This window comes from Aequorivita sinensis, from assembly GCF_006346335.1.
Classification (GTDB): domain Bacteria; phylum Bacteroidota; class Bacteroidia; order Flavobacteriales; family Flavobacteriaceae; genus Aequorivita; species Aequorivita sinensis.
Genome location: NZ_VDMC01000013.1, coordinates 1 through 57,671, shown reverse-complemented (window position 1 = coordinate 57,671; position 57,671 = coordinate 1). Strand labels below are relative to the sequence as shown.

The 57,671-nt window shown below is 34.1% G+C and carries 52 protein-coding genes and 2 riboswitches (1 of these 54 running past the window's edge); of the genes, 32 read left to right on the top strand and 20 right to left on the bottom strand.

The genetic code is table 11. The annotated features are described in order from the left end of the window. The 8 genes from FHP04_RS11970 to FHP04_RS11935 form a co-directional block, all read left to right on the top strand. On the top strand, nucleotides 1-317 hold the final stretch of the coding sequence (locus tag FHP04_RS11970; RefSeq protein WP_139856368.1) for an MFS transporter. Its footprint begins 1,177 nt before the window's first position; the window shows 317 of its 1,494 coding nt (coding positions 1,178-1,494); the start codon falls outside the window, past its left edge; its stop codon occupies nucleotides 315-317. Between the two features lie 198 nt (nucleotides 318-515). After that, the gene (locus tag FHP04_RS11965; protein WP_158319141.1) at nucleotides 516-1,589 is read left to right on the top strand and encodes an AOC03_06830 family ribosome hibernation factor; all 1,074 of its coding nucleotides are present in this window, start codon (nucleotides 516-518) and stop codon (nucleotides 1,587-1,589) included. Between the two features lie 227 nt (nucleotides 1,590-1,816). Then, nucleotides 1,817-2,698 carry a DUF808 domain-containing protein gene (locus FHP04_RS11960; protein ID WP_139856367.1) on the top strand — a complete coding sequence of 294 codons (882 nt, stop codon included), beginning with the start codon at nucleotides 1,817-1,819 and terminating at the stop codon, nucleotides 2,696-2,698. A 62-nt stretch (nucleotides 2,699-2,760) separates the two neighbouring features. Then, the gene (locus FHP04_RS11955; RefSeq protein WP_139856366.1) at nucleotides 2,761-5,166 is read left to right on the top strand and encodes a TonB-dependent receptor; all 2,406 of its coding nucleotides are present in this window, start codon (nucleotides 2,761-2,763) and stop codon (nucleotides 5,164-5,166) included. A gap of 55 nt (nucleotides 5,167-5,221) precedes the next feature. Then, nucleotides 5,222-5,779 (top strand): PepSY-associated TM helix domain-containing protein, encoded by a 558-nt coding sequence (locus tag FHP04_RS11950; protein ID WP_139856365.1) that lies wholly within the window; start codon nucleotides 5,222-5,224, stop codon nucleotides 5,777-5,779. A gap of 696 nt (nucleotides 5,780-6,475) precedes the next feature. Continuing rightward, nucleotides 6,476-8,113, top strand: a complete 1,638-nt coding sequence (locus tag FHP04_RS11945) for an ABC-F family ATP-binding cassette domain-containing protein (protein ID WP_139856364.1) — start codon at nucleotides 6,476-6,478, stop codon at nucleotides 8,111-8,113. Between the two features lie 83 nt (nucleotides 8,114-8,196). Further along, nucleotides 8,197-8,697: a DUF4251 domain-containing protein gene (locus FHP04_RS11940; protein WP_139856363.1), complete on the top strand. Its 501-nt coding sequence runs from the start codon at nucleotides 8,197-8,199 to the stop codon at nucleotides 8,695-8,697. Between the two features lie 30 nt (nucleotides 8,698-8,727). Continuing rightward, entirely contained in the window at nucleotides 8,728-9,105 is a 378-nt protein-coding gene (locus FHP04_RS11935) for a PH domain-containing protein (RefSeq protein ID WP_139856362.1), read from the top strand. A gap of 38 nt (nucleotides 9,106-9,143) precedes the next feature. Here FHP04_RS11935 and FHP04_RS11930 read toward each other — a convergent pair whose 3' ends face one another. Next, nucleotides 9,144-9,527, bottom strand: a complete 384-nt coding sequence (locus FHP04_RS11930) for a DUF3037 domain-containing protein (RefSeq protein ID WP_139856361.1) — start codon at nucleotides 9,525-9,527, stop codon at nucleotides 9,144-9,146. Continuing rightward, nucleotides 9,505-10,302 (bottom strand): HipA family kinase, encoded by a 798-nt coding sequence (locus FHP04_RS11925; RefSeq protein ID WP_139856360.1) that lies wholly within the window; start codon nucleotides 10,300-10,302, stop codon nucleotides 9,505-9,507. The genes FHP04_RS11930 and FHP04_RS11925 overlap by 23 nt, the downstream gene beginning before the upstream one ends. A 241-nt stretch (nucleotides 10,303-10,543) precedes the next feature. On the opposite strand from FHP04_RS11925, the gene FHP04_RS11920 reads away from it, so the two are divergent. From FHP04_RS11920 to FHP04_RS11895, 6 genes are all read left to right on the top strand, one after another. Further along, nucleotides 10,544-12,019 (top strand): potassium/proton antiporter, encoded by a 1,476-nt coding sequence (locus tag FHP04_RS11920; RefSeq protein ID WP_139856359.1) that lies wholly within the window; start codon nucleotides 10,544-10,546, stop codon nucleotides 12,017-12,019. 76 nt (nucleotides 12,020-12,095) lie between these two features. After that, complete coding sequence (locus FHP04_RS11915) at nucleotides 12,096-12,623, top strand: DUF3124 domain-containing protein (protein WP_317129567.1); 528 nt, start codon at nucleotides 12,096-12,098, stop codon at nucleotides 12,621-12,623. Nucleotides 12,624-12,740: 117 nt separating this feature from the next. Next, entirely contained in the window at nucleotides 12,741-13,502 is a 762-nt protein-coding gene (gene yaaA, locus FHP04_RS11910; RefSeq protein ID WP_139856358.1) for a peroxide stress protein YaaA, read from the top strand. Nucleotides 13,503-13,552: 50 nt separating this feature from the next. Next, nucleotides 13,553-14,212, top strand: a complete 660-nt coding sequence (locus FHP04_RS11905) for a uracil-DNA glycosylase family protein (protein WP_139856357.1) — start codon at nucleotides 13,553-13,555, stop codon at nucleotides 14,210-14,212. A 340-nt stretch (nucleotides 14,213-14,552) separates the two neighbouring features. After that, a complete protein-coding gene (locus tag FHP04_RS11900) occupies nucleotides 14,553-18,059 on the top strand; it encodes an HYR domain-containing protein (RefSeq protein ID WP_139856356.1) in 3,507 nt (1,168 codons plus the stop codon). Between the two features lie 123 nt (nucleotides 18,060-18,182). After that, nucleotides 18,183-20,306 (top strand): M3 family metallopeptidase, encoded by a 2,124-nt coding sequence (locus FHP04_RS11895; protein ID WP_139856355.1) that lies wholly within the window; start codon nucleotides 18,183-18,185, stop codon nucleotides 20,304-20,306. A gap of 143 nt (nucleotides 20,307-20,449) precedes the next feature. On the opposite strand, the gene FHP04_RS11890 is transcribed toward FHP04_RS11895, so the two are convergent. Beyond that, entirely contained in the window at nucleotides 20,450-22,618 is a 2,169-nt protein-coding gene (locus FHP04_RS11890) for a S46 family peptidase (protein ID WP_139856354.1), read from the bottom strand. A 189-nt stretch (nucleotides 22,619-22,807) separates the two neighbouring features. Then, nucleotides 22,808-23,040, top strand: a riboswitch (cobalamin riboswitch). A 395-nt stretch (nucleotides 23,041-23,435) separates the two neighbouring features. On the opposite strand from FHP04_RS11890, the gene FHP04_RS11885 reads away from it, so the two are divergent. The 3 genes from FHP04_RS11885 to FHP04_RS11875 all read left to right on the top strand — a co-directional run bounded on the left by FHP04_RS11885 (nucleotide 23,436) and on the right by FHP04_RS11875 (nucleotide 26,138). Next, nucleotides 23,436-24,728 carry a T9SS type A sorting domain-containing protein gene (locus FHP04_RS11885; protein WP_139856353.1) on the top strand — a complete coding sequence of 431 codons (1,293 nt, stop codon included), beginning with the start codon at nucleotides 23,436-23,438 and terminating at the stop codon, nucleotides 24,726-24,728. Further along, nucleotides 24,725-25,699, top strand: a complete 975-nt coding sequence (locus tag FHP04_RS11880) for a T9SS type A sorting domain-containing protein (protein WP_139856352.1) — start codon at nucleotides 24,725-24,727, stop codon at nucleotides 25,697-25,699. The genes FHP04_RS11885 and FHP04_RS11880 overlap by 4 nt, the downstream gene beginning before the upstream one ends. Nucleotides 25,700-25,943: 244 nt before the next feature. Next, nucleotides 25,944-26,138, top strand: coding sequence for a hypothetical protein (locus FHP04_RS11875; protein ID WP_139856351.1), 195 nt, complete (start codon nucleotides 25,944-25,946; stop codon nucleotides 26,136-26,138). 135 nt (nucleotides 26,139-26,273) lie between these two features. On the opposite strand, the gene FHP04_RS11870 is transcribed toward FHP04_RS11875, so the two are convergent. The 4 genes from FHP04_RS11870 to FHP04_RS11855 all read right to left on the bottom strand — a co-directional run bounded on the left by FHP04_RS11870 (nucleotide 26,274) and on the right by FHP04_RS11855 (nucleotide 27,749). Continuing rightward, a complete protein-coding gene (locus tag FHP04_RS11870; RefSeq protein ID WP_139856350.1) occupies nucleotides 26,274-26,783 on the bottom strand; it encodes a T9SS type A sorting domain-containing protein in 510 nt (169 codons plus the stop codon). A 3-nt stretch (nucleotides 26,784-26,786) separates the two neighbouring features. Continuing rightward, entirely contained in the window at nucleotides 26,787-27,023 is a 237-nt protein-coding gene (locus FHP04_RS11865) for a hypothetical protein (RefSeq protein ID WP_139856349.1), read from the bottom strand. A 123-nt stretch (nucleotides 27,024-27,146) separates the two neighbouring features. Then, nucleotides 27,147-27,425 carry a hypothetical protein gene (locus FHP04_RS11860; protein ID WP_139856348.1) on the bottom strand — a complete coding sequence of 93 codons (279 nt, stop codon included), beginning with the start codon at nucleotides 27,423-27,425 and terminating at the stop codon, nucleotides 27,147-27,149. A 30-nt stretch (nucleotides 27,426-27,455) separates the two neighbouring features. Beyond that, a complete protein-coding gene (locus tag FHP04_RS11855) occupies nucleotides 27,456-27,749 on the bottom strand; it encodes a hypothetical protein (RefSeq protein WP_139856347.1) in 294 nt (97 codons plus the stop codon). A 748-nt stretch (nucleotides 27,750-28,497) separates the two neighbouring features. On the opposite strand from FHP04_RS11855, the gene FHP04_RS11850 reads away from it, so the two are divergent. Further along, nucleotides 28,498-30,093, top strand: coding sequence for an FMN-binding glutamate synthase family protein (locus FHP04_RS11850; protein ID WP_139856346.1), 1,596 nt, complete (start codon nucleotides 28,498-28,500; stop codon nucleotides 30,091-30,093). A 58-nt stretch (nucleotides 30,094-30,151) separates the two neighbouring features. On the opposite strand, the gene FHP04_RS11845 is transcribed toward FHP04_RS11850, so the two are convergent. Then, on the bottom strand, nucleotides 30,152-30,697 hold the full coding sequence (locus FHP04_RS11845; RefSeq protein ID WP_158319140.1) for a response regulator: 546 nt from the start codon (nucleotides 30,695-30,697) through the stop codon (nucleotides 30,152-30,154). Nucleotides 30,698-30,878: 181 nt separating this feature from the next. On the opposite strand from FHP04_RS11845, the gene FHP04_RS11840 reads away from it, so the two are divergent. Next, on the top strand, nucleotides 30,879-32,321 hold the full coding sequence (locus FHP04_RS11840; RefSeq protein WP_139856344.1) for a sensor histidine kinase: 1,443 nt from the start codon (nucleotides 30,879-30,881) through the stop codon (nucleotides 32,319-32,321). Between the two features lie 4 nt (nucleotides 32,322-32,325). Continuing rightward, nucleotides 32,326-32,742, top strand: a complete 417-nt coding sequence (locus FHP04_RS11835; protein ID WP_139856343.1) for a response regulator — start codon at nucleotides 32,326-32,328, stop codon at nucleotides 32,740-32,742. A 145-nt stretch (nucleotides 32,743-32,887) separates the two neighbouring features. Here FHP04_RS11835 and FHP04_RS11830 read toward each other — a convergent pair whose 3' ends face one another. Further along, on the bottom strand, nucleotides 32,888-34,300 hold the full coding sequence (locus tag FHP04_RS11830; protein WP_139856342.1) for a glycosyltransferase: 1,413 nt from the start codon (nucleotides 34,298-34,300) through the stop codon (nucleotides 32,888-32,890). A 371-nt stretch (nucleotides 34,301-34,671) separates the two neighbouring features. On the opposite strand from FHP04_RS11830, the gene FHP04_RS11825 reads away from it, so the two are divergent. Together FHP04_RS11825 and FHP04_RS11820 are read left to right on the top strand one after the other, a co-directional pair. Then, complete coding sequence (locus FHP04_RS11825) at nucleotides 34,672-35,145, top strand: hypothetical protein (RefSeq protein WP_139856341.1); 474 nt, start codon at nucleotides 34,672-34,674, stop codon at nucleotides 35,143-35,145. 330 nt (nucleotides 35,146-35,475) lie between these two features. Continuing rightward, nucleotides 35,476-35,913, top strand: a complete 438-nt coding sequence (locus FHP04_RS11820; protein WP_139856340.1) for a nucleoside deaminase — start codon at nucleotides 35,476-35,478, stop codon at nucleotides 35,911-35,913. Between the two features lie 401 nt (nucleotides 35,914-36,314). Here FHP04_RS11820 and FHP04_RS11815 read toward each other — a convergent pair whose 3' ends face one another. From FHP04_RS11815 to thiS, 9 genes are all read right to left on the bottom strand, one after another. Continuing rightward, nucleotides 36,315-36,533: a hypothetical protein gene (locus FHP04_RS11815; RefSeq protein ID WP_139856339.1), complete on the bottom strand. Its 219-nt coding sequence runs from the start codon at nucleotides 36,531-36,533 to the stop codon at nucleotides 36,315-36,317. A gap of 133 nt (nucleotides 36,534-36,666) precedes the next feature. After that, nucleotides 36,667-37,740: a ThiF family adenylyltransferase gene (locus FHP04_RS11810; protein ID WP_139856338.1), complete on the bottom strand. Its 1,074-nt coding sequence runs from the start codon at nucleotides 37,738-37,740 to the stop codon at nucleotides 36,667-36,669. Between the two features lie 3 nt (nucleotides 37,741-37,743). Next, complete coding sequence (gene thiH / locus FHP04_RS11805; RefSeq protein ID WP_139856337.1) at nucleotides 37,744-38,862, bottom strand: 2-iminoacetate synthase ThiH; 1,119 nt, start codon at nucleotides 38,860-38,862, stop codon at nucleotides 37,744-37,746. Further along, nucleotides 38,855-39,628: a thiazole synthase gene (locus FHP04_RS11800; RefSeq protein ID WP_139856336.1), complete on the bottom strand. Its 774-nt coding sequence runs from the start codon at nucleotides 39,626-39,628 to the stop codon at nucleotides 38,855-38,857. The genes thiH and FHP04_RS11800 overlap by 8 nt, the downstream gene beginning before the upstream one ends. Nucleotides 39,629-39,654: 26 nt before the next feature. Further along, complete coding sequence (gene thiE / locus FHP04_RS11795) at nucleotides 39,655-40,278, bottom strand: thiamine phosphate synthase (protein ID WP_139856335.1); 624 nt, start codon at nucleotides 40,276-40,278, stop codon at nucleotides 39,655-39,657. Next, complete coding sequence (locus FHP04_RS11790; protein ID WP_139856334.1) at nucleotides 40,275-41,039, bottom strand: hydroxymethylpyrimidine/phosphomethylpyrimidine kinase; 765 nt, start codon at nucleotides 41,037-41,039, stop codon at nucleotides 40,275-40,277. The genes thiE and FHP04_RS11790 overlap by 4 nt, the downstream gene beginning before the upstream one ends. Further along, entirely contained in the window at nucleotides 41,026-41,622 is a 597-nt protein-coding gene (locus FHP04_RS11785; RefSeq protein ID WP_139856333.1) for a thiamine phosphate synthase, read from the bottom strand. Before FHP04_RS11785 ends, FHP04_RS11790 begins: the two co-directional genes overlap by 14 nt. Nucleotides 41,623-41,625: 3 nt before the next feature. Further along, on the bottom strand, nucleotides 41,626-43,485 hold the full coding sequence (thiC, locus tag FHP04_RS11780; protein ID WP_139856332.1) for a phosphomethylpyrimidine synthase ThiC: 1,860 nt from the start codon (nucleotides 43,483-43,485) through the stop codon (nucleotides 41,626-41,628). A 43-nt stretch (nucleotides 43,486-43,528) separates the two neighbouring features. Further along, the gene (thiS, locus tag FHP04_RS11775; protein ID WP_139856331.1) at nucleotides 43,529-43,735 is read right to left on the bottom strand and encodes a sulfur carrier protein ThiS; all 207 of its coding nucleotides are present in this window, start codon (nucleotides 43,733-43,735) and stop codon (nucleotides 43,529-43,531) included. Nucleotides 43,736-43,861: 126 nt separating this feature from the next. Then, nucleotides 43,862-43,958: riboswitch (TPP riboswitch) on the bottom strand. Between the two features lie 182 nt (nucleotides 43,959-44,140). On the opposite strand from thiS, the gene FHP04_RS11770 reads away from it, so the two are divergent. The 3 genes from FHP04_RS11770 to FHP04_RS11760 are packed head-to-tail and all read left to right on the top strand — an operon-like array spanning nucleotide 44,141 to nucleotide 45,428. Next, nucleotides 44,141-44,752, top strand: coding sequence for a CHAP domain-containing protein (locus tag FHP04_RS11770; RefSeq protein WP_139856330.1), 612 nt, complete (start codon nucleotides 44,141-44,143; stop codon nucleotides 44,750-44,752). Between the two features lie 48 nt (nucleotides 44,753-44,800). Next, the gene (locus FHP04_RS11765) at nucleotides 44,801-45,211 is read left to right on the top strand and encodes a hypothetical protein (RefSeq protein WP_139856329.1); all 411 of its coding nucleotides are present in this window, start codon (nucleotides 44,801-44,803) and stop codon (nucleotides 45,209-45,211) included. Further along, entirely contained in the window at nucleotides 45,195-45,428 is a 234-nt protein-coding gene (locus FHP04_RS11760; protein ID WP_139856328.1) for a hypothetical protein, read from the top strand. The genes FHP04_RS11765 and FHP04_RS11760 overlap by 17 nt, the downstream gene beginning before the upstream one ends. 42 nt (nucleotides 45,429-45,470) lie before the next feature. Here FHP04_RS11760 and FHP04_RS11755 read toward each other — a convergent pair whose 3' ends face one another. Further along, nucleotides 45,471-45,965 carry a YqiA/YcfP family alpha/beta fold hydrolase gene (locus tag FHP04_RS11755; protein WP_139856327.1) on the bottom strand — a complete coding sequence of 165 codons (495 nt, stop codon included), beginning with the start codon at nucleotides 45,963-45,965 and terminating at the stop codon, nucleotides 45,471-45,473. A 418-nt stretch (nucleotides 45,966-46,383) separates the two neighbouring features. Here FHP04_RS11755 and FHP04_RS11750 point away from each other — a divergent pair, with 418 nt between their 5' ends. From FHP04_RS11750 to FHP04_RS11725, 6 genes are all read left to right on the top strand, one after another. Continuing rightward, the gene (locus FHP04_RS11750; protein ID WP_158319139.1) at nucleotides 46,384-47,058 is read left to right on the top strand and encodes a HEPN domain-containing protein; all 675 of its coding nucleotides are present in this window, start codon (nucleotides 46,384-46,386) and stop codon (nucleotides 47,056-47,058) included. A 186-nt stretch (nucleotides 47,059-47,244) separates the two neighbouring features. Next, nucleotides 47,245-47,859, top strand: a complete 615-nt coding sequence (locus FHP04_RS11745; protein WP_139856326.1) for an alpha-ketoglutarate-dependent dioxygenase AlkB family protein — start codon at nucleotides 47,245-47,247, stop codon at nucleotides 47,857-47,859. A gap of 10 nt (nucleotides 47,860-47,869) precedes the next feature. Then, the gene (locus FHP04_RS11740) at nucleotides 47,870-52,360 is read left to right on the top strand and encodes a DEAD/DEAH box helicase (RefSeq protein WP_139856325.1); all 4,491 of its coding nucleotides are present in this window, start codon (nucleotides 47,870-47,872) and stop codon (nucleotides 52,358-52,360) included. Then, nucleotides 52,353-53,090 carry a hypothetical protein gene (locus FHP04_RS11735; RefSeq protein ID WP_139856324.1) on the top strand — a complete coding sequence of 246 codons (738 nt, stop codon included), beginning with the start codon at nucleotides 52,353-52,355 and terminating at the stop codon, nucleotides 53,088-53,090. The genes FHP04_RS11740 and FHP04_RS11735 overlap by 8 nt, the downstream gene beginning before the upstream one ends. 18 nt (nucleotides 53,091-53,108) lie before the next feature. Then, entirely contained in the window at nucleotides 53,109-54,107 is a 999-nt protein-coding gene (locus FHP04_RS11730; protein WP_139856323.1) for a hypothetical protein, read from the top strand. Between the two features lie 90 nt (nucleotides 54,108-54,197). Further along, nucleotides 54,198-54,773 (top strand): XAC2610-related protein, encoded by a 576-nt coding sequence (locus tag FHP04_RS11725; RefSeq protein WP_139856322.1) that lies wholly within the window; start codon nucleotides 54,198-54,200, stop codon nucleotides 54,771-54,773. A gap of 345 nt (nucleotides 54,774-55,118) precedes the next feature. Here the strand turns inward: FHP04_RS11725 and FHP04_RS11720 are convergent, their stop codons facing one another. Further along, on the bottom strand, nucleotides 55,119-55,667 hold the full coding sequence (locus FHP04_RS11720; protein WP_139856321.1) for a type 1 glutamine amidotransferase domain-containing protein: 549 nt from the start codon (nucleotides 55,665-55,667) through the stop codon (nucleotides 55,119-55,121). A gap of 414 nt (nucleotides 55,668-56,081) precedes the next feature. On the opposite strand from FHP04_RS11720, the gene FHP04_RS11715 reads away from it, so the two are divergent. Next, entirely contained in the window at nucleotides 56,082-57,086 is a 1,005-nt protein-coding gene (locus FHP04_RS11715) for an endonuclease/exonuclease/phosphatase family protein (RefSeq protein WP_139856320.1), read from the top strand. Nucleotides 57,087-57,671: the final 585 nt, after the last annotated feature.

Here is a 57,671-nt window from a genome sequence, read left to right as displayed (position 1 = left end):
TTGTAACGGGTACTAATATATTTTCGCGTTATTTTGGGCAGAGTATAGGGGCAGCTGTATTTGCGGCTGTCTTTAACGCTACAATATCCGATAAGTTGCAAAACGCTCCAGAGGTTTTACAAGGAAAACTGCCAGGAGTAAATAAAATGGTTGAGGTGTTACAAACTCATACTTCTGTTTCAGAAGTAAGTCTTTATTTAAGAGAATCATTCTTTTATGCTACTAATAATGTTTATCTAAGTATGGTAGTTGCGGGATTAGTTACTTTAATTATTCTACTCTTAACCCCAGCTAAATTTCCTTCACTAAAAGAATAAAAACTAATTTTTTACTTCTTTTAATTTTAAAATCAACACTTCGTTAATGTTGTGTTAATGACTTATGTCATAGTTTCTTACGTTTATATTGATTATGTTAGTATTTATGAGTTTTAATTAGATTCTTATAAAAACTACACGAAATTTAAAGCTGAATTTTTGTGATTTGAAATAGTATTAACTTAAAAAATATATAATATGAACATAACATTGAAAAAACTAAAAGACATTCGTTCTGAAAATTGTATCACAATTATTGCAACTACGCATAGAACAAAACCAGATTATTTAAATGATGGATTACGTTTAAAAAATCTTATAAAAGAAGCTGAAGATAGGTTAATGGCAGACACTACAAAGCGAAATGCTACAGGTTTGATAGAGAAACTAAACAACCTAGCTTCGTCTATCGACCATAGCAAGAATTTAGAAAGTCTGTTGCTGTTTGTAAATGATGATAGTGCTGAGTTTACTCGTTTACCGATAAAAGTTGAAGATCGCGTAATAATAGACGACACTTTTGCTACTCGTGATTTAATTAGGGCTATGCACTTAGAAACTCATTACTATATCTTGGTTTTAAGTCAGGAGAAAACTAGACTTCTTGAAGTGATGAATGACAAAGTTATTCAGGAGGTAGGAAATCCATTCCCTTATGAAAATACCCAGTTCTTCTCAAAAAATAGGGCTGCCGCTGCAATAGCTTCCAAACAAACAAGTTTGATTGCTGAATACTTTAACCAAGCGGATAAATTGGTGAATGAGGTACGAAAAGAAAACCCACTACCAGTTCTAATTTGTGGGCTAGAAGAAAACCATAATGAATACCTAAAGATTGCCGATAATAAGACTAGTATTTTTGAGGTGTATCTTAATAAGAATATGATTAACGAGCCTGCCCACACTATAGTTGAAGAAAGTTGGGAAGTTGTAAAAGAATATATCGTTCAAAAAAATAATGCGAGAAAGGAAGATTTGAAGAAGGCAGTTGGGCAGAATAAATTTTTGAGTGATACGAATGAAATTTGGCGAGCAATTTCTGAAGGGAAAATTCAAACACTATTTATCGAACAAGGTTTGTTCCAACCTGCAGTTTTGAAGGATGATGAAATAGTATATGTTTCGGAGGAGAAGAGAAACGATAAGGGAGTGATTGACGATATTTATGACGAAATGATTGAAGCCAATATGGACTTCGGCGGGGATGTGGTTTTCCTTCCCAAAGGGGAATTATCAAAGTTTAACGGATTTGGAGCGATAACACGTTATTAGTCTTTTAGTAGTTATTGTTTAATAGACCCGATTTGCTTTCAATTTAGAAAGTAAATCGGGTTTTTATTTTCATACAAAAAGAAAAATTTATTTACGTACTTGATGTCTTGCAGCCATGAGATAAGTTGATTTTACTGATATAGCTAGATATAAAGTAAATTGGGCAATAATTATAAGAAGTTTAAAGTCAACTTGCCTATTTTTGCTAAAATTTAAAAGAAAATTTTATGGCTTCAGGAATCTTCGCAATACTTGATGATATAGCAGTTTTACTTGATGATGTGGCAGTGATGAGTAAAGTTGCTGCAAAAAAAACAGCAGGCATATTAGGTGACGACCTAGCTGTGAATGCTGAGAAAGCTTCAGGTTTTGCTTCTTCCAGAGAAATTCCAGTTTTGTGGGCTATTACTAAAGGTTCTTTTATTAACAAGTTAATTATTCTTCCAATTGCATTCTTATTAAGTGCTTTTATACCGATTGCTGTTACAATTATTTTGCTACTCGGAGGGCTATATCTAGCTTATGAAGGAGCAGAAAAAATATATGAATTCATTTTTCCTCACGCTCATTCCAAAGAAGAGAAAGTGGACGTAGAGATGAGTGAAGCTGAAATATTAGCTTACGAAAATGAGCGTGTGAAATCTGCCATTATAACCGATTTTATTCTTTCGCTAGAAATAGTGATTATTGCATTAGGAACTGTTCTTACTCAGCCCCTTGCTACACAGATAATAGTTGTAAGTATTATTGCTTTATTGGCTACTGTAGGTGTTTATGGTATTGTTGCACTTATAGTGCGTATGGATGAAGTAGGGTTTAAGCTTATAAAAAGCAGCAAGGAAGGAAAAAGCTTTAAAAAATCGTTAGGGCTATTCTTAGTACAGGCATTACCAATTATAATTAAAAGTTTAAGTGTAATTGGAACTATTGCTTTATTATTGGTTGCTGGAGGGATTTTTGTTCATAATGTAGATTACTTTCACAGTTTCCTACCAACATTACCTTCTTTTGTAGGTGAATTTATTGTTGGCTTAATTATTGGCTTTATTTGCTTACTTATTGTAATAGGAGCGAAAAAGCTTTGGAAGGTTTTCAAAGGAGATAACTAGCGCAAATTTTAATTTAAAGTATTTAAACATCTGAAATAAGTTTTTACTTCAAGATTATAACTATGAGATATATTTTCCCTTTAATTTTATTAATAGGTTGTGCGATTAATGGCTTTGGTCAAACAATAACTATTAAGGAAGAAGAATCTAATGAGCCTATTGAATTGGTTACTCTTTCAAATGTAAAAATGAATTTATATACCACTACAAATGCCAAAGGACAAGCTGATATTTCAGCTTTTAAAAATATTGAAAAGATAGAGATTCGAACACTAGGATATAAATCTATAACTAAAAGCTACGCAGAATTAGAGTCTGAAAATTTTGAAATTTATTTAGAAATATCAAACTTCAACTTAGATGAGGTAGTTATATCTGGCTCGCGTTGGCGACAAAGTAGTGATGATGTAGCTTCCAAAATTATTTCTATTTCTGCCAAGGAAGTTGCGCTTCAAAACCCTCAAACAGCTGCAGATTTACTGAGTACTTCAGGAAAGGTTTTTGTGCAAAAGAGTCAGCAGGGAGGAGGAAGCCCTATAATTCGTGGTTTTGCTACTAGTCGTTTACTTTATTCTATAGATGGTGTACGAATGAATACCGCAATTTTTCGTTCTGGAAACCTTCAAAATGTTATAAGTTTAAACCCTTTTGCAATTGAAAATACCGAAGTGTTATTCGGTCCAGGTTCTGTAATTTACGGTAGTGATGCTATTGGTGGGGTAATGAGTTTTCAAACATTAACCCCAAAATTCACCTTCACTGATAAACCTTATATCACAGGGAAAGCAAGTGCTAGATATTCTTCAGCAAATAATGAAAAAACGGGACATTTAGATGTAAATTTAGGTTTTAAAAACTGGGCGTTCATTACAAGTTTTACTTCTTGGGATTACGATCATCTTCGTCAAGGGAGGCACGGTCCAAACGATTATATAAAAGATTTCTATGTTCAGCGACAAGGGGATTCGGACATTATCATTCAGCAAGACGACGAATTACTCCAAATCCCTTCAGCTTATTCACAAGTCAATTTAATGCAGAAAATTCGCTTTAAACCAAATGATAAATGGGATTTTCAGTATGGATTTCACTATTCAGAAACTTCTCCATATGGCAGATACGACAGGCATAACCGCTTAAAAGATAGATTGCCAAGATATGCCGAGTGGGATTACGGGCCACAAATATGGATGATGAATAATTTAAATATTAACCATACCGCCAACAATGCAGTATTTGACCGAATGAGCATACGATTGGCGCATCAATGGTTTGAAGAGAGCAGGCTAAGTAGAAACTTCAATAAAACTTCTCGTAGCAATCAAGAAGAAGAAGTTAGTGCATATTCTGTAAACTTAGACTTTGTAAAAAGTACCAGCGATAATAACACCTTCTTTTATGGTGTGGAATACGTTCTAGACGATGTGAATTCTAAAGGGAAAGCTAAAGATATTACTACAGGTATTACAGAGGCCGCTCCTTCAAGATACCCCGTTTCAACTTGGCAATCGTTAGCGGTTTACTTCACAGATGAATATAAAGTTTCTGAAGAATTTACTTTAAGTGCAGGAGCGCGTTACAATCATATTTTGTTGGATTCAGACTTTGATACAAGTTTTTACTCTTTTCCTTTTTCAAAAGCAAGTATCAGCAAAGGTGCACTTACTGGGAGTATAGGAGGTGTTTACAGACCAACTAAAACATTAGTATTAAGTACAAACTTGGGTACAGCATTTAGAGCTCCAAATGTGGATGATATCGGTAAAGTTTTCGATTCGGAACCTGGAAGTGTTGTTATTCCTAATCCCAACTTAAAACCGGAATATGCTTATAATGCAGATTTAGGGATTGCTAAAGTATTTGGCGATTTTGTAAAACTTGATGTTACTGCATACTATACTTCACTTAAAAATGCATTAGTTCGAAGAGATTTTAAACTTAATGGCCGTGATAGTATAATTTATGAAGGAGAACTAAGTCAAGTGCAAGCAATTCAAAATGCTGCAGTTGCACATGTTTATGGAGTTCAGGCGGGAGTTGAATTAAAACTACCAAAAGGATTTGGATTTTCTACAGATATAAACTTTCAGAAAGGAGAAGAAGAATTAGATAACGGGAAAACTAGTCCCGCACGTCATTCTTCACCATTTTTTGGAGTATCACGCTTAAATTACAAGAAGAATAAATTGAGAATGGAGTTGAACGTGTTCTACCAAGGAAAACGCGATTTTGACGACTTACCTGAAGGAGAAAAAGGAAAAACTGAAATATACGCTTTAGATGAAAATGGCAATCCTTATGCCCCGTCTTGGTATACATTAAATTATAAAGCCCTTTATAAAATTTCACATACATTTGATATAAGTGGAGGGGTTGAAAACATTACAGATCAACGTTACCGTTCTTATAGTTCGGGAATTTCAGGGGCAGGACGAAATTTTATTTTATCGTTAACTGCTCACTTTTAATCGGTAATAATTGCTGTTTCTTTATTGATGAAGAAACATAGACGTATTTTATAATATGAATAGAAAAAAACACGCTGCCATATTGCGATCTACTAGGAAAATTCATCGTTTGATGGGGATTTTTCTTGCAGTGCTGTTTTTGATAATGGCTGTTACGGGGTTGTTATTGGGATGGAAGAAGCACAGTTACGGAATAATGCTTCCGAAATCGGAAAAAGGAATCTCCACAAATATTGAAGAATGGATGCCTTTAGATAAATTGCATAGCATAGCGACAAAAACTCTTCACGAAAATGTTGATTCTAACTTATCTTTAGAATTAGACCGGATTGATGCTAGACCGGACAAGGGAATGATGAAGTTCGTATTTGAAGAAGGTTATCACGAAATACAACTAGATGCCACTACTGGCGAAGTTTTAAGTGTAGACAGAAGAATATCCGACTTAATTGAAGAGATTCACGACGGTTCAATAGTTGACGATTGGTTGAATATAAAAAACGGAGCATTTAAAGTTTTTTATAACACCTTAATGGGACTTTCTTTATTCTTATTTGTTATTACCGGAGTTTGGCTTTGGGTTGGTCCTAAACTTATGAAAAGAGCTAAATAAGGGGCCATATAGAACTGAAAAAGGGCCTGTCAAATTAATCGACATTGGCCCTTTTCATCATCAAACCAACTATTTAAAAAAAACAAACTAATATTAATTTTATGAATCGCTAAAAAATTTAGCCTTTGAATTTTAATGTGAATCGTTGTCTTATACACCTAAACTTTTTGGTGTAAAATTTATCTTAAAGCTTCAAATACCTTAAAAATATTATCTCATATAACACACAAATGGTGTGATTATATCGGAAAGATGGTATATAATTTATAATAAGAAATTAAGGATTTTCTTAACTGAGAAGTAATCCTATCGCATTCATTAAAATTACTAAGTCTAATCATAACGGGGGATTTTTTTGATAGAAGGACAAACATATCAATTTATTTATTGATAAACAAGTATTTATAGTCAATAAAAAGTGGGTTTAAATATTTGATTTAAAGATTATTAAGTCTTTAATTTTTTCTACAACATAGACTCTGAATTATTTAATTAAAAAATCTAACTTGGTGAAAATTCATCTCACATTATCTCGATTTACTTTACTAGGGTTATAACTTATAATCCACTTTCTTTTAATAGTTTTGCAGCCTTTAAAAAAAAAAAATATGACGATTGGACGTGTAACAAATATTTTGACGATAAAATATTTGTCTTTAATTTAAGTTCAACGTTCTATTAAACACCTATCAGAATATGATTTCAATAGATAATTTGGCGGTTGAGTTTAGTGGAGACACGCTTTTTAGTGATGTGTCATTCGTAGTAAACGAAAACGACAAAATAGCCCTAATGGGTAAGAATGGTGCTGGTAAAAGTACTATGATGAAAATAATAGCAGGGGTTCAAAAACCTACACGAGGGAATGTACGTGCTCCAAAGGATACGGTAATTGCGTATTTACCTCAGCATTTATTAACGGAAGATAATTGCACTGTATTTGAAGAGGCGTCTAAAGCTTTCACTCAGATATTTGAGATGCGTGATGAAATAGACCGCCTTAATAAAGAACTCGAAACTCGAACAGATTACGAAAGTGATGAGTATATGAATATCATAACTAAAGTTGCAGAGTTAGGTGAAAAGTATTACGCGCTTGAAGAGATAAATTATGAAGCTGAGGTTGAAAAAGCGCTTCGTGGTTTAGGATTTAAAAGAAGTGATTTACATCGACAAACTTCAGAGTTTAGTGGTGGATGGCGTATGCGTATTGAACTTGCAAAACTCTTACTTCAAAAGCCAGATTTAATTCTATTAGATGAGCCAACAAACCACGTAGATATTGAGTCGGTTATTTGGTTAGAAGATTTCTTGCTGAATAAAGCAAAAGCGGTAATTGTAATATCCCACGACAAAACCTTTATCGATAATATTACAAACAGAACCATTGAGGTAACAATGGGACGTATTTATGACTATAAGGCCAATTACAGCCACTATTTACAATTACGTGCCGATAGACGTGCTCATCAAATAAAAGCATATGAGGAGCAACAAAAATTTATAGCAGAAACAAAACAGTTTATAGAACGTTTTAAAGGAACTTATTCAAAAACCAATCAAGTAAACTCTCGCGAACGAATGCTGGAAAAGCTTGAATTTATAGAGATAGACGATATCGATAATTCGGCCCTAGCTTTGCGTTTTCCACCTGCACAACGAAGTGGGGATTATCCTGTTATCGTTGAAGGGCTTACGAAAAAATATGGCGACCACGTGGTATTTCAAGATGCTAATATGAGTATTTCTCGAGGTCAGAAAGTAAGTTTTGTTGGAAGAAATGGTGAAGGAAAATCAACAATGATTAAAGCCATAATGGGCGAAATAGATTTTGAGGGAACTTGTGCTTTAGGTCACAACGCTAAGGTTGGATATTTTGCTCAAAATCAAGCAGCACTTTTAGATAAGGAACTTACTGTTTTTCAAACGGTAGATGAGGTTGCTAAAGGTGAAATTAGAACCCAACTTAAAAATATTCTCGGTCGCTTTATGTTTAGCGGTGATGATATCGATAAAAAAGTAGGCCTGCTTTCTGGAGGTGAAAAAACACGTTTAGCAATGGTGAAATTATTACTGGAACCCGTAAACGTTTTAATTCTCGATGAGCCTACAAACCACTTAGATTTAAAGTCGAAAGACGTTTTAAAAGAAGCCCTGCTTCAGTTTGATGGTACCTTAATTTTGGTTTCCCACGATCGTGATTTTCTTCAAGGTCTCTCTGAAAAGGTTTTTGAATTTAAAGACAAACGAGTAATCGAGCATTTTGAAAGTATTGACGATTTCCTTGAACGTAATAGAATTCAAAACTTAAAAGAAATCGATTTAAAAGCGTAAATTAATTCGTCTTATATTGTAGTCTGAAATCCGAATGCGGTATAATTGTTGTATTCTTTGTTTCACTCAAAAAAATAAATATCATGAAAAAACATATTTTAATATTCGCAGTACTTTTTTCTTTTGGATTTGCAAGCGTACAAGCTCAAGATAAGATCTCAAAAAATAAACTTTCTATTTCAGCCGAACAGAATAGTATAGAAGCTTTATTAAACTCCAAAAATTTTGAATTTATAGCAAATACGGCTTATCCTACAGGGGGAACTTCAAAAAACTTAGTTGGGAGTGATTATGCTATTATTTTTTCTCCAAAAATGGTAAAGAGTCATTTGCCATTTTATGGACGTGCATATAGCGGTATGAATTTGAGTAAGGATAAAGGAATGCGTTTTAATGGCAAGCCACAGGATTTTAAAATAGAAAATAACGACAAAGGATATCACGTGCAAACCAAAGTTGAAGACGCTAACGATACTTTCTCAATATCAATTTCAGTGAGTAATTCTGGGTATGCTACGCTTACCATTAGTAGTAACAACAGAGGAACTATAAGTTATTACGGTGAAATTATTTCCGCGAAATAATTAAGAACTAATCCTTTACTCTTATAATTTATGAGTCTATTCAATAAAATACTTGGTAACGCAAGTGAGGTTTCTTCAGAAAAATTAACCGAAAAATACAGCCGACTATTAATAGAAGGAGAAGTTATAGAACTTGGTTTTAAGCTTTTTCGTGATGTCTTTATGTTTACAAATAAACGATTAATTCTAATTGATGTTCAAGGTGTAACTGGAAGCAAAGCAGAATTTAAATGCTTGCCTTATAAACATATATCTCGCTTTTCATTAGAGACAGCTGGTACATTCGATTTGGATGCAGAACTAAAAATTTGGATTTCAAGCGAAGACACGCCAACGGTAAGTAAGAAATTCAACAAGAGTATTGATATCTACGAAGTGCAAAAGTATTTAGCAACCAAGGTGTTGTAGTATTGTTTACATTCACATAATAGTGAAATTCTTATACCTTATAAAACTAACTCTTCAAACAATCTCTCTAAGGTAGCATCTAGGTCATTGCTAAATCCATTGTGAGGGCGTGAGGTTTGCAATGATGAACTTCGTTGTGCGGTAAGCCACCGAAATCTGTCGGAAGTTTCCCATTGTGCAACTGGCCCGCCTTGTTTTGCTCCCAAACAAATTTTCTCAAAAGCTTGGAGGTTATCTTCAATCTCTTCAGCTTCAAGTTCGCAGGAAAAGGCTTTAAGTTTTTTAGTGTCGATATGGTACTTGCAGTTCAAGTATTTTGCACCTTTACTGAAAAGTATAATACCTACATTCAAGAACTCCTCACGTTCAACGCGGGGTACCAAACGTATTACCGCATATTCATATAAGTATTTTCCTGGCATCTTGAATTTGTTTTACAAAATTGTTGGCATTGTCTCTTCTCAGTACTAAAAATTGATAATATACATTTCTAATTTCCTCTGGATTCATATCAGTGCCTTCCCAATTTAGCCAATCTATAGGGATAAGATTAGTGATTTCTAGTAGTTTGTCATCTGGGAAAAGAGAAATCATTTCACTGTTTATTTCTTCAACTTTAGTAGCTTGAGGTAATAAAACATGGTCTTTTATATATGGAAACGGACTTTGTGCCGCTTTTTTCCAATCGCCCCAAGAATGGTGAAAATAAAATGTTGCTCCGTGATCGATAAGCCACAGCTCTTTATGCCAAATAAGCATATTGGTGTTTTTTACCGTACGGTCTATATTGGTGATAAAAGCATCCAGCCAAACTATTTTTGAAGCTAGTTTCTCTTCAACTTCCGTAACTACAGGATCGAATGTTAAGGCACCTGAGAGAAAATGTAAAGCTAAATTTAGCCCTTGACTTCCTTTTAATAAATCTTGAATTTCTTCATCTCCTTCACTACGTCCAAAAGCTTCATCTAGGTTTGCAAATACTAATTCAGGTACTCGTAGCCCCATTGTTCTTGCAATTTCGCCACCTAACAATTCTGAGATTAATGCCTTAACACCATGTCCGGCGCCTCTAAACTTTAAAACGTATTTAAAATCGTCATCGGCTTCTGCCAATGCAGGTAACGAACCGCCTTCCCGAAGCGGGGTGATGTAGCGCGTAACGTTAACGGTGCGGAGTTCAATTTTATTCTTAGTCATCGCTTACAAAATTAGTGTTATTTGTGAATATGCTAGTAGAATACACAAGTGAAGTTATTATTGGGTGATTAAAATTTTACAAAACCTTGAACTGCCAATGATAACAGATTTTAGAATCTTATTATTTCGAGAAGTACCTTGTTGTTATTTTTGTTGAGAATTAAAAATTTAGATAGTAGATAATTTTACAAATTTTAATTTGTATTTTGCAATCTTCCTAACATTTTAAAAGATAAAGTTATTGAATCTAACCATTGAAAACATTCTGCTTGTTGGCTCAATTCTACTTTTTATAAGTATTATAGCAGGTAAAACTTCGTATAAATTTGGCGTTCCAACCTTGGTACTTTTCTTGGGAATTGGAATGTTAGCAGGAGAAGATGGAATAGGAATTAGCTTTAACAATCCTCAAATAGCGCAGTTAATAGGAATTATTTCACTGAATTTTATTCTATTTTCTGGGGGGCTTGATACCGATTGGAAAGCTGTAAAACCCATTATGAAAGAAGGGTTTGCTCTTTCTACAATTGGGGTTTTTTTAACGGCTATTGGTTTAGGAACATTTGTTTATTACGTCACAGACTTTACAATATACGAAAGCTTACTTTTAGGGAGTATAGTTTCCTCTACAGATGCAGCGGCAGTTTTTTCAATTTTAAGATCTAAAAACCTTGCGCTACGCGCCAATTTACGACCTACTCTTGAAATGGAGAGCGGAAGTAACGACCCAATGGCTTATGTGCTTACAATTGCATTTTTAGGCTTAGTGGTGAATCAAGACCAAGGTTTGGTTTCGATGATTCCTTTGTTTTTACAGCAGATGATTCTTGGAACAATTGCAGGTTTTGGCTTTGGGAAATTAAGTAAGATTATTATAAACAGAATAAAGCTAGACTTTGAAGGTCTTTACCCAGTGTTGGTAATAGCATTGATGTTTATCACTTTTTCGGTAACAGATTTTGTGGGAGGAAATGGCTTTTTAGCTATTTATATATGTGCTGTGTTTTTAGGAAACCAATATTTAATACACAAAAAGACTATTTTAAAAATGTACGACGGTCTAGCTTGGCTGATGCAAATAGTACTATTCTTGACCTTAGGGCTTTTGGTATTTCCTTCGCAAATTGTCCCGGTAATTGGTATCGGACTTGTAATATCATTGTTTCTGATTTTCGTTGCGCGACCAGTTGCAGTTTTTCTGAGCTTAATTCCATTTAAAATGAAATTGCGTAGGCGATTTTATATTTCGTGGGTTGGATTACGTGGAGCTGTGCCAATTGTGTTTGCTACCTATCCACTGTTAGCCGGAATCGACAAAGCAAATATGATGTTTAATATAGTGTTTTTTATTTCACTTACATCAATTTTAATTCAAGGAACTACGCTATCGGTAGTGGCAAAATGGTTGAATGTAAGTATTCCAAGTAGTCAAAAAATACTAACACCTTCCGAGAAGTTTTTAGAAGAACATCCTAAAACGGAAATGCGCGAAATTGGAATTGCTAATGGAAATAAAGTAGTTGGAAAGCAGATAGTAGATATAGAATTCCCTAAAACCGCTATTATCGCATTGATAAAAAGAGGAGATAAGTATATTACACCTAATGGAAATACTGTAATTGATGCAGATGATGTTCTTATCGTGCTTTCAGAAAATAAAAAAGGAATTAAAAAAGTGTTTAAAGCCTTAAATATTCGAGAGTTCTCAGCTGCGTAAACGAAATACGCATAGTTAAGTTTGAAACCAATAAATTATCGTAATTTTATGGTTGTAACAATTAAAGAAAACCTAGTTGAGCATTAAACAATTCTTCATATTAATTATTCTGTTTGGATTTTTTTCGGCTTGTGAAGAAACTACTGAAATAAGCTCTTTTAGCCCAAATCATTGGGAAGATCATTATATTGAAAATGAATTATTTTTACTGAAGAATGACTCGTTTCACAACGGAAAAACTTATCTAAGTGTTTATTCTCACATTTATAGTATTTCATTAAAGAAAACTCAGAATCTTACCGCTATGATAAGTTTGAGAAATGTAAGTGAAACTGATACTGTTTTTATATCTAATGCCAATTATTACAATACCAATGGCGAACTGATTAGACAATATTTTAAAAAACCGATTTTTTTAAAACCACTTGAAACAGTAGAAATTGTAATTGATGAAGCCGATAACTATGGGGGTAGCGGGGCCAACTTTATTTTTGAATGGTCTTCTAAAATGACAACACCAGAACCAATATTTGAAGCGATAATGACATCGCTACGCGGCGCGCAAGGCCTAAGTTTTACAACAACAGGAAAAAGGATAGAGTAGTTCTCCTACTTGGTATCTTTTGTTAATCGATAACTATTTAATTATAGAAGTTTCTAGCTGATAACATTTTGTTTAGTTGTGTTTCTTTTCGTTATTTTTGAAGCAAAAGCTAAGAAAATGAAAATAGTAGTTTCCCCTGCAAAAACGCTGGATTTTGAATCTAAACTCCCAACCCTTCGTGCCACTCAACCACAATTTTTAGAAGAAGCAGCGCTGATTAATAATAAACTTGAAAGAAAGAGCAAAAAGGCAATTGCTGATTTAATGAATATTAGTGATAAGCTTGCTGAACTAAACTACCAACGATATAAAGAATTTAATACTCCTTTCACGACAGAAAATGCTCGTCCTGCAGTTTATGCTTTCGCTGGCGATGTTTATGCGGGCTTAGACGCTTATTCTATTTCACTAGAAAAACTCGATCTTTTACAAGACTCCCTCCGTATTCTTTCAGGAATGTATGGAGTTCTACGTCCTTTAGATTTAATGCAGCCTTATCGGTTAGAGATGGGGACAAAGTTTTCTCTAAATAGAAAAAAAGACCTGTATGAGTTTTGGAAAAAAAAGCTTACTGAAACCGTAAACAAAGAATTACAAGATGATGAGCTTTTTATCAATCTTGCAAGTGTTGAATATTTTAACGCCATAGACCAAAAAAAATTAAAAGTTCCAGTGATTTCTCCGGTTTTTAAAGAATTCAAAAATGGAAAGCTTAAAATAATATCCTTCTTTGCTAAAAAAGCTAGAGGTAGTATGGCTCGCTTCGCAATAGATAAAGAAGTAAAAACTCTAGAAGATTTAAAAGCTTTTGATTACGATGGTTACGGTTATAGCGAAGAATACACCGAAAAAGAGAATGAACCAGTTTTTATAAGGTAGCATTTTAAAATTCCTAAATTGAAAGTAGTAATCTAAACTCTACAGTGCATTTGTTTCATCATTTACATCCATATCCTCCATTTATTCCTGAAACAGCAACGAAGTTGATTGTGGGTACGCTACCACCACCACGGTTCACTACTGGGGAATTAAAAGAAGGGGACGTAGATTTTTGTTACGGAAGTCGTGATGGACAATTGTGGCTTATTTTAGACAAAATATTCAATTTAAATTTAAAATTCGAAAACACTGCTGTGGCTATAGAACAGCGTGAACGATTTCTTATAAATCGAGGAATTGGTGTTTGTGATATGGTAGCCTCAGCAAAACGAGAAAAGGTTGATGCTTCAGATATTGGAATGAGCGATGTAGAGCTACGTGATTTGGTAGTCATACTTCAGCAAAATCCAAAGGTCAACACCTTGCTTTTTACAGGGGGAAATAGTAAAAATGGGCCAGAATACTTCTTTAGAAGAAAATTAAAAGAGTACAATATTTCACTTAAGGTAATTTCAAACAAAATACCTAGAATACATACTTTTCAATTGCCAAATAGCGGTAGGGAAATAAAAACAGTTTCTCTCATAGCTCCATCTGGAGCTGCAAATAGGGCTGTTGGTAGTCTTGCTTCTTATAAAAAAATGAAAGCAGATTTCCCCCAAAAAACTACAATAGATTTCCGCGTAGAACAGTATAGACCATTCTTCTAGTTTTTACAATTTACTTCATATAGATCAGTGAGCACATTAAATGTGGATCATATACTGTTTTAGAGCCTATGATAAATTGTTAAACAAACTACATTCACACTAGGCTAATACAAATTTGATTTTAGTCGGTATGCTATACAATTTTCACAGTTTGAGTCCCTTGATTTTGTATGTGTCTGTAAAGAAGATAGTTGCCTAATTTGTTAGAAAATCAGGCTAAAGTATAAATAAAATTGCGGGTTGTTTAATATTTTAATTATGCTTTTAATAATAATTTGTCAATTAATATAAAATACTGTACATTTAACGTGATTTTAACTATTAACTTAAATTATGTTTTATGAAAAAAATTACCTTTTTAACCTTAATGGCATTATTTCTTACCTCCTTGGGGTGGCAAGCCAATGCCCAATATTGTGCTGCTGCAGGAAACAGTACCACATGGGAAAATATTACAAATGTTACCTTTGCGGGCATTAATAATTCTACTACCGTTCATCCAGGATATAGCGATTTTACAAGTATGGTTGCAAGTCTTAGCCCTGGTGGAACTGAGCAATTATCAATCACCATAGATCCTGATGGTGGTGATTACTTATATGCATTTATCGATTGGAATCAAAACGGTGTTTTGGACGATGCCGGTGAGGCGTATAACATCGCTGGTCCTATTGGAACTAGTGGACCTCATACTATCAATATAACGGTTCCTGCTTCTGCCTCACTTGGGGATACTCGTATGAGAATTAAATTGAAATGGGGAGCATCAGATCCTGGACCTTGTGGTACTTTCTCTTTTGGAGAAGTTGAAGATTACACTGTAAATGTTGGAACCGTAGTTGGTAATCCACCTGTTATTTCTTGTCCTACGGATATCACAGCCTATACTGAGGCTGGCGTATGTACTGCAGCGGTAAATTTCAGTGATGCGATTGCGTTTGATACTGAAGATGGTGCGATTCCTACAACTCAAACTGCTGGTCCTGCTAGTGGAAGTGACTTCCCTTTAGGGGTAACTGTAGTTGAGTATTCTGCAACCGATAGTGATGGAAATACTGTTACTTGCCAATTTGAAGTTAATGTAATAGATGACGAAGCTCCTGTTGCGGTTTGTCAAGACATCACAATAGATCTTGATTCCGTAACTGGAATGGCCTCAATTACTGGTACAGATATAGATAATGGTTCTACCGATAATTGTGGAATTGCTTCTTATACTCTAGATATTTCAAGTTTCGATTGTTCAATGATTGGAGAAAATACGGTAACCCTAACGGTAACTGATAACTCAGGAAATTCATCAACCTGTACAGCTACCGTTACTGTTCAAGATACTACTGCACCTGAGGTTTTCTGTGTTGGAGGGTTTGGAAACTTTTCAGAGTCTGAAGATTTTGAATCGGCTTCTGTTCCTGCTGGATGGACAACTAATATAATTCTAGGTTCTCAAGATTGGACTTTCGGTTCAGGTGAAATGCCAACTGGGGGTGATTTCCCAACCAATGCTGCCATTTTTGATGATGACGCAGCGGGAAGTGAAGATAATATTGCAGAGCTTATTTCTCCAGTTTACGATTTAACGGGGGCAACCGCTGCAGATATTTCATTCGATTATGCACTTCAAGATTTCGCAGGTTTAGGTTTATTGCGTGCCGAAGTTTGGGATGGAGCTGCTTGGCAAGAAGTTTTCTTAGCTGATAATGCAGATATCGACCCTACAAACACTGGTGCAATTGATGTAACGGCATATATAAACAATGCCTTCCAAGTTAAATTCACTTTTGATGATGAAACAGGATGGAACTGGGGTGCCGGTGTAGACAACTTCTTACTAAACTATCAAGCTGCTTCAGGTGGTGGATTAGACGTATATCTTGATGCTAATGGTGTAGCAAGTATTGATCCTAGTGATCTTGTAACAGGTGTTACAGAGGCTTGTGGATACACAATTACCGCTGGAGGTGTTGGTGGAGGAGCTCAAGGTTCCTTAACAAGTCTATTTGCTTCTGGAAATAATGGATCTATGGGTGGTGCCGTATATTTCGATATTACAGTTGGTCCAAGCGATTTAGATATTACAGAAATTGATATAAATACCGCAGACCCAGGCGCATTTACCATGGATGTTTATACTCTAGTAGGGACTTATGTTGGTAATGAGGCCAATGCCGCCGCGTGGGGAACAGCTGCTGCAGTTGGTTCTGGAACAGGTGCAGGGCAAGATGCTCCATCTAATGCTGTATTAGATAATCCTATCACATTAAGTGCAAATACCACTTACGGTATTGCATTGGTATTAGATGCTACTCATGGTCATTATTATACAAATGGTGATGGAAGTAATCAAAATTTCTCTAATGCTGATATGTCTATGTCTTTGGGGGCTGCCTCTAATACGCCTTTTACAACGCCAATTTTTGCACCAAGAGTATTTAATGGTACAGTTCATTATGTAACAGGTGGTGGTTCCGGTCTTGATTTTACATGTGCCGACCTAGGTGAGAACTTGGTAGAAGTTACTGTAACCGATTCTAGCGGAAATACTGCAACTTGTATAGCTGTAGTTAATGTTATTGATAACATCGCACCAGTAATTACCTGTGGTGTTGTACCTGTAACCACAGAATTGGAAGAATTTGAAGGTTCAACTATACCTTCTGGATGGACAACTGAGGTGCTTAGTGGTACAGCAGATTGGGCTTTCGGATCTGGTGATATGCCTACAGGAGGAGATTTCCCTACAAACGCAGCAATCTTTAATGACGATGCAGCAGGTAGTGGTCAAGTAAACATGGCATCATTAATCTCTCCAGCATACGATATTACAGGAGCTGTTACAGCATCTGTATCATTTGACTATGCATTGCAAGAATTCGCAGGTGATGGTACACTTACAGTAGATGTATACGATGGTACAGCTTGGCAGCAAATTCTTTTTGTTGAGGTTGATACCGATCCTACAAACTCTGGTAGTATAGATGTTATGCCATACGCCAACGCCAATCTTCAAGTTCGTTTTACTTTTGACGATGAAGGCTCATGGGGATGGGGTGCTGGAGTTGATAACTTCGAGATTACTTACGAGACTTCTGCAACTGGTAACATGATAGATGTTGCTCTTGGTGCAGATGGAACGGCTACAATAGACCCTTATGCTTTACTTTCAAACATAGATGAAGCTTGTGGAATAGATACTATAGCAACTGATGTAACAACTGTAACTTGCGCAGATATAGGAACTACAGTAATGGTAACTGTATTTGTAAGTGACGCAAGCGGAAACGTTGCTTCATGTGTAGCAGAAGTGAATGTTGTTGATTTATTAGGACCAGAAATTACTTGTCCTGCAGATCAAACAGTTGATCCTGGTGTTGGAAACTTATATTATATCGTTCCAGATTACTTTGCAACAGGAGAAGCTACTGCAATGGATAATTGTACAGACCCTGTTACTATTACTTCGCAAGATCCAGCTCCTGGAGCTGCCTTGCCAGATGGAGTACATACAATTACTTTAACTGCAACAGATGAATATGGAAATTCTTCTACTTGTAGCTTCGAACTTACTGTTGAAACTGTGCTTGGTGCAAATGAAAACTCTTTAGAAACTGGAGTTACATTGTATCCTAACCCAGCTAGCACAATGGTAAACCTTGTTAATAAAACCAATATTGCTCTTGAGTCGATGACAATTTTCGATGTGAGTGGTAAAATGGTTAGCGAGATAAACCTAAGCGCTATGCAAGGGGAGAAAGCAGTTGATATTTCGACTCTTGCTACAGGAGTGTATGTTGTTCAAATTGTTGGTGACAACGTAAGTACTGTTAAACGATTGATAGTAGAATAATTCAAACTATAAAATAACCAATCAAAAAAAGGAGACCCCTTCAGCTTTTGCTGAAGGGGTTTTCAATTTTGTTGCGAAAGGTTATTACGTATCTTTACAGTTATATTTTAAAAAATCAACATAATGAAAAAAGTTATTCCGTTTCTTACCCTAGCGTTGCTAGTGGTAGGTTGTAACAATTCTAAAGAGAAAGAGAATAAGAGTAAAAGCGAGGATGAAATGAGTACAGAAAATCCATTATTTTCTGAAAGCACCTTGCCTTATGGTGCTCCAGATTTTTCAAAGTTAAATGACCATCACTATAAGCCAGCGTTGCTTAAGGGTATCGAAGAGCAACAAAATGCAGTGCAGGCCATAGCAAATTCTGAAGAGGAACCTACTTTTGAAAATACAGTTCTGGCACTGGAAAAAAGTGGAGAATTGTTAGAAAGAGCTTCACAAGTGTTTTATGCGCTAACAGGTTCGCATACTAACGAAACCTTACAAGCTATTCAAGAAGAAATGGCTCCAAAATTTGCAGCGCAAAACGATATGATTTATCTAAACGATAAATTATTTCAACGTTTTAAAACTTTATACGATAAAAGAGAGTCATTAAATTTAGATGCTGAGTCGTTAAAGCTTTTAGAAGTATACTATGAGAATTTTGAAATAGCAGGAGCAAATCTTTCGTCGGAAGATAAGGAAAAACTAAAGCAGTATAACGAAAAAATAGCAACACTTACTAATAAGTTTGGTAAAGTGCTTTTAGATGCTAACAATGCAGGTGCAGTTACATTTACAAATAAAGAAGAGTTGGCTGGATTAGATGAAGATTATCTTAAGTCGATTGAAAATGAGGATGGAAAAGGTTGGACAGTAGCTTTATTAAATACTACCCAACAACCACTATTGTCGTCTTTGGAAAATAGAGCAACACGTGAAAAATTATTTAAGGCTGCATTCCACAGAGCAGATCAAGGAGCAAATAACACTAGCGATATAATTAAAGAATTAGTTGAGGTTCGCGCTCAAAAGGCAAAACTTTTAGGGTTTAACAATTATGCTGAATGGAGTCTTCAGAAAACAATGGCAAAAAGTCCAGCAACAATTAATAAGTTTTTTGAGGGGTTAATAGCTGCTGCAACTGCAAAAGCTCAAGTTGAGTCTGATGAAATTCAAAAAATGATTAAATCTAAAGGTAGAGATTTCACTTTAGAACCTTGGGATTGGAATTATTATGCTGAAATGGTTCGTAAAGAAAAATACGACCTAGACGAGAATCAGATTAAGCCTTATTTCGAAATGTATAACGTGTTGGAGAACGGTGTTTTCTATGCTGCAAACAAGCTTTATGGAATTACACATAAAGAAAGAACCGACATTCCTGTGTATCACGAGGATGTAAAGGTTTATGAGTTATTCGAAGAAAATGGTGACCAACTAGGACTGTTTTATGTAGATTATTTTGCTCGCCCTAGCAAAAGAGGAGGAGCTTGGATGTCTAATTTTGTAACACAATCTAAGCTATACAACAAAAAGCCAGTAATTTATAATGTATGTAATTATCCAAAACCAGCTGGAAATGAACCTGCACTATTAACTTACGATGAGGTAGAGACTATGTTCCACGAATTCGGTCACGCGCTTCACGGGTTTTTTGCAGCCCAACAATATCCTTCACTTTCAGGAACAGCAGTTGCTCGCGATTTTGTTGAGTTTCCATCACAGTTCAATGAAAACTGGGCCTTATATCCAGAAATTTTGAAAAACTATGCAGTGCATTATAAAACAGGAGAAAAGATTCCACAGGAACTAATTGATAAAATTAAAAATTCTGGCACTTTTAATCAGGGCTATAGTCTTACAGAAAACTTAGCAGCTTCTAATTTAGATATGCAGTGGCATACTATTACAGCTGATAAAAAGATAGAAGATGTTGCTAAATTTGAAAAAGACGCTTTAAATAGAACTAAATTGGATGTAGTTCACGCTGTGCCTCCTAGATACCGTTCAACGTATTTTGCACACGTTTTTGCTGGAGGTTACGCTGCAGGTTACTATTCGTATTCTTGGACCGAAATGCTACACCACGATGCTTACAATTGGTTTGAAGAGAATGGAGGGATGACACGTGAAAACGGGCAGCGCTTTAGAGATATGGTATTGTCTAGAGGAAATACTATGGAGCTTGAATCAATGTACAAAGCTTGGAGAGGAAGTGATCCAAAAATAGAGCCTATGCTAAAAGCTAGAGGGCTGAAATAAGTAGGGTACTTTGAAGTATTCTAATATCTCTCAAAGTAAGCATTAACCACAAACCGTTTATTTGTGGTGTAGAAATTAAAAGCCCCCAACTTTCGTTGGGGGCTTTTAATTTAAAAAAATTTGAGGTAATTACCCTAGGCTTATTACTTTCTCTTCTTAGATTTCTTATTTCCTTTTTTAGGGTGAACAAGTTTCATTTCATCAATAAGATTTGTTGCTCCTGCATACTTATCTACTATAAATAATACGTAGCGAATATCAACCATAATGTTTCTTGAAAGAGAAGGGTCGTAATAGTAATCACTCATTGTACCCTCCCAAACACGGTCGAAGTTTAGGCCGATTAGGTTTCCGTGTGCGTCGATAGCAGGGCTACCGCTATTTCCACCTGTAGTGTGGTTGGTACCGATAAAGTTTACAGGCATTTTTCCATTTTCAGCATATTGGCCGTAATCTTTAGCTTCGTATAAATCTATTAATTTTTGAGGTACATCAAACTCATAATCTCCTGGAATGTATTTTTGCATAACACCTTCAAGATGTGTTACTGGCTCGTAATAAACAGCATCAGCAGGAGAGTAACCTGCTACTTTTCCGTAAGTAACACGTAGTGTCCCATTTGCGTTAGGAAAAATTCGATCTTCTTTTGGGCTTAGTTCAATCAACGCTTTCATATAGTCACGTTGTAATCCAGTAATGTTTAGCTGAATTTCTTCATATTTAGGAGCGATTTTTTCGAAATATGCTTCTGCCATATCCTTCACAACTTTAAAACCTGGGTCGTTGTTAAGATTTGAAATTACAGTTTCGGCGTCACCTTCTAATAGTTTCTTCAATGAGTCGTAATCTACAAAAGCAGACTTACTGTATACCTCTTCAGTTAGTGCTTTTGAATCAATGTTATTAAATGAAGCAGGTAAAAACTCCTGTGGAACTTTATCGGCATAGATAGCAATTAAAGCTTCAAAAACCTCTTTGTCAACTTTTGCACTGTAGTCTTTATAATGGCCAGACATTCTCTCTACCATATTATCTCTTCTATCTTCAAAAGACTGAGCCCCTCTAGCATCATATACTTGAGTGAGCTGATAAGCTTGAAATCCAGTGCGAAGTAACTCCACATTTCTTAAAACCGTTTCAAAGAAATACTCACGAGCTAAAGTGTAAGGTTCAATTTCGGCGTAATACTTCTCAAATTGGGGTAGCAAATTTCCGTATTCATTTTGCTTTCCTTTTTTGTTTATTTGATTAGTAAGCGCTTTTTCTTGTTTCTGTTTAATACCAACGGCATTACTTTTTGTCAATCCAAGTGTTTCCCCTTGCCACTTTTTCCAATAGTTTGCGATACGTGCAAACTTTGATGCATATTGAATTTTAATTTGTGGGTCGGCACGCATATATTTATCCTGTACAGCTAAGGCAGCATCGCGAATTGCAATACGAGCAGGGTTTACCGTATTTATAATTTGTTCAATAGCTACTGAGGGTAAATATTCGTCGGTTGTTCCTGGAAATCCAAACACCATTGTGAAATCGTTTTCAGCTACTCCGTCTAATGAAATTGGAAGGAAGTGTTTTGGAGTATAAGGTACATTGTCTTCCGAATATTCTGCTGGACGATTGTTTTTGTCTGCATAAATTCTGAAAAGTGCAAAATCACCTGTATGGCGTGGCCAAATCCAGTTGTCGGTATCGCTACCAAATTTTCCGATAGAAGAAGGAGGGGTTCCTACGAGGCGAACGTCCTTAAAAGTTTCAACTACAAATAGCATGTATTGGTTTCCTTCAAAGAATGTACGCACTCGGTTTTCTTGCCAAGCTTCTTTCGGAAAGCTTTGTGAAACTTGAGCGATGTTTTCTTCTATTTTTTTCTGCTTATCGGCTTCAGGCATTGATTCTGTAACACCGTTCATTACTTGAGTGGTAACATCTTCAATTTTAATTATAAAAGTTGCTGTTACTCCTGGGTTTGGCAATTCTTCTTTCAAGTTCATTGCCCAGAAACCGTTTTCTAAATAATCGTTTTCGAGTGTTGAATGACTTTGAATTTGCGAATAACCGCAATGATGGTTAGTTAGTAAAAGTCCTTGGTTACTAATAACTTCAGAAGTACAACCACCATTAAAATGTGGTACCGCATCTTTTAAGCTAGCGTTGTTTACATCGTAAATATCTTGGGCAGACATTTTCATTCCAAGATTTTTCATTTCAGACTCATTCATTCCTTCTAAGAGCGAAGGAATCCACATTCCTCCTTGCTGCGCAAAGAGAGGGACGGATAAAAAGATAAAAAGTACACGTAATAATTTCATAGAATAATTTTTAAAGAATAATTGTCTGCAAGATAAGAATACCATGACAATTTTGAAGATTTTTAAGTGCGATAACTTATTTAACCTTCATTTTGGCTCCATATTTCATTGATAAACATTAGGGTATATAAGTCGTTTTACATTTTTGAAAATCTCATGTTTTGTAATAATTCACAATGAAATTTTAATTAGTTTTGCGCCACGTTTGGTTTGTTGCTGAAAAATTTCAGCACAATTAAAAGGGAATCAGGAAAAGTGAATTTTTGCACTTAATAAAAGCCTGAGCTGTTCCCGCAACTGTAAGCTTAGTCCCAAGATTGGGACGTCTGTAATTAAAACTTCAAAATCCACTGTTGGTGAACCAATGGGAAGGAAAATTACAGGACGCGAGCCAGGAGACCTGCCAAATGCCTAATAACATAAAACAATGGCTTTCGGGTAAAAAGCTTCAGGTTTATGAACGATTACTGCTGTAAACTAATTATTTGTATTACTATCCATTTTCTGAGATTCGCTCAGAGAAACGGCATAACTGTATTTAAATTTTTTCTTCAGAAAATCTATCCTAAGTTATTGTTTTCACTGCTTTCTACCAACCTAAGGTGTACAAAATATCACTATAAATGTTTTCAAGATAAACACTTAGATATAATCAAATTAATCAACCTAAATGTGTTTAAAAACTCCTGTTTAGGTTTTTGTAAATCAAAGCAAATTAGTAGTGATTTAAACTTGATTTGTAATTCAAGTGCGTGATCATTGGTAGACTAAATCTCAAATAAATTCAATTCTAAATAAATTTTATAAAAAAGTGAACATGAAAAATTATTACAACAACTTACTAACCGTAGCGGCTACATTATTATTTTGTATTTGTAGTTATTCTCAAAATTATGAAGATGGAATATTTATCTTAAATGAAGGAATGATAGGAACCGAAACAGCTTCAGTTTCATTTCTAAATTCAAATGGTGCATTAGAAAATAATGTTTTTTCAAATCAAAACATGGGTATGGCATTAGGTGATACTGGTCAAGGAATGGGGTTTACAGAGGATTTTGCTTATGTCGTTTTAAATTATAGTAATGAGGTTAAAGTGATGAATAGAACAACTTTTGAAATGGCTGCTAGCATCACAGACCAAATGGTTTATCCTCGAAATATTGCCTTTTCAGGTGACAAAGCATATGTCACCAATTGGGGTAATCCAGGAGATGATTCCGACGATTTCGTTGCTGTTATAGATTTAACAACAAATGAAGTTACTTCAACAATTCCTGTTGCTGAAGGGCCAGAAGAAATAGTTGAGAAAAATGGTGTTCTATTTGTTGCACATCAAGGAGGCTATGGTTTTGGGAATTCTATTTCAATTATTGATGCTGCTACTAACGAGGTTACTGAGGTAGCTGTGGGCGATGTGCCTTCAGCCTTACGCGTTGATGATGACTTCCTTTATGTTCTTTGCACCGGAAATCCAAGTTATTCAGGAAATGAAACATCTGGAAAGATTGTAAAAATTAGCCTAAACGACTATCAGAACACTACAGAATTCACATTTCCTGGTTTAGATCATCCAGAATTTCTAGGTCTAGATGCTACTGATCTTTATTACGTATTAAATAGAAATATCTACAAAATGTCATTGACGGATACTGAACTTCCAGCTCAGCCATTTATTATTACATCTTCAAACAACGTTCTAATTCCTTATGGGTTTAATAAGATAGCTGATAAGTTGTATTTAACCGATGCCGTAAATTATGTGAATGATGGGAAAGTTTATATCTATAATGAAGATGGAAGTTTTGAAACAGAATACACTGTAGGCCAATTACCAAATGGAGTATATAAATATGAAGCCCAAACAGCATCGGTGTCAGATTTTGTAGCGAATAACATCGCGATCTACCCTAATCCTGCGACAGATGGTTTCAACCTCAATATTAATGGGAATGCAGAAATTTCGATTTACGATACATCAGGAAGAATGGTAAAAGCTGGAGTTTATAGCAATGAAACGGTAAAAGTAAACGACTTAAAAGCTGGAGTTTACTTAGTGCAAATAGCTTTTGAAGGAAATATTTCGACAGAGAAGTTAATTGTAAAATGAGGGTAATTTTTATCTTATTTCTGATGACTACTTGTTCGCTGCAGGCGCAAAGTTATGCGCCTGCAGCTGGCCAAGTTGGGTCAACAGCCATTGCAGCGGATAGTGCCCTTTTTGTTTCTTGGGCAACAGGTGTTAGTATTGAAAGAGGTTATGTAGATATTTCGAATCCGGATTATCAGGCTAACGGTAGTAACTTTACAACTTATGGTGAGCCCGATAATGCAAAAGGTCCTGCCACAAATAGTGCGGTAAGCTTGGGAGATGGTGGGCAAGCCATATTAACTTTTGATAGCCCCATAAAAGATGGTCCCGGCTTTGATTTTGCTGTTTTTGAAAATAGTTTTAGTGATTTTTATTTGGAATTAGCTTTTGTTGAAGTAAGCTCCAACGGAATTGATTTTTTTAGATTTCCTTCTCATAGCCAAACTCAAACAGAGATTCAAGTGGAAGGGTTTGATGAATTAGATCCTACCTATATAAATAACCTAGCAGGTAAATATCGGGCGATGTTTGGAACTCCATTCGACCTTGCGGAATTACAAGAAGATCCCCTACTTGATAAAAATAATATTACTCATATTAAGATAATAGATGTTGTGGGAAGTCTAAATTCTAATTATGCAAGTTATGATAGTCATGGAAATATTATAAACGATCCTTTTACAACCCCATTTCATTCAGGTGGGTTTGATCTGGATGCTGTAGGTGTTATAAATGAACAGCTTTTAGGTGTAGAGGAAAAAGAAAGTAAGAAGTTTCAGGTATATCCTAATCCTGCAGTTACACAACTTTTTATCAGAAACTCAAATTCTTCTCAAGCTAAAGTATATGATATGGGTGGGCGTTTGGTTTGTTCTAAACAATTAAATAAAGATGATTTTATCGATGTTTCCAACCTTCCAAATGGGGTATATGTATTAATGTTGATTTTTAATGATACTGTTAGTCAGCATCGTTTCCTAAAACAATAAACCTGTTAATCTTGAATAAATAGGAAGCTAGATTGCTTTTTAAACCAAATGTGGAGAAATTAAATATGTGAAGTTTTGCTTAAAACACTACTTCTCGCAGCCAAATCAAACTTTGAATTGTCAATATTATATCCTTAATGTTAAGTTTATGATAATTAAGGCATAAGGAAATGTTATGTAGGGTAAATCTAAAATTATTCGTGTTAATTTTATTACCGAAATTAAAACTAACAAATTAAATGCTATGAATAGGATAGATATACTTCGCAGTACAACTGAAAGTTTGATAGCTCAATTAAACTTACAGCTAAAGTTATCCAAAAATGAAACACTTGATGAAAATCATAATAAATCGAAATCTACAGTAGGAGCCAGGAATAAGAAAAAAAATAAAACTGTAAATAAGAAAAAATCTAAAAATATACGATATACATTTTAGTTTAATAGATTTCACTATCCTTTAGTTTAAGAAAAATCTTAAATAACCAAGATATTAAAAAAGCTTCCAAATTATTGGAAGCTTTTTATTTACTGAATTAAACTTGGTTAATTATTCAATTTTGATTTTCACTACTTATCTTTTTTGTTCATTCGCTATACTTAATAAATACAATCCTTTCGATAAGTTTGAGTGATTAAAGGTATAGGTGTAATTATTGCTTGTAGCATCTACAATTTCTAAAATGCCTTCTGAAATTACTCTGCCTTGAATGTCTAATAATTGGAACTTTCCGTTATAGTTTGATAGTACGGTAAACTGTCCAGAATTTGGATTAGGGTAATCAACAATATTAAAGTTGTTATTTGTAACGTCCATATAAGACACATAAGGAGTACCATCATTTGCAACGTTTATATCCATATGGTATCCGTTGCCAACTGTGCCACCTACTTGAGTCCAATTTGAACCATCGTACTTATAAACTTTTAATAAACAATTTACAGTAATAATGTATGGAGTGCTATCGGGAGCTAGAGCCATTGCAGCTTGTCCTTGTTCGCCAGTAGTTTTATTACCTAATAATGCCCAAGAATCATTTTCGTAAGTGTAAACTGATATTTCATTATTTGAATTTGCAGACATTACTTATGGAACTCCAATACTGTTTATTTCTAAATTTAGATCATATGCAATACCATCGGTAAACCCTTCTTGGCCTACAACATGCCAATCTACTTCACCAGAATCTACTACTTCAACTTCAAAATATTGTTGTTCAGAGGAATTTCCATCCGAAAGCATTTGTGTAACTAGATAAGTTCCTTCTTTAGTTGGTGTTCCTATTAAACTAGCTGTAGTCTCACCTTTTATTGTTAAGGTCATCCAATAGGGAATATCAACAGCAGTAATTGTTAAGTCTAAGTTATCTGGATCGTGGGTTAAAATTTCATAATGATAATTTACACCAACTAATGCACTTGTTTCACCTTCAGATACAAAAAATGATTAAGCATTAATATGGCCTGGAAGATATGCACTTTTACCCGCATTAAGTATTTCACCTGTAGTAGCATTTGTAATATAACCTACTACATGAGTGTATTCTCCATTATATTCTTCAGGTAATGTCCAAGTAATGGTATGAGAGTGTTGTGAACCTGCAGAAATCGTACTAGGTAAACTTCCAGCATCTCCTACATATTCAGTAGCTAAATAACGGGCTACGTGGTCGTAAACCAATTGTCTAGCAGGTACAGGGTCTGGTAAGTTTTCCCAACCACCCATTTCGACAGTGCCACCAGAGTAAGCATTATATTAATCGTAACCGCTACTAGTGCCTGTTATAACATCTTCAACAACCACAGCTCCTAATGTATAGTCCCCTGATAATGCAGTAAAGAAATCGGCAGTAACTGTCATGGATAAATTACACGTGCCAGGGTTAAAAATAGTTTTGACTGAAATGTCAGTTGGGGGAGTGTTGTTAATTTGGTTGATTACTTCAGTTTTCCAATATAATGTGCCAACTCGTAGTGCAACGCGATCAACATTTCCATTCGGTAAACCAGTGATGGTAGTGGCTGCAGCATAATCAGGCGTGCTCTTCATTACGTTACCCATTTGTATTGCAACAAAAATAACGACGTGTTCTTAAATCATTTGTTGTTCGAAAACAATTCCGCACGGACACCAATTACACCAAGTACCAGTGCCTTCTTCTATAAGAACTCTTTTTGTTTGTGCTTTAATCTTATCTAACTAATTAAAAATAAAATGAGAAGTAAGTAAAGTTTTATTATAGGATGTATTGTGTTTTAAAATGTATTATTGTTAAAATTGAGTGAATATATTGAATATATATGACAAAAAGCATGAAGTATTGTGATTTTACTTTGATTAATTATTGATTATATAATTATTTTCTTTTTTAATTAATATAGGGTTTTAGTGTTATTTCTTTTGGAAATCAAGGTGAAAACATATGAATTTAGCCTAACCTAATTTGTATTCAATTAATTAGCATATTTGCAAGTTAAAAGGGCGTGATTTGGTTGTTGAATAGATATTGAATAATTAGTTTTGCTCTTTTATTCAGTTATGTAAAAACTTATAATTGTTGAATTAATAATTACAGTTATTTTGAAAGGAATCTAAGTGATTTAAAGTTAGCGGCATTTATTTATCATTTATATTAATACATTTAAAAACTCTATTTTCATATTAGTATCTTGAGAAATAAGTTGTAATTTCGTCCTTAATATTTAAAATCTACAGCTTACTGATTATCAGAATTTTATATTTTATAAGAGCTAATATATTCTATAAAACATAGACCCAATTTCAATAAATCCCAATTATGCGTACTCAATTCTTTATATTTTCGAGTGTTTTGCTTATAATAACTTTTGCATTAGGCTACTACCTAGACCCTTCATGGTATGTGTTTTTTGTAATCGTTTTCTTGTTTACTGCTTTAGGGTATTACGACATACTTCAAACGCGGCATACAATTATGCGAAATTATCCCGTTTTCGGTCGTTTGCGTTATGTACTTGAAGAACTTCGTCCAAAATTGTATCAATACTTTATTGAATCTGACATTGATGGTCGTCCTTTTAATAGAGTAGATCGTTCAACTGTATATCAAAGAGCAAAAGGGGTTAGAGATACTATTCCTTTTGGAACGCAATTAGACCTTTATGCTGAAGGCTACGAATGGATTTGTCATTCAATAGCACCAAAGGCTTTTGATACCTTAAATAACGATCCACGTATCATGATCGGTAATAAGGATTGTACACAACCGTATTCTGCTAGTATTCTAAATATTTCTGCGATGAGTTTTGGAGCGCTAAGTTCCAATGCTGTAGAAGCTTTAAACGCTGGTGCCAAAATTGGAAATTTCGCCCATAATACTGGAGAAGGAGGTTTAAGTCATTATCACTTAAAGCACGGAGGAGATTTAATCTGGCAAATTGGAACAGGTTATTTTGGTTGCCGTACCGAAGATGGTAAGTTTAACCCTGAATTATTCGCAGAAAAAGCTAAACATCCTAATGTTAAGATGATTGAGCTTAAAATTTCTCAAGGAGCAAAACCTGGGCATGGTGGAATACTTCCTGCAGAGAAAAACTCTGAGGAAATTGCTAAAATTAGACATATTAAACCTCACGTAAAAGTTGTGTCGCCACCTTACCATTCTGCGTTTGATACGCCTATGGAAATGATTAAGTTTATTCAAAAACTAAGAGAGTTGTCGGGAGGTAAACCAGTTGGATTTAAACTGTGTATTGGTTATAAGAGTGAGTTTATTGCAATCTGTCAAGCAATGGTTGAACTCGATTTGTATCCAGACTTTATTGCGGTAGATGGAGGAGAAGGAGGAACTGGAGCTGCACCACCAGAATTTAGTAATTATGTAGGTGCACCGTTGTTAGATGGTTTAGATTTCGTTCATAACATCTTAAATGGTATGAATATTCGTCGACATATTAAGGTGATTGCTTCAGGTAAAATTACTTCTGCGTTCCATATTGCTCGTGCTATTGCTTTAGGAGCAGATGGATGTTACCAAGCGAGAGGTATGAAAATGGCTATTGGGTGTATTCAAGCTTTACTTTGTAACACCAATAAATGTCCTGTAGGTATTACTACTCAAGACCCTAAGTTAACAGTAGGTTTGGTTCCAGAAGATAAGAAAACTCGTGTTGCTAATTATCACGAAAAAACAATTAAGAATTTCGTGGAATTATTAGGAGCTACTGGTGTAGATGAAACTAGAAATCTTACACGTACTCATATTTATAGAAGAGTATCATTAAATGAAATGATTACTTACGAAGAGCTATTCCCGTCTATTAAGGAAGGTTCTATGCTAAATGGTGATATTCCTAAAAAATATCAGATGGATTTCGCTTACGCCGATAAAAACCGTTGGGGAATTCACCCATAATCGATAATAAGTTAAAGACAAAAAAGAGTCTGATTCTACAGTAGAATCAGACTCTTTTTTATTTCCTAAATAGGTTCAATATCTTGTCTAATATCGTTGGTTCTTTCTGGTTCTCTTTATCCTCTTCTTCATAATCATCACCAAAAGTGTATTCTCTTAAAAAGTCGCTATGAGATTTGCTAGAATCGTATTTTCGTCTCTGCCTATCTATACGGTCCATTTTATCTTGACTATTTGCTATAATAGTCTCAAATAACGGGAGTAATCTTTCATTAAGGGTATTAATAGGTTCTTTTAGAAAAAAACCTTCGGCACCACTCTTTAATAATTCATCCTTATCTCCTTCGTATTTTAAATTTCCTGTGATAACTACTATTGGAATATTGTCGTTATAATTTTTAGAAATTCTAATTACATCAAATGCATTCATTCCTACAAGTTTAAAGTCGGTGATAACCATATCTGGAATGTATGTTTTTAAAGCATTTATTAAACTTATCTCGCTATCTACAAATCGAATTTCAGGATTTACTGAAATTTTTTTAAGCTGTCGTTGAAGTAAAAAAGTATCTGATACTAAATCTTCAACTATCAAAAAATTCATATTATCAGGTAAAGCCATCTTGGATAGGTTGTGGTTAGACTAGTAAATTTATCTAATTATTTTGTCATTTTATACTTTCGGTGGATTATTTGAAATTATTTTTTGGATTATTGTCATGTAAATCTAGTTCATTACCTTTGAAAGGATAGCTGTATTTTTTTACAACTTATACCATTTGCCTATGAAAAGAATCAGAAAAGTAGGTTTAACTAATTTTATACTACTAGTCTCTTCGCTTATTCTTGTGATTATCTTAATAGGATTTTCATTTATGCAAAATGCTGATTCTGCCGATGAAATTGCTGAAAGTTGGAAGGTAAAAAATAATATTGATCAAATTTCTTCAACAATATCTAAAATGGAGAGCTTTGGCTTAACCTATAGATACACTAATAATATTAAGTATAAAGAAGAATTCAGGTTAGCTGAAAAAGAATACGACACATTATTAAAATCGTTAAGATATTTAGTTCGTGAAACAGAACAACAAGTAAAACGGGTAAATACGATTGAGGCTAAAATGGATGCTAACCTTAAATTGTTGGACAGTATTTTATTAAATCCAACTTCTAATTTATCTTCAATTGAGAATGATAATCATCGAGATGTTCATTTTAATGATGATGTAGCATTAATTTTGAAAGATATGTTAATAACTGCCGATGTTATTCTTGATAAACGAATTAGAAAGTTTACTGCTTGGAAGCTTATAATTCTAGCAGGTTTGGGGATTGCTACTATTATAGTTTTCCTTAGTCTGTTTAACTTAATAAAAAAGATTAGACCTTTAATAGAAGAGCTTCTCCAAACACAGTCCGATTTAGAACGTTCAAATAAAAACTTACAACACACTTTAAAAGATTTAAAAATTTCTAATGCCGAAAAGCAAAAGGAAATTAAAGCAAAAGAAAAGGCTATAGAAGAGGCAGATAAATTAAATGAATCTCTTATCGTAAAAAATCAACAATTAGATCATTTTGCCTACGTAGCTTCTCACGACTTGCAAGAACCATTACGTACAGTTTCAAACTACTTAGAAATATTTCAAGAAGATTTCCCGGAACGAGTGGAAGGGGAAGCTGTAATGTATTTTAACTTCATAAATAAGGCAGTAGAACGAATGCGAAACCTTATTAGCGGACTCCTTTCTTTTTCCAGAATTGGTACAATCGGTCAGATGGAGGAAGTGAACTTAAATGAAACATTAGAAAAAATTAAAGATGATTTCGCTGTAGTAATTGAAGAACGTGGAATTGTAATAGAGCACGACCATTTACCAACAATAACAGGGTACAGAATTGAAATAAAACAATTATTTCAAAATCTCATTTCTAATGCTATAAAATTCACCAAACCAGAGGTAAAACCTAACATTAAGATATCTTTCGACGAAACAGCTAACTATTTCAACTTTCATATAAAAGATAATGGAATAGGTATTCCTGAGAAAGATTTCACTAAGGTTTTCGATATGTTTAGCAGGCTTAATAGCAATAAAGACTATGAAGGTCAGGGGATAGGATTAGCATTTTGTCAGAAAATAGTCGAACTTCATTTGGGTAACATTTGGGTAAGTTCTACTTTTGGAGTTGGTACCACTGTTCATTTTACTTTAAAAAAATAACTATATGAAAAAATTGAAGAATGTTTTGCTTATTGACGATTCGGAAAGTGATAATTTCTATCACGCTCGAAAAATCAAGAAAATGGGGATAAGCGATAATATTCATATATGCTATAGCGGACATGAAGCCTTAGAATATCTAAAAAGTGAACTAGACGGTAAACACCCACAGCCTACATTGATATTTTTGGATATCAATATGCCAGGAATGAATGGATGGGAGTTTTTGGAAGAATATGAAAAACTTACGGTGTCTCAGCAAGGAGAAGTTGTGCTTACAATGCTAAGTAATTCAATAGACGAAAGAGATAAATCTAGAGCTATGGAATTTAAAAGTGTACATGGTTTTTATAACAAGCCCCTTAATGAAGATTACCTTAAGACTATAATAGATACTTATTTAAAAAAATACCTTACCTAACCCCGGCTTTTCGAGTAGAGGTGTATTGAAATAGCCCTTTTTATTATTAATCTTCTTTAAATACAGCCATAAAAAAGGCCAGCACATAAATAGTTGGTCAATTGGGTGCTGGCCAGAAATCCTATCGGATCTTAATTTATAACTGTTATCCTCGCGTTAACCAGCCTCTTTTGCTAGCTGTAGCGATTGCGTAAGGAGTAATCCAAAATAATGCAAAAGTGTATAATATGCTATATGAATACGCCCAAAAAGACTCTGATATATTGTATCGTTTAGCATAGAACAACATCGGGAAACTTGAAAATATGAGAATTCCGAATAGCGTAGAGCTAAAGAACAATATCGGGTGTGTTACTATAAAGAATAACATAAACAGAATAAATGGATAGCTCATTATAATCTTCAACGATTGACTTATAAATAGTAATCGTATTCCAGATTTTGATTCTTCTCTAAAATTAGTGAAAACATATTTAGACATTTCAATGTTTTCGCGCACATTACTACGTCCCCATCTAATGAACATTTTATATAGTCCCTTATAACTTTCAGGTACGTTGGTATAAGCATAAGCATTACGCTGAAACAACACTTTATTACCTTGTTTCAATATCATATTAGTCATAGCTCTATCTTCGCCTATATCTGATGGTTTCCCCATAAATGTTTGGTTTATCCATTCGGGAAGTACAGCAAAAACAGCACTTCGGCGGTAGGCAGCTAATGCTCCTGGAGTACATAATACTGAGTTAAGGCTGCTTTCTGCGGAACGTACAAATTCAAAACTAAGTACGAAACTTACATCGAGCATTTTTGGTAAAAGCGCTTTTTTATTGTTTAATACTCGTATGTTTCCAGCTACGGCACCGCATTTTTCATCTAGAATAAACGGGCTAACCAAATTTCTTAAAGTATCTTCATTTACAACAGAATCACTATCCACAGTTACAAACACATCTCCAGTACCAATGTTGAATCCACGATAAAGCGCGTGACGTTTACCTTTGTTTTTTGGTTGTTGAAATATAGTAACTCTATCTCCTAATTCTTTTTTGGCTTGTTGCATCCAATGCCAAGTATCATCTTTACTCCCGTCGTCAATAGCTAATAATTGCAATTTTTCTGCTGGGTAATCACTGTTGGCTAAACTTTTTAATGTTTCCCACACTTGTTTCCCTTCATTGTAAGCAGGAACTATTACTGTACAAGTAGGTAATTCCTCATCACTTACAGATGCTATAGGTTTGTATTTGAAATATCTAATAAGGGTATAAACAAAGAACCCAGCTTTAAAGACTAAAAGAGCAGTGGCCATAACTAAAAATCCATAACCAAGGGTGGAACTAATACGTTCTTCACGAAAATTGGCAAAGTCGGTATCTAGATAGAAAAAGAGATAGGTAGCAATAAAAATTAATAAGAAAGTACTAGCAAGCACAAATATCCCCCAAGGGTTTGTACGTGAAACCGACTTATTTTGGCTAGTGTAATTAGTAGCTACTTGTTCTGTAGATTTATCTAAATGATTTCCTGAAGTGTCTTGTGTGTTGTTGTTCATTTTAAATCCTTAATTGATTTTTAATCGCTTTTAAAAATTGTTTATCAGTTCGAGGAAGTGTTTAGCAACTGTTGTGCCGTGTGAGGTTTACTAGGTTTTGTTGAGCATTTGAGGATTTACAGCTACAAAAAGTGTATAAATTTTATACAGTTGGATATACAATTATACAGTTTGGATAGTAAGTGAGTCTAGATTATGTAGATTGTTGTTGAGCTTTTAATATGGAGTAATAATTGCTATAATTACTATTATAAGAAACTAGTTAAGATCTAAATGTTTCGTAAGTTAGTATTAGTTTGTTCGTTTTTTCAACTATTGGAAAAACGAACAATTTTAATGTTTAAGAGAAAAATAATTTTAAAATAATAACTATGAATACCATTAAAAGCTTGTCATTAATCACTTTATTAGGTTTGTTTACCGCTTGCGGCGTAACAAAAACAGATTCCGATAGAAACACTAACTCAAATCCGGTTGAAGCTACCAATAGGGGTAGAGCAAATACTGATGTTGCAGTTAAAGGTGATAGATCTAATAAATTTCAACAGCTATCTACAGAAACTCCTAACAAAGAATTATCAAGTAAACAGATTGAGGAAGCTGCTAAGGCTAAGAATCAAAAAATGTTTGTAGATCTAGGAATGACGGAGGAGCAAGTAAATAGATTTAATAGTGAATGGAATAGAATATTGCAAAATTGGAATAATAACAACCGAAATAAGGAAATGAATAGCTTTGAGCGCACCGAACTTCAAGACAATATTTTAAGTAAAATACTAAGTGAAACCCAGTTTAAAAATTACCGAGTTTGGGCACGTGAAAATGCAGGAAACCGATTAGATTAATTCGGTGGAATTAAGATTTAAATTGGATCTTGTAGCTAATTTTTGAGTATTAGTACTTGATAAGTACGTGGCAATACGTATTGTTTTCATGCGTTAGAAATTGTTACTTTGGTAAAAGCGTATAAGTATATTTTAGTGGGTTGTTGAAATATTAATAATATTTACCCCACAATATTTATATAATAGACTTTCCCGTCAAAATTTAATTTCAGAAATTTCTGATTTAAATATTAAAATCCCCTTGTTGTAACATTTAAATATACTTTGGTTTTAAAAAAGCCGAACTTTTGAGTATGAAATTTATTAACTTATAAAGTTTGAATATTAATTATGGATACATTTTTTTCAGAAGCTTTAAAAGAAGCAGAAATAGGTATAGCAGAGGGCGGAATCCCTGTTGGAGCTGTTTTGGTGTATAATGGGGAAATTATTGGACGTGGACATAATAAAAGAGTGCAAAAAGATAGTCCCATTATACACGCAGAAATGGATGCCATTGAAAATGCTGGACGGCAATCTGTTTCAATTTATAAGGAAAGTGTTTTATATACCACTTTATCTCCTTGTCCGATGTGTGCTGGAGCTATTTTACATTATGGTATTCCAAAGGTTGTTATTGGTGAAAACACCAATTATCTAGGTGCGGAGGATATGTTGATAGAAAATGGAGTTTCGGTGATTGTGTTAAACGATAGAAGGTGTAAACAACTAGTAGATTACTTTATTTCTGAAAATCCTGAGCTTTGGAATGAGGATGTTGGAGCGTGATTATTTTTTTATGAAGATTTGTGCAAATTCTTGTAAAAAAATGGTCAGATAATAAAATAAAAATTTCCTGTTTACCTTATTATGAAATAAAAATCGACTTGAATTTTTTTAAAATAAGAGTGTAGAGTATTAAGCTAGATTTATGAATCTAGTAATAATGTAATTTGAAGATATTTATTAAACCGTTATAGTCTTTCTTGTAGCTCCATAATAATGAATAGAGCTAAGAAAAGTCCAACAGTCCATATTGCTAATAAACCTAATCCCATACGGCAAACTTACTAAATTTATTTAATCGATTTCAACTATTTTCCTGAAAAATTTAAAGAAGAAAAACTTAGCAATAATAGATTTGTGAAGTAGCTAAGAAATCCAGTTTTACAGCAGATTTAAACCCCCTTTTAATCGTCACAACCTAAATATGTTACGTTGTTTCCCTCACTAGCTTGCTGTGAAAGTACAGGCTCTCCGTCGCTGCAATTAACGACATCGCCATAAAAAACGCCTTCATTTCCAAGAAATTTTCCTCTGCAATTGCAGTTGTCATCAGAACCACATCCTAATAAAACTGTTGCTGCTAAAAGGAAACCTAATTTCTTAATATTTTTAATTTTAAACATAAAGCAATTTTTAATTTTCTTAATGGTTGTTGTACACCTGCAAAGATATAGAAAGATTGTTGAGTGTAATTGGTTATACTATTTTAGGATATACATTCTCAATTGCTATAATTTTTATGCTAAAACTATTGCACTAAAGAATAACAGCAGCAGTGTTAATGCCACCTTTTAGACTTACTAGTTTATTCTCGAAGTTTTTACTTTTAAGCATCTTAATTGCAAGCTTACTGCGTACTCCAGATTTACAAAAGGCCAATAAGGGTTTGTTTGCTGTTAGCTCGGTATATCTATCTTCCAATTCCTCTAAAGGAATATGAAAACTTTCGATATAAAGTTTCTCTCGTTCCGCTTTGCTTCTTACATCTAATACATTAAAAGTATCTGCCTCTTGCAGATATTCTTGATACGTTATTTCCTCAAACCCATCATCCAGACCACAAAACGTTTGATAATCTTGCACTAAAGATGCTATTACAAGGAAAGGATTCTTTTTAAAATGAAATATTTCCTGTTTTAATGTAAGCGCATTAAAAGTTAATAGCTTCCCAGACAGTATATTGCCTAAGCCTAAAATGATCTTTAAAACTTCATTTGCTTGTAAGCTTCCAATTATACCTGGTAGAATCCCCAATACTCCTGCTTCTGAACAGTTAGGAACTAGTTTCGGCGAAGGTGGGGTAGGGAATAGGCATCTATATGTGGGTCCGTTATGATAGTTGAACACAGAAAGCTGTCCTTCAAACTTGTTTATCGACCCAAATACTACCGTTTTTCCCAAAATTACAGCAGCATCATTTATCAAATATCGAGTAGGGAAATTATCGGTGCCATCTACAATGATATCGTAGTTTTCAAATAAATCAAGGGCATTGTCATTACTTAATTTGGTAATGTAGCTGTTTAGTTGAACAAAAGGATTTAATTTTTTCAATCGGGACACAGCTGCTTCTACTTTATACTTTCCTATATCTTCAAGAGTGTAAAGAATTTGTCGTTGCAGATTGGTTTGATCCACGATATCAGCATCAACAACTCCTATGCTGCCAACCCCTGCTGCGACTAAATATTGCAGCGCCGGACAACTTAAGCCACCAGCACCAATAACTAAAACTTTTGCTTGCTTCAACTTTAATTGACCTCTTTCTCCAAATTCTTCAAGACTAAGATGTCTACTATATTGAGAGGTTTCTTCTGCGGTTAATTTCATTTTTTATTTTTTAGAATAGGATGTATCCCAGTCTTTCCATACTACCTCATAGCCCTGGGATTGTATCATAGCTTTAATTTTATTCGTACCTCGTTCATCCGAAATTTCAAATTGCTCTAAGGATTGCCGATCCACAACATACCCACCTGGATTTGTTTTAGATTCCGCACTCATAGAAGTGATTCCTAGGTTTATGACGTTGTTTCTAAAAGTCTCACTCTCTCTTGTAGACATAGATAATTCCACATCTTCATCTAATAATCTATAAGCACAAATTAACTGTACAAGATCCGCATCGGTCATTTCCACTTTGGGTTGCACTTCTCCCTCGTGAGGTCGCAATCTTGGAAAGGAAATAGAATACTTGGTTTTCCAATAGGTTTGCTGTAAATATTTTAGGTGTAAGGCAGTGTAAAAACTATCCACCCTCCAATCATCCAAACCAAACAAAGCACCTAAACCGATTTTGTGAATACCAGCTTTTCCCAATCTATCGGGAGTATCTAATCGATAATCGAAATTAGATTTTTTGCCTTTGGGGTGATGGGTTTTGTAGGTAGCGCGATTATAAGTTTCCTGATATACCAATACTGCGTAGAGTCCCTCGTCAATCAAAGTTTCGTATTCATCCTGATTTAGTGGTTGTACTTCTATACTAATATTAGAAAAGTGATCTCGAATTAATTTTATGGCGTTTTTTAAATAAGCCACTCCAACGGTACTATTAGCTTCTCCGGTTACTAGTAAAATATGGTCATAGCCTAACTGTTTAATATAAGCTACTTCCTTGAGAATTTCCTCGTCAGTAAGGGTTTTCCTGGGGATTTTATTAGTTAAGCTGAACCCGCAATAGGTACAAATGTTTTGGCATTCATTAGAGAGATACATCGGGACATACATTTGAATGGTGTTTCCAAATCTTTTTCTAGTAAGCGCTCGACTTCGTTGCGCCAAGTTTTCGATAAAAGGTTTGGCAGCAGGTGAAATTAATACTTGAAAATCCTCTAAGCTTATTTCGTCTTTTAACAATACCTGTTGCACATCGGTAGCAGTAAAACTATAGACTTTCTGCTTTACGGTGTCCCAATTATATTGATTGAATATGTCTTTAAAACTACTCATTTAGAAAAGAAGTTAAAGGACTACTTGCCTCTGCATATTGATTAACTGCGGCTAATTTTGCTTGGTATGCCAACCTTCCAGCCTGCACTGCCATCTTAAAAGCAATCCCCATTTGCACTGGGTTCTTAGAAACAGCTATTGCTGTATTTACCAAAACTGCATCGGCACCTAATTCCATGGCATAAGCTGCATGTGAAGGTGCGCCTATTCCCGCATCTACAATTACAGGGACCTTACTTTGTTCCATAATTATCTTCAGAAAATCTTTAGTTATAAGCCCTTTATTACTACCTATTGGAGCTCCAAGTGGCATGACACATTGCGCCCCAAGATCTTCCAATCGTTTACACAATACAGGATCTGCGTGTATATATGGCATTACTATGAAACCTTCTTTCACCAAAATTTCGGTGGCTTTAAGTGTTTCTATGGGGTCGGGTAATAGATATTTTGGATCTGGATGAATCTCTAACTTTATCCAATTGGTTTGTAAAGCTTCTCTAGCCAATTGCGCAGCAAAAACAGCTTCCTTTGCTGTGCGTACTCCCGAGGTGTTAGGTAATAGATTAATGTGATCTTGCTTCAGATGCATTAATATATCGTCATATTCACTGTGGAAATCTACCCGTTTTAAAGCCACGGTTACCAATTCGCTTTCTGAAGCTATAATGGCCTCTTGCATTAATTTGGAACTGCTAAATTTCCCCGTCCCAGTAAATAATCTGGAACGGAAAGTTTTATCTGCTATTTTTAGCGTGTCTGTCATTTTTGTGCTCTGTTAAGTTTTTAATTTCACACCTGATCAACAGGGGTTTTTAATATTTTTTGGAAGGCTTTTATATTATTAAAGTCATTTGTAATTGCTCCCGAAACCGCAACTCCATAGATGCTTGTTTTTAATAGTTCTGGAATGTCATGTAATGTGATGCCGCCAATGGCAATAATGGGAGTTTCTGAATGCAATTCATTTAAAAGGGATACGAAGCATTCTAAGCCCAATATCGGACTCAGATTTTTTTTCGTGCTTGTAAATCGGAAGGGACCTAATCCTATATAGTCTACTTTTTTATTCATAAGTTCTTGGCAGTCTTGTAGGTTGTTCGCTGTTCCGCCAATAATTTGCCAATCGTACAAATGCTGTCTCGCTACCCTTGGGCAGGCATCTGTTTTGCCTAAATGCACGCCATCTGCTTGTACAGCTTTCGCGATTTTATAATGGTCGTTTATTATTAATTTCGTTTGGAATTTCTTAGTGATTTCCCTTGCCCTTTCAGCTGTTTTCAACAAAGTGTTTTCATCTTCGTTTTTAAGTCGAAGTTGGACTAATTCAGCTCCATGAGTACAAGCTTTTAGGATGTTCTCTAGGTGTTGTTCTGGAGTTTCGCCTTGAGAGATATAGTGTAAATTAGGAATCATATAATTTCGATTTTGTTGTGTACTCCCAATAAGGAAGGGTGTGAGTTTAAAAATTGTTCGGTATACCGCTTTGCCTTATCAGAAGCAGTTTGTAAAGTATGTCCTAAACGAATATTACTAGCCAAAGCCGAAGAAAGCACACAGCCACTTCCGTGTTTTTCAGAAATACTTGCGGTAATAGGAGGGAAGTGATAGGTTTGTTGATTTGTTGGATGCAGTTCATCCCAACCTTTTTTGTCCAATCTGTGCCCTCCTTTTAAATAGATATTGGTGAATTTCTTTATATACTGAAGCGTTTCTTCATAATCTAAATTCGGATATAAGCTTTTAATTTCATCGTAGTTTGGCGTGATAATATAGCAGTGTTTTAATATTTCATCTAGGTTATTTTGATCTTCTTCGGAATGGAAATCAAACCCTGCACTTGCCTTAAAAATAGGATCCAAAACAACTTTTATAGAAGGTTTTATACTGTGAAGTTTTTCTAGAATGCGAAGCAATGACTGCCAAGACTCTACTACTCCAATTTTCACGGTATCAATAGTAAAGCGTTCAAAAAGAATAGCTATTTGCGCTAAAATAATTTCCGTATCCATCCAAATACAATGTTTAAAATCACTATCATGTTGTATAGTAATTGCTGTGCATACACTTAAGCCGTAAAGTCCGTGCGCTTCAAATGTTTTTATATCTGAAGTAATTCCAGCACCTCCGCTTGGGTCGTGACCTGCAATGCTAAGGATGTATTTATGATGGTTCAAAACTGTCTTTTATTTTTTTAAAGGATTCTACAGGGTTATCAGTGTTCCAAACACCTCCTAACACGCCAACGCCATTATAACCGAGGGCTTTCATTTTTGCAATGTTATCAGCACGAATACCACCTAGTCCAATTACGGTTTTGTCTATACTATTTACATTAAACTTGCGACCGGTATATTCTTTTTTTGATATGGAAGTAAATACAGGACTTAAAAAATGGTAGTCGAAATCTATAGTACACTTTGAAATATCCTCCGGACTATGAAAAGAGGAACTTATAGTGAAACCCTTAACTTTAAGATTATCAAAATAACTTACCGTTTTGTTCCTTAGTAATGTCTTTCTTTTCTGTTCCTGAAAATGAACACCTTTCAGATTAAATTCGTTTGCTAGTTCATGAAATAAATGCACCACAATCCGATTGTGAAATCTTGGATGTATTTCATTCAAATAAGCAATATGTTCCTCGAAATTCTTCTTAGGTTTTCTGAGGTGATAACAGGCTAAACCAGCTTCAAAAAGTTGGTTTAACCTGTTTGTTTCCGTAGAAATATCTACTTCAGGAGCAATAACAATTACCATAAATTATAAATAGACTTCAGAACCTTTATTTTTAAACTCTTCCGCTTTTTCTTCCATCCCTTTTTTAATTACTTCGTTATCCACAATATCGTTTACAGCAGCAAAGTCCCGTACTTCTTGTGAAATCTTCATAGAACAAAATTTAGGACCACACATAGAGCAGAAGTGAGCCAATTTAGCTCCCGCAGCAGGCAGAGTTTCATCGTGGTATTCTCGGGCGCGCTCCGGATCAAGTCCTAAATTAAACTGATCTTCCCAACGGAACTCAAAACGTGCCATACTTAAAGCATTGTCTCGATGTTGTGCTCCCGGATGCCCCTTGGCTAAATCGGCAGCGTGCGCAGCTAGCTTGTAAGTTATCACTCCTACACGAACATCTTCTTTATTAGGTAAGCCTAAATGTTCTTTTGGAGTTACATAACACAGCATCGCACATCCGTACCAACCTATCATAGCAGCACCAATTCCTGAGGTAATATGGTCGTAGCCTGGAGCAATATCTGTTGTTAAAGGGCCTAAAGTGTAAAATGGAGCTTCATCGCAAACTTCTATTTGCTTCTCCATATTCTCCTTAATCATATGCATAGGAACGTGACCAGGACCTTCAATAAAACACTGTATATCGTGTTTTCGTGCGATTTTTGTCAGTTCGCCTAAGGTTTCTAATTCTGCAAACTGTGCTTCATCATTTGCATCGGCTATAGAACCTGGACGCAAACCATCTCCTAATGAAAAGGCTACATCATATTGCTTTAAAATCTCACAAATTTCCTCAAAATGTGTGTATAAGAAGCTCTCTTTGTGATGCGCTAAACACCATTTGGCCATAATAGAACCACCGCGAGAAACAATACCAGTTACTCGGTTTGCCGTCATAGGAACATAACGTAGTAAAACCCCTGCGTGGATGGTAAAATAATCTACTCCTTGTTCGGCTTGTTCAATTAAAGTATCTCGGAAAATCTCCCAGGTTAAATCCTCTGCAACGCCGTTTACTTTTTCTAAAGCTTGATAAATAGGAACCGTTCCAACGGGAACAGGAGAGTTGCGAATAATCCATTCGCGGGTTTCGTGTATGTTTTTACCAGTAGATAAATCCATAATATTGTCTGCACCCCAGCGGCAAGCCCATACTGCTTTTTCAACTTCCTCTTCAATGGAAGAAGTAGTGGCAGAATTCCCAATATTAGCATTAATCTTTATCAAAAAGTTTCTCCCTAGAATCATAGGTTCTGCTTCTGGGTGATTGATATTCGATGGAATTACAGCTCGGCCTCTAGCAACTTCATCTCGTACAAATTCCGGAGTGATTTTAGAAGGAATAGCAGCACCAAAATGCTCGCCTTTATGTTGCTTTCTAATTTCGGTCATTTCGTCAATACGCTGATTTTCACGAATAGCGATATACTCCATTTCTGGTGTAATAATCCCTTGTTTGGCATAATGTAATTGCGTAACATTCTGACCTTTTTTTGCTCGCAAAGGTTTCTTTAAGCTAGAAAAACGCATATGCTCTAAACTTTTGTCGTTTAATCGTTCCCTTGCGTATTCTGATGAGAAATCCTCTAGCTGTTCCACATTGTTCCTATCTAAAATCCATTGTTCTCGAATTCTTTCAATCCCTTTATGCACGTCAATCGACTTATTTGGATCTGTGTAAGGGCCGGAAGTGTCATAAACAGTAACAGGTTCGTTAGGGGTTATTTTTCCTGTTAGGGAATCTTTTGTGTCACTTAAAGAAATTTCACGCATGGCAACTTTTATCTGTGGATGCAATTTGCCCGGTACGTATATCTTTTTTGAATTTGGAAATGCTTGTCTTGTGATTGTTCCTTGTTTTGGAGCAGTGTCCTTGTTTTTCATATCGAAGTTTTTTCAGTTGTGTTAGTTTATTAAAATGAAGCAATTATCCACCTTGAGTAGCTTGAATAACTAAAACCTCGTCATTGGCAGACAAGCTTGTGGAGCTCCATGAATGTTTTGAAATAATGCTGTGGTTTACTGCTACCGCAATACCATCTTGAGGTGAATTTATTTTATCTAGCAGTTGTAGGATATTGAAATCGGGGTTGATTTCAATAGCTTTCTCGTTAACCAAAATAGTAATCATCATACAGTATAATTTTAATTATGCTGTAAACGATAAAGGTTTTTGAGAAGGGAATTGTTTGAAATGAAGGCACAGGTTAAGACGCTGTACTTTTATAAAAAGTGTATAAATACATCTATCGATTTGGATGATGTATTGCTAACTTTTCCCTTCGCTGGTACTAACCAGATCAGGTTCAAAGGGTCTTTCTCAGTTCTAAATATTTAGAACACCCCTAAAGTTTACCCCACAAACTTATCAATAAATTCTTTTTAAAACTAACTAAGCTTGTTTAAAATATTTTAATACGGTGTAGTGTGTAAGGTATTAGTTAGTTATAGAATGATTTTTTGTGGAATCGGAAAGTGAAGTTACTTTTGTGAGTCTCGAAATAATTTCATCTAAATATCGAATTTCAAAAAGTAGTTCATGAAAACATATTCTAAACTCAATAAAGCAATTTGCTTATCGCTACTATTAATATTTGGACTGACGATATTTACTTCCTGCGAACGCATATATCGTAAATGGAATTCTAATGGATTGCAGGTTGGGGATAAGTTGGATAGCCTAAATGGCGTTTATGTTTACTACAACGCCAATGTTGGAAATGTAAAAGGAAGGAACACTTCTGCCGATGGATACAACATCGGACTTAAATACCAATGTGTTGAATTTGTAAAACGATATTACTACCAACATTTAAATCATAAAATGCCTGATAGTTATGGGCATGCAAAAGATTTTTATGAGAAGGGATTAGGGGATGGAAAAAGAAGTAAGCGAAGAAATTTAATTCAATATGCCAACCCTAGCAATAGTAAACCCAAAGTGGATGATCTTTTAGTTTTTGATGGCACAACTACCAATAAATATGGACACGTAGCTATTATTTCAAAAGTAACAGATTCTAAAATAGAAATTATCCAACAAAATCCGGGACCTTATGGCCCCTCACGAGAAACTTTTAAACTGAAACACAGCAACGGAAAGTGGGAAATTGATAATAATAAAGCCTTGGGATGGTTGCGAAAGAAATAACCGTTGGTTTTTGTTTTTTAGATTTGATAACCTAATATTTACTAGTAAATGAGATTTTTTAGAAATATAGCACTTCTCTTACTTCCATATCTCTTAATGATAATTATCAATGAAGCCTATCGCCCGACGATAAAAGAAACACCCTATTCGTTGAGAGGAATTACAGCTATAAATTCAGATGTAAGAACGCCTGATAAATGTACATGGGCTGCACATAGCGATACTGCATATTGTAAGCAAAACCATGTAAAACTGCTTAAGGATCATATGGATATAACTGATAAAATCTATTTTGGAGCGATAGGTGCTTTGCATTCCACTGGAAATTATGGTGCTGCCAATGTGATTTTTTTAGTCATCCTCTTTCCACTTATAATGTGGTATTCATTAGTGAAAGTTATTGATTACACTTTAGAAATTAAAGCACTAAAAAGACAGTACAATGGAAAATCTAAATAATCTATATCAGACGATAATGTATATAGGCGGTGTGATTTATGCCTATTGCACAGACTTCACAATTAATCTCGCAAATCTGACTGGAACTTCGTATTACGAAATTAATTTTTTCTTTTTCTGTGTACTTTTTCCTTTCCTAATTATTGTGTTACCTGTAATTGCTGTAATCCTGAAATTTAGATTGCGAAGTTTGAAAAAGCGTTATGGCTTGTATTAAGATAATAGCAAAGAACTTCTAGTATTGATATTATATACTTCTTTATTTCAATAGCAACTTCCTAAAAAATGCTTTCACTTCAACTTCAAATATTTCCTCAGGTATTCGATGCTGTAAATCTTGCCTGATTTTAATATTATAATTGTCTATCCCAATTGAGTTCGATAGAAATTCTAAAGTTGACTTTGGATCAATAACCTCGTCTTTTGCTCCTAAAACCAGATGTTTTAAGTTGGATAGAGGGTTTTTAATGTCAGGAACTTCTTGGTGAACAGAACGGTAGGCGAGGGCAGGATTAAATAGTAATGCCGGGCGTTGAAACTTGTCTGCTACATAATATGCCGCAAAACCTCCCATGCTACTGCCAATAACTGAATCGATGTCTTTGTCTTTGTACAGATTAATTAAACTTTCTATACTACTTTCATCATTTCGGTAGTCGATTTGAGGTGAATAAACCGTTCCATATTTCTCAAGAATAGCTCGTTTTTCAGCATTAAGACTGCTGTCCAGCCCATGTAGGTATAGTATGTTCATTTAAAAAAGTTTTATAATTCTTATTTATTCAGTTATAGCAAGGGCGTCGTTTTTTTCCACTCATATATTATTTTCTCTTCCAATGGTGATCGTCAAATGAAATCCAACTAAGATAGTAGATATTATTAAGTTTAATCGAAAACCTTAAGGTTTTAATTCAAGTAATTGTACCGAAGTATTCAATATAACAACAATAAAATTTAAGATTTAAAAAGGTATAAATCTTCTTAAAAAAAACTTAAATTAAATGTTATATTTGAAACTCTCCCCAGAATTTTAAATTCGCTCCATTCGTGAAATATCGAAATGGGATGGAAACTTATTGTTCTATATTTTAAAAATCGCCCTTCAAATCAGAAAAGATTTCAACGGAAAAGACTTAGAACAAGTTTAAACTTTTGATATTATTTAATTTAACATGAACAATCCTAACAAGAGTATTGAGGTTATAAAAGCATCACTTTTAAAAAATAAACTTAAATCCTTATCAGGCGATTTAGATGAAAATAATGCCATTCGATTACATCGTGCAATAAGTTGGGTGAAGTGTGCTGAAGAACAAGCCAACAATCCAGATCTAAAATTTATTACGTTGTGGATTGCCTTTAATGCTTGTTATGCCGATAATGACGCACATGAATTTGAGTTGTCTGAAAAGAAACGGTTTAGAGATTTTATTTCTAAGCTAGTGGATTTCGATGCTGAAGAAAGATTCTTTAAAATTTTATGGTATAAGTTCCCAGGCCCTGTAAGATTGTTAATTGATAATAAATATGCATACAAGCAATTTTGGGACGCACAACGTGGAGATTCAATAGATTGGGAGTCACGTTTTAAACAATCTCAAATAGATTCAAGAAATTATCTAGCACACCAACAGGTGTCTAAACTATTGGAGTTAGTTTTAGATAGATTATATACAGTTCGTAACCAATTAATTCACGGTGGAGCTACCTATCAAAGCAAACTAAATCGCTCTCAGGTTAAAGATGCTAGTCAGATACTAGAATTTCTTTTACCAATTATCATAGATATCATGATAAGCAATGGGGGAGAAGATTGGGGAGTTATAAATTATCCGGTTATTGAGTAATGTATTACCAATAAATTAATTTTCTATTTTTTTAAAATTAAAAATGTTATCAGAAATATTTGTTTGTAGTAATTTGGACAGGGTAAAATGTGATTATTTTATTCAAACTGTTTAAAAATAAATCTTGCTCTAGTTTATTAAATACAATCAATTTTAGTTCAAAAGCATAATTTATAAAACTAACATATGGAACAACTAGATATGTTCGAATCAGAACGAGACTTTAATAAACCTATTAAAATTAATAATGGTGAATATATTTATATACCTAATTTTTATGATAAAGTAAAGGCAGATAGGTATTTAGATACCTTTATAGAGTCTATCAAATGGAAGCAGGAATCTATGAATATGTATGGGAAACAAATTCCTTTTCCTCGTCTCACCTCTTGGTATGGAGATAGTGATAAGCCATATAGTTTCTCTGGAATAACCTTACAACCTCACCCATGGACAAAAGAGCTTTTAGAAATAAAACAGGATATAGAACAAAAGTCTTTAGTTAACTTCAATAGCGTATTACTAAATAGATATCGCGATGGAAATGATTCCATTTCTTGGCATACAGATGCAGAAAAAGAATTAGGTAAAAATCCAGTTATAGCATCAGTTAATTTTGGTGCAGAACGAAAATTTCAATTGAAACATATGGAAACTAATGAGAAGATTGAAATAGTTTTAAAACATGGTAGTTTATTAATTATGATGGGGGAATTACAACACTTTTGGAAGCACCAGGTACCAAAGACAAAAACAGTACAGGCAGAACGTGTTAATTTAACTTTTAGAGTAATTAAATAATACGCTTAATATGGAGAATTATATTGAGGTAATATCTTCTCTTTCGAAACCTTCTTTTCAAGAAATTAGGCAAATTGCAAACGACAGTATTTCTCATGTTACACGTTCAGAAAGAGATCGGCTTTGGAAAGAATTAAAAAGAGGTACCGCACTGCTTAATTCACATGAGCACATGTGTCAGTACCTATGGTCGTTTGGTAACATGCATCAAGCAAAATTAATGGATGCTTATAAACAGTTACCAAGGGATATTTTTGAAAACGGATTTGAAATTGTTGATTGGGGTTGTGGCCAAGGACTAGGTACCATTAATTTATTTGATTATTTAGAAAATCAAGGGATAACTAATTACGTGAAGGGAGTTACACTAATAGAACCTTCGGAAAAGGCGTTAGAGCGAGCTATACTACATACACAAGCTTATATTGATTCTAGTTTTGTTACGGGTTATTCCGAGTTTTTTGAAAATATTACTCCAGAACAAATAAAAAGCAAATTAGGATTACCGGTAATTCACATTTTCTCAAACATATTAGATGTTGCTCAAATAGATTTAAAGCATCTCGCAAATTTAATTGATGCATCTGTTGTATCTGATAATTATATTGTAAGCGTTGGTCCTTTGAATCCTACCAATAAAAGGATAGATGCTTTTTATAACTATTTTGATGTACCACTTATCTATAACCAAGAGGATAGTTTTTTTAAAAATAGGAAATGGACATATAAATGTAAAATTTATAAACTTGAGTACAACGAGCAAGGTCATTTAATTCCTATTGAATTTTATCCATCAGTTCAATTTCATGCGGCTTATGAACTAGATATAATTAAGTCAGCACGACGAGCAAGTAAGATGGAGTCGCTAAATAGTTTAACACATTTCGAAACCACAGCTCCTTTTGATATTGGGGCAAGCGTTTATGACGATGTACATCCAATTTTAGCGGTTCTTAATAATATTATAACTAGGGGATTACCGACAAAGTCTAGTATATATATAGAAGAAGTATTTTCTAAAAGTTTTGGCCTTTCGAAAAAGCATGTTGTAAGAGGAGAAATAGGATATATCACAGATGAAGAAATAGATTATGCCCATCTTGTTGAGCGTTTCAGTAGTCTTCTTGATAATGACTCAGAAGTAGTTGATGAGGATTTAGAGATTTTACAGCACTTGTTATCACCAATTGCTATTGCTAGATTTCAGAAATTAGTAATAGAAGCATTGATTACAGGGCACTTAGAGCTAGAAAAAGAAGAATGGCATATTTTAGTGGAAGAGAATGATGTTCCCTTCGCTGCAATTGCTCTTAAAGATTTAGAACAAACGTTTAATCATCTTACTCAACTAAGTACAGCTTATGATACCTTGAAGTTCCCTAAAGTAAATTTAGATATTTTAAGTAATCCCACATTTAATAAATCACCTCTACATCTAGATTACAAAGTTCTTATTGAACCAAAATCTATACACTATTCTAAGCAGTATGATATGGTTGTTAATTTAGCCATGTTGAAATCCAAGGATTTAGAGTCAAAAGGGTTTAGTAAATTTAATTGCCTGAATAATTGCTATTTCAATATTCGCACGATAGAGCAAAAGAAAACTGATCGCACAATATATACATCTAGTTTAATCAATTATAAGAATTTAGTTTCCAAAACGGATTTAGGAGTTTATATTGAGAACGAGTTACAAAAATCTGATTTAACTTATTTCTTACAATTATTTTTTAGGAAAGAATCTTTTAGACCGGGTCAATTGCCTATTTTAGATAGAGCTTTACAAAACCTTCCTGTAATTGGGCTCTTACCAACAGGTGGTGGTAAATCACTTACCTATCAGATAGCAGCTCTACTACAGCCTGGAGTCACATTAATAATAGATCCATTGAAGTCTTTAATGAAAGATCAATACGATGGTCTTATCAACAGTGGAATTGACGTGGCGACCTATTTAAACTCTTCTTTAACTAAAAAGGAAAGAGAGTTTAGAGAAAAGCAACTTGAATCATCTGAGATGCTTTTCACCTTTGTTTCGCCTGAAAGACTATCTATTTTAAAATTTAGAGAGCGGCTAAAGAATATGCATAACTATAATGTGTATTTCTCCTATGGAGTCATTGATGAGGTTCATTGTGTGTCGGAATGGGGGCATGACTTTAGGTTTTCTTATTTACACTTAGGTCGAAATTTATACAACTATGTAAAAGCAAAAGAGAATGAAATTTCTTTATTTGGGCTTACGGCAACAGCTTCATTTGATGTTTTAGCAGATGTAGAGCGAGAACTTTCTGGTAATGGGGCATTTTATCTAGATTCCGAAGTGATTGTACGTTATGAGAATACGAATCGTTTAGAACTACAATATAAAGTAGAAAAAGTTGAAGCAGAATTTGAAGAAGATAAATTCTTCGACAAGGCTAAAGTTCTAGCACCTCATCTTCCTCGAGCCATCAATATCACAAACAACAGGGCTGTATTCGATTCTAAAAGTAAATTCCTGAAGAAATATATTACGAAGGTTCCAGACTATATAAAGGAACTTCAGCTAGATGAAAACATTAGTTTAATTAAGAATAGATTTAAGGAACGACAAAATAATGATGATAATTTAGATAATGATTTAACTGTTGAAATGCCTTTAGATTATTATGCTAAAAAAGAAAATTATAATGAAGCGGGAATTGTATTTTGTCCTCATGTTAATTCTACAGGAATATCTGTTTCTAAAAATAAAGAATCTTTAGGGAGGTTGATACCAGATCTAGGGTCATTTACAGGTAAGGATACAGATGAAAGTTCAATGGAAAATCTGGAATTGTTTAGAGATAATAAACAACCATTAATGGTCGCGACAAAAGCCTTTGGGATGGGTATTGATAAACCCAATGTAAGGTATACTGTTAATATGAACTATTCTAGCTCATTAGAAAGTTTCGTGCAGGAAGCTGGACGGGCCGGTAGAGATCGAAAAATGGCTTTATCTGTCATTTTATTTTCCGATTATGATATTGTAAAAATTAAATCAAATTATACTGGCGTTGAATTTCCCATAGGAACATTGAGAAATAGATGGTTTAAAACTAAAGACCTTAAACGCATACTTGATTTCTATAATATAAAAGTCCCCGAAGAATTTCTTGAATACGCAAACCCCTCTAAAGACTTAGTTAAACTACATTGTAAACAAGACAATAGAATGTTTGCATTCGGTAATTGTAATGAAGAATGTAATTTATTTCGTTCTTGTACATTGAAAAATGCAAATCAAGATAGTAAAGGGTGGCATACAGAATCAGAATTAAATGTAAAGCTACACGAACAAGGGCTCAAGTTAGGTAAGAAACATTTTCAATATTTAAGTGCAGACTTTCAGTCTGTAATGTATTTTTTTAACGAAAGTTTTAAAGGAGACATTGTTGAAAAAACCTTCATGCACCAACTGCTTAATGTTAGTGAAGTTTATGTTTATAATAAACAATCTAAAGTACGGGAAACTAAAACAGGGTTTTTAAGTTCTATTCTTGAGGCAGAAATTAATGGAAGTGTCGTCGTTTATGTTCCCTATACCGAGGATAATGTAACAGATATTAATAAAGCAATCTACAGATTATGTTGTATAGAACTTATCGAAGATTTTACACAAGACTATACTATTAATCAATTTCGAATTGTAGCTATTAGAAGAAAGAAAAGTGAGTATTTCAAGGGATTACTTAATTTTCTATTAAAATATTTTACAAGGGATAGAGCTTTATTAGAGCTAAAGAAGGCTAAGACTATTCCAATAAAAGGGGGAGTTGGTAATGAAATTACTCAAGAGATATATCAATGCTTAGCTTATTTAACGGAATTTGTATATGATAAAATATCAGAAAAAAGAAAAAGAGCTATAGACGATATGCGTAATTTTTGTTTAGAAGGTGTTTCTGAAGAAAAATCATGGGTTGAAAGAAATGAAGAATTAAAAGATTATATATACTACTATTTTAATTCCAAATATGCTAAAACAGATTATATAGCCGATAATGGAGAACCATATTCTTTAGTAAATGATACCGATGGTGGTAAAGTATCAAGTCCTGAAATTCTATTCAAATATCTAAAAGTTATTGAAGAGGATTTAGTGGGGGTGGGTACACCAAATGATAACATTAAACATCTTCAAGGTGCTGTACGTTTAATTTCTCGTTCGTTAACTGACACTAATCCTGCCTTAGCATTATTGGAGGCCTTTACAATTATTTATTTAGGTACTAACAATAATGAAATTTTAGAAAAGCAGTTGGCTTTGAGGTATTTGGATGGAATGGAAGAAATGTTTAAAAGAATAGATTCTGCAAAAAAATTCTGGAGATTATTTAAAAAATACAACAAATTGATTTCTGTTTATATGGACGCTTCAAAATATAGCTCTTTAGTTGACGAAGCTAAACTTATTATTCACAGTCATGAATTAAATAAAATAACATTTAATTATTTAGAAACTTATGAGTAGCGATAAAATACAACAATCACTTATAAATATAGAAGAAAATTTAAAAAGTTTAGAATCTGCAAGAAATCAAGTTTTATCTTCAGTAGATAGCAGTTCAAAATTATCAAAGGAAGTTCTAGCTTTGGTTGAAAGCTTTAATGATTTAAAAAACAATTTACTTAATGAGCATGAGAATATATTAGGCAAGCTAGAAGCGCATCAAAGCTCATTCAAAAAAAATGTGTCTCAACTTACAGAAAAATTAGATGGATCAGTAAACTCTTTAGTTGATAAGGTTAGTTTTAGTTCAGAAAGTTTACCTACAAAGCTTAATAAAATATCAAAAGATTATAAAAAGGGTTCAGAGGACTTAATTTCCCAAAATCAGGAAATTCTGAATAGCATTATCAATAAGCACCAAGCTGTAATTAATGTTATGGATAGTGTAAAAGACCAATTAAATGCTATTGATTTTTATGAACAGACTACTCAAATTATTCAGAATCAAACAGAACTTAAAGAGGGATCCTTAGGAATATCAAAAGAGCTTAATTGGATAAAAGAGGCTATAGAAAAAGTTGATAGTATAATTAATGATAATTTTGAACATAATTTTAGGGCGGTTAATAAAGAAATTATTTCAATAAATGAAAGTCTTTTAAAGTTTCAAAAGAAGCAAACTAAACATTTTATAATAATTGTTGTTTTAATAATTGTTTCGACCTTTCTGATTTATATAAATAAATATTAATAAGTTCTAAATCATATAATGTTGCAAAAAATAATCCAAGCCATTAAAAATTTCGATATCAACCAGCTAGATACTTTGCTAGAGGACGGTAAGTCTTATATGGAAGTATCCAAAACTCAATTCTTAAAACGCTTAGCGAAATCGTTTGAGGCTCTTAAAGAAGAAGGTTGTACTGCATTCGATGATGTTTTTTTTGGTGCATCTCGATCGTGCTATAAGAAAGGGGAAGGAATGACTTTTATTACCAACCAAGGGTTTTATTTAGATCTTTATATAGAAGAGAAGAATGGCGCTGTAAACGACATTTATGTATGTCATGACTTGGTTAACTTCATTGAGCTCGATAAAGAATATGATTTAGGATTTTATTTCTATCACGATGAAAAAATTGGCTTTATCCCGAATTTAGATTATGTAGCTATACGTGATGAATACAACCAATTACTAGCTGAAATTGAACTACTGAAGCCATCTACAAATCTTGATGGCTTGGAGCGTTTGTATCCAACTTATCAGAAACTTGAAAAACTTTTAGATAAGTTTGGTCTTTTTATAGCTCTTGAATACAATCTATACAGTAATGCATACAATTTGATAATGGAAATTGAAGATCTATTCCAAATAAAGGCAAAAGAACATATTGCAATTGACGCAATAATTGATTTTCAAAAAGCTAAAACTGAAAGAGAGAAACTAATTTGGTACTTTAAGAATAGAAAAGAAAGTTTATGTTTATCCCACATATCAATTCCTAATGACCTAAAAAAAGATCCATTTATAACATATACATCTAAAAGTTTAAATATTGATATTGATGTTTCAGGTTATGAATATGTACTGGATTATTTTAAGCATTTGAATGAGTTGTACCATGAATTTATGGAAAAATATAAACCTCTTCCAGAACATATTGAACAGGCTCCCAATGGTGCCGTTCAATATAAACTTGAAAGCTTCTTAAGGTTACAGAATAAATACATAGATATTGTAGATAAATATGGGGGTTCAGCATTCTAAAATTTAAATGTTTAAACTCTAGAAGATAGCGGCTGAATTAAATAGAGTTTTAATAATCGATATTTGCCAAACTCTTTAAAAACCAAACCAATGAAATCAAGATTGAATTTAGCATTTCTGTTTATTCTTTTCAATTTGTCACTTTATTCTCAGGAAAGTAAGGAGTCAGGGTGGGTTAATTTAGAAGATGACATGACTGTCACTCTTAAATTTACTAATACGGATATTTCGAAAAGTATTAATGGCTTTACATTTAAAGCAGTTTGGCAGGAGGCTTTGGATCTCCCTAGTGAAGAATATGCATACGGTGGAATTTCAGAACTTCACGTTTATAAGGGGCAAACACATATTCAAACAATTAAGAATATTGTAGATTATATTGCTTTAGGCTATGTACATCTTACTTTTTTCGATTACAATATGGATGGCTATTTAGACTTTACAGTTCCGATTAGTTGTGGTAGATCTTGTTATGATAAATACTACCTATATAATCCTAAAACCAAAATCTTTACACATCAGAAAGATTGGGATTATTTAAGAATTTGGAAGTTTAATAAAGCTACAAAACAAATTCGCAGTGTACCTGACGGGAATGCTGTGGATACAAAACATTTCTTATACAGGGTTGATGGTCTTAAACTAATTAAGGTCAAAACATTTTAATAACTAAAACGATGATTGTGCTGAGTTCAATTCACGATTGAGAACATAATTCATTGTAAAACTCGCATCTACTTAATCCCATAACCCTATCCGCAAAAAATCCCAACTTACTCCTATATCCTACGCCCTAAGTCTTTCCGTCCTACGTCTTTCCGTCCTACGTCCTTACATCCTACGTCCTTACATCCTACGTCCTTATACCCTGCGTCTTAAACCCTACAACTCGCACCCCACATCTCCTAGAGATTTAATAAATTCAGCATATTTATTCTCAAAAAAAAATAGGATTTAACCTGATGGTCAAATCTATTTTCTAAACTTGGAGGATTATAATTAATCAAGTAATTAAGCGTGTTGTAATTCGTGCTTCCCCTCTTTAATTTCCTCAATTAATTTACTATTGAATGCTGGTAAATCGTCTGGATTTCGGCTAGTAACAAAAGCCTGATCAACAACTACTTCCTCGTCAACCCAGTGCGCACCTGCGTTTTCTAAATCTTTTCGGATAGAAGCGTAAGATGTCATTTTTCTACCTTCTACAACTTCTGCATTAATTAGAGACCAAGGGCCGTGGCAGATAGCTGCTACCGGTTTCTTTTGTTTAAAGAAATCTCTTATAAATTCGATAGCATCTTCATTAGTACGTAACTTATCGGGATTAATAACACCACCAGGTAATACTAGGGCATTGTAATCGTTAGCGCTCACATCCTTCAACACCTTATCTACTTCGTATTCGTCACTCCAATTTCCTTCACTCCAACTTTTAATTTTTCCGGAGTTCGGACTTACAATATGAACGTTAAACCCTTCTTTCTCCATCGCTTCTTTTGGAGATTTTAATTCACTTTCTTCAAATCCATCGGTTGCCAAAATGGCTATTCTCTTATTCATAATTTTAATTTTTTAATTAATTTTTCTTTTATGTAAAGATAAGATTCACAGCGCGTTTACTATATTAAGTAAATTGTAAACCTGTGATAAAAAGCGTTAAAATAATTAGTAACAAGAAAAGTGCGATTTTGAAATCTTTGTTGGTAACTGGCTTCTCTGAAAGTAAATCTAATTCTTGCCAACAACTATATACTTTTAGTTGCCTAAAGAATATGCTGAATTATTTCTTTCTTTTATGCATTTTCATTTAACTCATGCAAATAGAATTTTTTGTATTTACAAAAGTGATTTCACATATCAATTTTTAAAACTTTTCATTTGTAGGGCAATAGGTGCATTCCGCTCTAGGGGAGATAGGGTGAAGTGTTTTTTTATGTATCATATTTTCTAAAATTTTTTACATAACTTCATAGAATGAAAAAGCTGAAAAACGTGTTAAAGATTGTTCTTTATACCATTGCGCTACTAATAGCAGTTTTTTCTATACTTTCAATTTTTAGAAATACGGAAAATCGCATTTTAAAAATGATGGATTTTCCTCGTATTCAGTATTTTATAATTTCTGTATTTTGCTTAATTGTAATTTTATTTGTTATAAAAAAGTGGAGGTGGTACAAGTACTTGATTTTGCTATTTATAACATCTGGAATTGTTGTAAATGGATCATATATAATAAATTATACATCGTTGGTGCCTGAAACAGTACCTACTTCAAAAACAATAAGTTCTACAGGTGCTCAGTTTAGCTTACTATTAGCTAACGTTAAAATGTCTAACAGAAATTCACAAAACCTAATTTCCATTATCAACCAAAGAGACCCTGATTTAATTTTAGCAATGGAGGTTGATAAGTGGTGGGATAATAAACTTGAAATCTTTGTAAACGATTATCCTTTTTCCCAGAAGGTTATATTGGATAACACTTATGGAATGATTTTGTTCAGTAAGCTACCCTTATTAAAAAAAGATATTTATTATCTCAATAACAAAAATGTACCATCATTTGAAAGTACTATTTTATTAAACAATGGGAAAAAACTTAGTTTGTTTTGTATGCATCCTGTACCGCCAACTCATTTCAAAAAATTACCTGATAATGCAGGACAAAAAGAAAAGGCCTTGATAAAAGTGGGTGCAATGGTTAACAATCGCGAATACCCAACAGTTGTAGCTGGTGATTTAAACGACGTGGTATGGTCTAATGTGGATAAATTAACTAACACTAAAAGCATACTCTACGATGTTAGAGTAGGCAGAGGTTTCTTTAATAGTTTTAATGCTGAGAATTTTCTATTGAGGTGGCCATTAGATCACGTATTTGTTACCGATGAATTTAGTGTGCAGAATCTAGAGAAACTTTCAGATATTGGTTCCGATCATTTCCCTATTTATATAGAGCTTGTACTTGAAGGGAATTGAATTAAATGAGAAATTTTCCGTTTTGAAATCAAATTTGATTTGTTGTGTTATTTAAAGAATTATTGTAGTAAGAAGTCAATGCTATTTTATTGATTTACTAGTTTAGTCCTTTACAATGGTTAGTTATGCTTCTATTTGAACAACACCCTGCTCAATTCCTCTTTCTTTCTCTCCGTTCTCGCACGAACTCTTCCTGTTGTCATGTATATTTGCCTTCATAGTTTTCCACGCTTTAAGTGTCAACCTATATCAGAGACGTACAAACATCCACAGTCCTACGTCTTACGTCTTACGTCCTACCGTCCTACGTCCTACCATCCTACGTCCTACCATCCTACGTCCTACCGTCCTAAGGGTACAGCAGAATCCTTTAATGCCAAAGTAAAGGCTTTTAGATCACAATTTAGAGGAGTCAGGAATACGGAATACTTCTTATATCGCTTGATTAAAATATATTCCTAAAATGGTAAAAACGGATCATTCTCAAAAGTTGTGTGTGAATTGAAATAGAATTCTGATTTTTGTTTTTTAAAACAAAGCTTTGGACAATTATCTAGACCTACTGAAACTTATCCTGCCTGAATT

Coding starts and splice junctions, on each gene's coding strand:
- FHP04_RS11945 (WP_139856364.1), top strand. CDS start 6,476: ATGATTTCAATAGATAATTTGGCGGTTGAGTTTAGTGGAGACACGCTT.
- FHP04_RS11720 (WP_139856321.1), bottom strand. CDS start 55,667: ATGAATAAGAGAATAGCCATTTTGGCAACCGATGGATTTGAAGAAAGT.
- FHP04_RS11845 (WP_158319140.1), bottom strand. CDS start 30,697: ATGAATTTTTTGATAGTTGAAGATTTAGTATCAGATACTTTTTTACTT.
- FHP04_RS11965 (WP_158319141.1), top strand. CDS start 516: ATGAACATAACATTGAAAAAACTAAAAGACATTCGTTCTGAAAATTGT.
- FHP04_RS11825 (WP_139856341.1), top strand. CDS start 34,672: ATGAATACCATTAAAAGCTTGTCATTAATCACTTTATTAGGTTTGTTT.
- thiH (WP_139856337.1), bottom strand. CDS start 38,862: ATGAGTAGTTTTAAAGACATATTCAATCAATATAATTGGGACACCGTA.
- FHP04_RS11810 (WP_139856338.1), bottom strand. CDS start 37,740: ATGAAATTAACCGCAGAAGAAACCTCTCAATATAGTAGACATCTTAGT.
- FHP04_RS11855 (WP_139856347.1), bottom strand. CDS start 27,749: ATGAAGAGCACGCCTGATTATGCTGCAGCCACTACCATCACTGGTTTA.
- FHP04_RS11755 (WP_139856327.1), bottom strand. CDS start 45,965: ATGAACATACTATACCTACATGGGCTGGACAGCAGTCTTAATGCTGAA.
- FHP04_RS11870 (WP_139856350.1), bottom strand. CDS start 26,783: ATGTCTGCAAATTCAAATAATGAAATATCAGTTTACACTTACGAAAAT.
- FHP04_RS11940 (WP_139856363.1), top strand. CDS start 8,197: ATGAAAAAACATATTTTAATATTCGCAGTACTTTTTTCTTTTGGATTT.
- FHP04_RS11740 (WP_139856325.1), top strand. CDS start 47,870: ATGGAGAATTATATTGAGGTAATATCTTCTCTTTCGAAACCTTCTTTT.
- FHP04_RS11840 (WP_139856344.1), top strand. CDS start 30,879: ATGAAAAGAATCAGAAAAGTAGGTTTAACTAATTTTATACTACTAGTC.
- FHP04_RS11955 (WP_139856366.1), top strand. CDS start 2,761: ATGAGATATATTTTCCCTTTAATTTTATTAATAGGTTGTGCGATTAAT.
- FHP04_RS11900 (WP_139856356.1), top strand. CDS start 14,553: ATGAAAAAAATTACCTTTTTAACCTTAATGGCATTATTTCTTACCTCC.
- FHP04_RS11715 (WP_139856320.1), top strand. CDS start 56,082: ATGAAAAAGCTGAAAAACGTGTTAAAGATTGTTCTTTATACCATTGCG.
- FHP04_RS11815 (WP_139856339.1), bottom strand. CDS start 36,533: ATGTTTAAAATTAAAAATATTAAGAAATTAGGTTTCCTTTTAGCAGCA.
- FHP04_RS11890 (WP_139856354.1), bottom strand. CDS start 22,618: ATGAAATTATTACGTGTACTTTTTATCTTTTTATCCGTCCCTCTCTTT.
- FHP04_RS11895 (WP_139856355.1), top strand. CDS start 18,183: ATGAAAAAAGTTATTCCGTTTCTTACCCTAGCGTTGCTAGTGGTAGGT.
- FHP04_RS11785 (WP_139856333.1), bottom strand. CDS start 41,622: ATGGTAATTGTTATTGCTCCTGAAGTAGATATTTCTACGGAAACAAAC.
- FHP04_RS11950 (WP_139856365.1), top strand. CDS start 5,222: ATGAATAGAAAAAAACACGCTGCCATATTGCGATCTACTAGGAAAATT.
- FHP04_RS11865 (WP_139856349.1), bottom strand. CDS start 27,023: ATGACCTTAACAATAAAAGGTGAGACTACAGCTAGTTTAATAGGAACA.
- FHP04_RS11765 (WP_139856329.1), top strand. CDS start 44,801: ATGAGATTTTTTAGAAATATAGCACTTCTCTTACTTCCATATCTCTTA.
- FHP04_RS11835 (WP_139856343.1), top strand. CDS start 32,326: ATGAAAAAATTGAAGAATGTTTTGCTTATTGACGATTCGGAAAGTGAT.
- thiC (WP_139856332.1), bottom strand. CDS start 43,485: ATGAAAAACAAGGACACTGCTCCAAAACAAGGAACAATCACAAGACAA.
- FHP04_RS11935 (WP_139856362.1), top strand. CDS start 8,728: ATGAGTCTATTCAATAAAATACTTGGTAACGCAAGTGAGGTTTCTTCA.
- FHP04_RS11850 (WP_139856346.1), top strand. CDS start 28,498: ATGCGTACTCAATTCTTTATATTTTCGAGTGTTTTGCTTATAATAACT.
- FHP04_RS11730 (WP_139856323.1), top strand. CDS start 53,109: ATGTTGCAAAAAATAATCCAAGCCATTAAAAATTTCGATATCAACCAG.
- FHP04_RS11885 (WP_139856353.1), top strand. CDS start 23,436: ATGAAAAATTATTACAACAACTTACTAACCGTAGCGGCTACATTATTA.
- FHP04_RS11745 (WP_139856326.1), top strand. CDS start 47,245: ATGGAACAACTAGATATGTTCGAATCAGAACGAGACTTTAATAAACCT.
- FHP04_RS11925 (WP_139856360.1), bottom strand. CDS start 10,302: ATGACTAAGAATAAAATTGAACTCCGCACCGTTAACGTTACGCGCTAC.
- FHP04_RS11930 (WP_139856361.1), bottom strand. CDS start 9,527: ATGCCAGGAAAATACTTATATGAATATGCGGTAATACGTTTGGTACCC.
- FHP04_RS11875 (WP_139856351.1), top strand. CDS start 25,944: ATGAATAGGATAGATATACTTCGCAGTACAACTGAAAGTTTGATAGCT.
- FHP04_RS11800 (WP_139856336.1), bottom strand. CDS start 39,628: ATGACAGACACGCTAAAAATAGCAGATAAAACTTTCCGTTCCAGATTA.
- yaaA (WP_139856358.1), top strand. CDS start 12,741: ATGAAAATAGTAGTTTCCCCTGCAAAAACGCTGGATTTTGAATCTAAA.
- FHP04_RS11760 (WP_139856328.1), top strand. CDS start 45,195: ATGGAAAATCTAAATAATCTATATCAGACGATAATGTATATAGGCGGT.
- FHP04_RS11735 (WP_139856324.1), top strand. CDS start 52,353: ATGAGTAGCGATAAAATACAACAATCACTTATAAATATAGAAGAAAAT.
- FHP04_RS11820 (WP_139856340.1), top strand. CDS start 35,476: ATGGATACATTTTTTTCAGAAGCTTTAAAAGAAGCAGAAATAGGTATA.
- FHP04_RS11770 (WP_139856330.1), top strand. CDS start 44,141: ATGAAAACATATTCTAAACTCAATAAAGCAATTTGCTTATCGCTACTA.
- FHP04_RS11860 (WP_139856348.1), bottom strand. CDS start 27,425: ATGGGTGGTTGGGAAAACTTACCAGACCCTGTACCTGCTAGACAATTG.
- FHP04_RS11750 (WP_158319139.1), top strand. CDS start 46,384: ATGAACAATCCTAACAAGAGTATTGAGGTTATAAAAGCATCACTTTTA.
- FHP04_RS11880 (WP_139856352.1), top strand. CDS start 24,725: ATGAGGGTAATTTTTATCTTATTTCTGATGACTACTTGTTCGCTGCAG.
- thiS (WP_139856331.1), bottom strand. CDS start 43,735: ATGATGATTACTATTTTGGTTAACGAGAAAGCTATTGAAATCAACCCC.
- FHP04_RS11830 (WP_139856342.1), bottom strand. CDS start 34,300: ATGAACAACAACACACAAGACACTTCAGGAAATCATTTAGATAAATCT.
- FHP04_RS11725 (WP_139856322.1), top strand. CDS start 54,198: ATGAAATCAAGATTGAATTTAGCATTTCTGTTTATTCTTTTCAATTTG.
- FHP04_RS11960 (WP_139856367.1), top strand. CDS start 1,817: ATGGCTTCAGGAATCTTCGCAATACTTGATGATATAGCAGTTTTACTT.
- thiE (WP_139856335.1), bottom strand. CDS start 40,278: ATGATTCCTAATTTACACTATATCTCTCAAGGCGAAACTCCAGAACAA.